This window comes from Achromobacter veterisilvae (assembly GCF_900496975.1).
Lineage (GTDB): Bacteria > Pseudomonadota > Gammaproteobacteria > Burkholderiales > Burkholderiaceae_B > Achromobacter > Achromobacter veterisilvae.
Genome location: NZ_UFQC01000006.1, coordinates 1 through 57671 on the forward strand (window position 1 = coordinate 1; position 57671 = coordinate 57671).

The 57671-nt window shown below is 67.7% G+C and carries 43 protein-coding genes, 1 pseudogene and 2 riboswitches (1 of these 46 running past the window's edge); of the genes and pseudogenes, 21 read left to right on the forward strand and 23 right to left on the reverse strand.

The genetic code is table 11. From position 1 onward, the window contains the following. From AVE30378_RS06665 to coq7, 3 genes and pseudogenes are all read right to left on the reverse strand, one after another. Positions 1-353 (reverse strand): annotated as a pseudogene (locus AVE30378_RS06665) (Vi polysaccharide biosynthesis UDP-N-acetylglucosamine C-6 dehydrogenase TviB); the annotation flags it as partial. Between the two features lie 98 nt (positions 354-451). Further along, on the reverse strand, positions 452-1558 hold the full coding sequence (locus tag AVE30378_RS06670) for an MraY family glycosyltransferase (protein ID WP_129239997.1): 1107 nt from the start codon (positions 1556-1558) through the stop codon (positions 452-454). A 766-nt stretch (positions 1559-2324) separates the two neighbouring features. Then, entirely contained in the window at positions 2325-3002 is a 678-nt protein-coding gene (gene coq7 / locus AVE30378_RS06675; protein WP_129239998.1) for a 2-polyprenyl-3-methyl-6-methoxy-1,4-benzoquinone monooxygenase, read from the reverse strand. 123 nt (positions 3003-3125) lie between these two features. Here coq7 and AVE30378_RS06680 point away from each other — a divergent pair, with 123 nt between their 5' ends. From AVE30378_RS06680 to AVE30378_RS06695, 4 genes are all read left to right on the forward strand, one after another. After that, positions 3126-3569, forward strand: coding sequence for an OsmC family protein (locus AVE30378_RS06680; RefSeq protein ID WP_129239999.1), 444 nt, complete (start codon positions 3126-3128; stop codon positions 3567-3569). Between the two features lie 6 nt (positions 3570-3575). After that, positions 3576-4547 carry a thymidylate synthase gene (locus tag AVE30378_RS06685; RefSeq protein ID WP_129240000.1) on the forward strand — a complete coding sequence of 324 codons (972 nt, stop codon included), beginning with the start codon at positions 3576-3578 and terminating at the stop codon, positions 4545-4547. A gap of 438 nt (positions 4548-4985) precedes the next feature. Further along, on the forward strand, positions 4986-7049 hold the full coding sequence (locus AVE30378_RS06690) for a putative bifunctional diguanylate cyclase/phosphodiesterase (protein WP_129240001.1): 2064 nt from the start codon (positions 4986-4988) through the stop codon (positions 7047-7049). 78 nt (positions 7050-7127) lie between these two features. Continuing rightward, on the forward strand, positions 7128-7613 hold the full coding sequence (locus AVE30378_RS06695; protein WP_129240002.1) for a dihydrofolate reductase: 486 nt from the start codon (positions 7128-7130) through the stop codon (positions 7611-7613). Positions 7614-8150: 537 nt separating this feature from the next. Here AVE30378_RS06695 and AVE30378_RS06705 read toward each other — a convergent pair. Further along, entirely contained in the window at positions 8151-9566 is a 1416-nt protein-coding gene (locus AVE30378_RS06705) for an aminotransferase-like domain-containing protein (RefSeq protein WP_129240183.1), read from the reverse strand. Between the two features lie 161 nt (positions 9567-9727). Here AVE30378_RS06705 and aptA point away from each other — a divergent pair, with 161 nt between their 5' ends. The 10 genes from aptA to AVE30378_RS06755 all read left to right on the forward strand — a co-directional run bounded on the left by aptA (position 9728) and on the right by AVE30378_RS06755 (position 24618). Continuing rightward, positions 9728-11050, forward strand: coding sequence for an omega-aminotransferase AptA (gene aptA / locus AVE30378_RS06710; RefSeq protein WP_165360110.1), 1323 nt, complete (start codon positions 9728-9730; stop codon positions 11048-11050). Then, positions 11047-12540: a CoA-acylating methylmalonate-semialdehyde dehydrogenase gene (locus AVE30378_RS06715; protein WP_129240003.1), complete on the forward strand. Its 1494-nt coding sequence runs from the start codon at positions 11047-11049 to the stop codon at positions 12538-12540. Before aptA ends, AVE30378_RS06715 begins: the two co-directional genes overlap by 4 nt. 218 nt (positions 12541-12758) lie before the next feature. Beyond that, the gene (locus AVE30378_RS06720) at positions 12759-14267 is read left to right on the forward strand and encodes a M81 family metallopeptidase (RefSeq protein WP_129240004.1); all 1509 of its coding nucleotides are present in this window, start codon (positions 12759-12761) and stop codon (positions 14265-14267) included. 80 nt (positions 14268-14347) lie between these two features. Continuing rightward, the gene (locus AVE30378_RS06725; RefSeq protein ID WP_129240005.1) at positions 14348-15913 is read left to right on the forward strand and encodes an ABC transporter substrate-binding protein; all 1566 of its coding nucleotides are present in this window, start codon (positions 14348-14350) and stop codon (positions 15911-15913) included. Positions 15914-15940: 27 nt separating this feature from the next. Further along, positions 15941-16882: an ABC transporter permease gene (locus AVE30378_RS06730; RefSeq protein ID WP_129240006.1), complete on the forward strand. Its 942-nt coding sequence runs from the start codon at positions 15941-15943 to the stop codon at positions 16880-16882. A gap of 10 nt (positions 16883-16892) precedes the next feature. Further along, a complete protein-coding gene (locus AVE30378_RS06735) occupies positions 16893-17783 on the forward strand; it encodes an ABC transporter permease (RefSeq protein WP_129240007.1) in 891 nt (296 codons plus the stop codon). A 5-nt stretch (positions 17784-17788) separates the two neighbouring features. After that, complete coding sequence (locus AVE30378_RS06740) at positions 17789-19480, forward strand: ABC transporter ATP-binding protein (protein ID WP_129240008.1); 1692 nt, start codon at positions 17789-17791, stop codon at positions 19478-19480. A gap of 27 nt (positions 19481-19507) precedes the next feature. Then, positions 19508-20917, forward strand: a complete 1410-nt coding sequence (locus tag AVE30378_RS06745; RefSeq protein ID WP_129240009.1) for an amidase — start codon at positions 19508-19510, stop codon at positions 20915-20917. 30 nt (positions 20918-20947) lie between these two features. Beyond that, on the forward strand, positions 20948-22423 hold the full coding sequence (locus tag AVE30378_RS06750; RefSeq protein WP_129240010.1) for a M81 family metallopeptidase: 1476 nt from the start codon (positions 20948-20950) through the stop codon (positions 22421-22423). Positions 22424-22653: 230 nt separating this feature from the next. After that, positions 22654-24618, forward strand: coding sequence for a DUF945 family protein (locus AVE30378_RS06755; protein WP_129240011.1), 1965 nt, complete (start codon positions 22654-22656; stop codon positions 24616-24618). A gap of 100 nt (positions 24619-24718) precedes the next feature. Here the strand turns inward: AVE30378_RS06755 and gcvP are convergent, their stop codons facing one another. The 8 genes from gcvP to AVE30378_RS06795 all read right to left on the reverse strand — a co-directional run bounded on the left by gcvP (position 24719) and on the right by AVE30378_RS06795 (position 35575). Further along, a complete protein-coding gene (gcvP, locus tag AVE30378_RS06760) occupies positions 24719-27592 on the reverse strand; it encodes an aminomethyl-transferring glycine dehydrogenase (protein WP_129240012.1) in 2874 nt (957 codons plus the stop codon). 100 nt (positions 27593-27692) lie between these two features. Further along, the gene (gene gcvH, locus AVE30378_RS06765; protein WP_129240013.1) at positions 27693-28070 is read right to left on the reverse strand and encodes a glycine cleavage system protein GcvH; all 378 of its coding nucleotides are present in this window, start codon (positions 28068-28070) and stop codon (positions 27693-27695) included. A gap of 101 nt (positions 28071-28171) precedes the next feature. Next, entirely contained in the window at positions 28172-29272 is a 1101-nt protein-coding gene (gene gcvT, locus AVE30378_RS06770; protein WP_129240014.1) for a glycine cleavage system aminomethyltransferase GcvT, read from the reverse strand. An 86-nt stretch (positions 29273-29358) separates the two neighbouring features. Continuing rightward, positions 29359-29482: riboswitch (glycine riboswitch) on the reverse strand. Between the two features lie 34 nt (positions 29483-29516). Beyond that, a riboswitch (glycine riboswitch) is annotated at positions 29517-29612 on the reverse strand. Positions 29613-29728: 116 nt separating this feature from the next. Continuing rightward, positions 29729-30622 (reverse strand): ZIP family metal transporter, encoded by an 894-nt coding sequence (locus AVE30378_RS06775; protein ID WP_129240015.1) that lies wholly within the window; start codon positions 30620-30622, stop codon positions 29729-29731. Between the two features lie 30 nt (positions 30623-30652). Further along, a complete protein-coding gene (locus AVE30378_RS06780; RefSeq protein WP_129240016.1) occupies positions 30653-31267 on the reverse strand; it encodes a superoxide dismutase in 615 nt (204 codons plus the stop codon). A 143-nt stretch (positions 31268-31410) separates the two neighbouring features. Beyond that, the gene (locus AVE30378_RS06785) at positions 31411-32613 is read right to left on the reverse strand and encodes a BaiN/RdsA family NAD(P)/FAD-dependent oxidoreductase (protein WP_129240017.1); all 1203 of its coding nucleotides are present in this window, start codon (positions 32611-32613) and stop codon (positions 31411-31413) included. Positions 32614-32630: 17 nt separating this feature from the next. Then, a complete protein-coding gene (locus AVE30378_RS06790) occupies positions 32631-34892 on the reverse strand; it encodes an arginine/lysine/ornithine decarboxylase (protein WP_129240018.1) in 2262 nt (753 codons plus the stop codon). Between the two features lie 230 nt (positions 34893-35122). Then, positions 35123-35575: a hypothetical protein gene (locus AVE30378_RS06795; RefSeq protein WP_129240019.1), complete on the reverse strand. Its 453-nt coding sequence runs from the start codon at positions 35573-35575 to the stop codon at positions 35123-35125. A gap of 116 nt (positions 35576-35691) precedes the next feature. Between AVE30378_RS06795 and AVE30378_RS06800 the strand changes: the two genes are divergently transcribed. Then, positions 35692-36210, forward strand: coding sequence for a GNAT family N-acetyltransferase (locus tag AVE30378_RS06800; RefSeq protein ID WP_129240020.1), 519 nt, complete (start codon positions 35692-35694; stop codon positions 36208-36210). 9 nt (positions 36211-36219) lie between these two features. Here the strand turns inward: AVE30378_RS06800 and AVE30378_RS06805 are convergent, their stop codons facing one another. After that, positions 36220-37464, reverse strand: coding sequence for a GGDEF domain-containing protein (locus AVE30378_RS06805; protein WP_129240021.1), 1245 nt, complete (start codon positions 37462-37464; stop codon positions 36220-36222). A 165-nt stretch (positions 37465-37629) separates the two neighbouring features. On the opposite strand from AVE30378_RS06805, the gene AVE30378_RS06810 reads away from it, so the two are divergent. Continuing rightward, complete coding sequence (locus tag AVE30378_RS06810) at positions 37630-38481, forward strand: GNAT family N-acetyltransferase (RefSeq protein WP_129240022.1); 852 nt, start codon at positions 37630-37632, stop codon at positions 38479-38481. Between the two features lie 4 nt (positions 38482-38485). On the opposite strand, the gene dcd is transcribed toward AVE30378_RS06810, so the two are convergent. The 4 genes from dcd to apbC form a co-directional block, all read right to left on the reverse strand. Next, positions 38486-39049 (reverse strand): dCTP deaminase, encoded by a 564-nt coding sequence (gene dcd / locus AVE30378_RS06815; RefSeq protein ID WP_008166733.1) that lies wholly within the window; start codon positions 39047-39049, stop codon positions 38486-38488. Positions 39050-39147: 98 nt separating this feature from the next. After that, positions 39148-42813 carry a translocation/assembly module TamB domain-containing protein gene (locus tag AVE30378_RS06820; RefSeq protein WP_129240023.1) on the reverse strand — a complete coding sequence of 1222 codons (3666 nt, stop codon included), beginning with the start codon at positions 42811-42813 and terminating at the stop codon, positions 39148-39150. Beyond that, positions 42810-44702 (reverse strand): autotransporter assembly complex protein TamA, encoded by a 1893-nt coding sequence (locus AVE30378_RS06825; protein WP_129240024.1) that lies wholly within the window; start codon positions 44700-44702, stop codon positions 42810-42812. Before AVE30378_RS06825 ends, AVE30378_RS06820 begins: the two co-directional genes overlap by 4 nt. Positions 44703-44705: 3 nt before the next feature. Then, the gene (apbC, locus tag AVE30378_RS06830) at positions 44706-45794 is read right to left on the reverse strand and encodes an iron-sulfur cluster carrier protein ApbC (protein ID WP_129240025.1); all 1089 of its coding nucleotides are present in this window, start codon (positions 45792-45794) and stop codon (positions 44706-44708) included. A 100-nt stretch (positions 45795-45894) separates the two neighbouring features. Here apbC and AVE30378_RS06835 point away from each other — a divergent pair, with 100 nt between their 5' ends. Both AVE30378_RS06835 and metG read left to right on the forward strand, forming a co-directional pair. Continuing rightward, positions 45895-46170 carry a hypothetical protein gene (locus AVE30378_RS06835; protein WP_129240026.1) on the forward strand — a complete coding sequence of 92 codons (276 nt, stop codon included), beginning with the start codon at positions 45895-45897 and terminating at the stop codon, positions 46168-46170. Positions 46171-46405: 235 nt separating this feature from the next. Further along, complete coding sequence (metG, locus tag AVE30378_RS06840; protein WP_129240027.1) at positions 46406-48472, forward strand: methionine--tRNA ligase; 2067 nt, start codon at positions 46406-46408, stop codon at positions 48470-48472. A gap of 153 nt (positions 48473-48625) precedes the next feature. On the opposite strand, the gene AVE30378_RS06845 is transcribed toward metG, so the two are convergent. From AVE30378_RS06845 to AVE30378_RS06855, 3 genes are all read right to left on the reverse strand, one after another. Continuing rightward, positions 48626-49372, reverse strand: coding sequence for a sulfurtransferase (locus tag AVE30378_RS06845; protein ID WP_129240028.1), 747 nt, complete (start codon positions 49370-49372; stop codon positions 48626-48628). 82 nt (positions 49373-49454) lie between these two features. Next, on the reverse strand, positions 49455-50252 hold the full coding sequence (locus AVE30378_RS06850) for an META and DUF4377 domain-containing protein (protein ID WP_129240029.1): 798 nt from the start codon (positions 50250-50252) through the stop codon (positions 49455-49457). 45 nt (positions 50253-50297) lie between these two features. Continuing rightward, positions 50298-50828: an META domain-containing protein gene (locus tag AVE30378_RS06855; RefSeq protein ID WP_129240030.1), complete on the reverse strand. Its 531-nt coding sequence runs from the start codon at positions 50826-50828 to the stop codon at positions 50298-50300. Positions 50829-51148: 320 nt separating this feature from the next. Between AVE30378_RS06855 and AVE30378_RS06860 the strand changes: the two genes are divergently transcribed. Continuing rightward, positions 51149-52291, forward strand: coding sequence for an acyltransferase family protein (locus AVE30378_RS06860; protein ID WP_341868028.1), 1143 nt, complete (start codon positions 51149-51151; stop codon positions 52289-52291). Here AVE30378_RS06860 and AVE30378_RS06865 read toward each other — a convergent pair. After that, a complete protein-coding gene (locus AVE30378_RS06865; protein WP_129240032.1) occupies positions 52272-52658 on the reverse strand; it encodes a helix-turn-helix domain-containing protein in 387 nt (128 codons plus the stop codon). The two genes, AVE30378_RS06860 and AVE30378_RS06865, sit on opposite strands and share 20 nt — an antisense overlap. Before the next feature lie 582 nt (positions 52659-53240). Here AVE30378_RS06865 and AVE30378_RS06870 point away from each other — a divergent pair. After that, positions 53241-54050: a winged helix-turn-helix domain-containing protein gene (locus AVE30378_RS06870; protein WP_129240033.1), complete on the forward strand. Its 810-nt coding sequence runs from the start codon at positions 53241-53243 to the stop codon at positions 54048-54050. 434 nt (positions 54051-54484) lie between these two features. Then, positions 54485-55696 carry a voltage-gated potassium channel protein gene (gene kch / locus AVE30378_RS06875; RefSeq protein ID WP_129240034.1) on the forward strand — a complete coding sequence of 404 codons (1212 nt, stop codon included), beginning with the start codon at positions 54485-54487 and terminating at the stop codon, positions 55694-55696. A gap of 4 nt (positions 55697-55700) precedes the next feature. On the opposite strand, the gene AVE30378_RS06880 is transcribed toward kch, so the two are convergent. Then, positions 55701-57305: an EAL domain-containing protein gene (locus AVE30378_RS06880; protein ID WP_244234985.1), complete on the reverse strand. Its 1605-nt coding sequence runs from the start codon at positions 57303-57305 to the stop codon at positions 55701-55703. Between the two features lie 59 nt (positions 57306-57364). Further along, positions 57365-57671, reverse strand: partial view of a TetR/AcrR family transcriptional regulator gene (locus AVE30378_RS06885; protein ID WP_129240035.1) — the end only. It continues 341 nt past the right edge of the window; only the last 307 of its 648 coding nucleotides appear in the window; its start codon lies off the right edge, out of view; its stop codon occupies positions 57365-57367.

Consider the following 57671-nt stretch of genomic DNA (forward strand, 5'->3'; position numbering starts at 1 on the left):
TAGATGACGATGTCGCCGCGCTTGAGCACCGCGCCGATGGTTTCGCTGGCCTTGACCAGCGGGGTCAGGTCCGGCTGCTTGTACTCGTCGATGGGAGTCGGCACGGTCACGATGAACACGTTGGCCTGGCCCAGCTCCGCGCGGTCGGCGGTGTACGTCAGTTGGGCGGCTTCGGCCAGTTCGGCGTCGCTGACTTCGAGCGTATGGTCGTGGCCCGCCTTCAGCGCCTCGATGCGGCGCGTATTGATATCGAAGCCGATGACCGGACGCTTCTTGCCGAACTCCACGGCCAGCGGCAAGCCCACATAGCCCAGGCCGACGACAGCGAGTTTCACATCCTGGATTCGCAACATAACTCTCCCTTCACCGTAGAACGATTACGGCATTTTAAATATGGTCGGGTAATAGACAGATAACGGAGCCTCGGCGGAGAACGCCGAGGCGTTCAACACTAATCGGTGGTCCGCAAGACCGAAGGCAGCAGCAGCCAGCCAGGGCGGCGCCACGATACCAGGCGCGCGTAGAGCCAGATGTAGACGCTGGCGAACACCACCAGGCTGGCGCTCAGCGCCCAGGGGTTGTCCCACCAGATGGTGGCCGGCACCAGTCCGATCAAGGCCAGCACCCACATGTACGGCGACGCCAGCGCATTGCACAGCGCCGGCACGGCGTGGCGGCGGCCGCGGCTGAACGTGACGCGGACCAGCCGGCGGAACACCAGTTGGTGCAGGTGCAGGGCATCCGGCTGGTCCACCGGAACGCCGCGCTTGAAGCGGCGGCGCCAGATCGAGAAGCCGGTTTCGAATACGGGGTAGAACAGCACGGCCAGCGCGTAGAACGGCGACACCGAAGGATTGCGCACCACCAGCAGAACGGCCAGTTCCGCCAGCATGAAGCCCAGGAAATACGCGCCGCCATCGCCCAGGAACACGCGTCCGAACGGGAAATTCCAGACCAGGAAGCCCAGCGTCGCCGACGCCAGGGCCGCGGCCACCAGGAAGATCGGCACGTCGCCCACCTGCAGCGCCACCAGGCTGATGGATACCGCCATCAAGGTGGCGACCATGCCGGCCAGGCCGTTCATGCCATCCACGATATTCAGCGCATGGGTACAGCCGCCCACCGCGAACATGGTGAACAGCAGCGACACCGGCCAGAACGACAGCACGTAGTCCACCGGCGCCATGCCGACGCGGCTGACGCCGCCCAGCAGCCACCAGGCGATCGCCGCCGACAGGAAGGCGGCCAGCAGGCGCTTGCTGGCGCCGATGTCCTTGGTGATGTCCTCGAGCAGGCCGGCCACGAAAACGGGCAGCGCCGCGACGAACAGCGCGGGCCACAGCCAGGTGAGCGTCATGTTGCTGGGGCCGAGCACCAGCAGGCCGGCCAGCGTGCCCGCGAGCACCGCCAAGCCGCCGACCCGGGGCGTGGCCCGGGAATGGTTGGCTTGCGGTTTGTTGAGATCGCTATCGCCAGTGAAAGCGCCATGCCAGCGCTCCGACGCCACGATGAGTCCCCCCACCATGAATGCGACCACGCAGATGTACAGCCAGGTCACAGAATCACCTCTGGTTGGTCTATCGAGACAGGCCCGCCATTATCGGAGGCAGGTGTAACGCCCATATATGGGAGGAATAAGGAAGTGCAATTCACCGGCACAGAACGTAACGCCCCGTGGCGCGCCCCGGGCCGCTGGCCGGGACGGGCCGCTGCGGCTGAACCGCGGACGCGCGGAAATACGGATTTCATAGAGCGATTGTAGAGCTTTCCGCCCAGGCGCACCCGAAATATCCAAGGGAAAACGCGGGGATCGCCCTGGGCGGAAACCGCCGCCGCCCCTTGTGAGGGGGAAATTTTTCCAATCAAACAGGGACGCACCACTTCCGGACAAAAAAAAGCCCGAGATCGTGAGATCTCGGGCTAAATCCACCAAAGGAGGAGGGTGGAGGAGACAACCGTGGCATGTTGGGAGCTGGGCTTCTGCTCGCTGCGCTGCCGGGGTTTTGCACCGCGCCGACTGCGTTTCAACATCCAATGAGTGAATAGTACCGATGTTTTTTGTGCGATGCAAGATTTTTTTTAGGCTGCCGCCCAGGCTTTTTTTTCCGTTGCGTTTTTGCCGCACAACCGCCGCCCTCTCCCTGGAAAGCCGCGCCAATCAATGGCCTTGCCCAAAAAAGGGTTTTTGCCGAATGGGTAAACCCGTTTCGGACTAACCCTAGATCCCATCGGGTAATCCCGCGAAACTTTTTGCACCATTCCGGTGCGCCATGGCACCAGGATGCAGCTTTTTTGCGCATTGCAACATTTCGCGGCCGGCGGCCTCAGATCCGGTAGGCCGTGGTCGTCATGACCTTGGACATGGCCTTCATGGCCGTTCTCACGGGCAGGGACAGGGGCACGCCCCCCGCCGCCTCCGCGCTGGCGCGGTGCTGCGCCTCGTCTTCCTTCATCTTCTGGACGATCTGGCGGGAACGTTCGTCCTGCACCGGCAAGGTGCGCAAGTGGCTTTCGAGGTGGGCTTCCACCTGTTTTTCGGTTTCGGCCATGAACCCCAGGTTGCGGGGCACGCCCGCATAGCTGGCCAGCACGCCCAGCGCGAACGAGCCGGCGTACCAGATCGGATTCAACAGGCTGGCGCGGCTGCCGAGTTCGGCCAGGCGCTGGTTGCACCAGACCAGGTGGTCCACTTCCTCGGACGCGGCATTCAGCAGCAGCGCCCGGGGTCCGGGTTCGCGGCAGACCGATGCCTGGCCGCGATACAGCGCCTGGGCGCAGACTTCCCCGACGTGGTTGACGCGCATCAGCCCCGCCGCGTGGCGCTTCTCCTGCGCCGACAGGGCCTGGGGCGCTTCGTCGGCCGTGGCCGGATAGGGCCGGCCGGCGGTGGCGCTGCCGCTCAATACCCGCAGCGCGCGGTCCGCTTCGGCCAGCAGGGCGTCCAGGGGATTGGTGCGGCGCAGGAAGGAAACAGGGCCGGTTCTAGACAGGGCGGTGGACATAAGCGACTCCTCGGCAAGGCAGACGCCCACACCCCTGATGCGGGGCGGGGTTCTCGTGCCTGGAATTGTACGCAACAGGTATCATCGACCATTGACTGCGCTCAAGCTCAAGGACACGACAACATGGAATGCACGATCGACTGGGGCGGCCCGAACGGCATGCTCTTCACCGCCAGCACCGGCAGCGGCCACGTGGCCGTCATGGACGGCGCCGTGGACGGCGGCGGCCACAATCTGGCCCCCCGCCCGATGGAAATGCTGCTGGCCGGCACCGGCGGCTGCACCGCGTACGACGTGGTGCTGATCCTCAAGCGCGGCCGCCACGCGGTCAGCGGCTGCAGCGTCAAGCTGCAGGCCGACCGCGCCGACAGCGACCCCAAGGTCTTCACGCGCATCCATTTCGCCTTCACCGTCACCGGCCGGAACCTGCCGCGCGCCGCGGTCGAGCGCGCCGTGCAGCTCTCGCACGAAAAGTACTGCTCGGCCTCGGCCATGCTGGAAAAGACGGCGGCGCTGACGTTCTCGGTCGATATCGTCGACACGCAGGAAACCCCCGCCGCCGCCTGAACCGCCATGAAACAATACCTGGACCTCGTTCAAACCATCCTGGACACCGGCGCGTGGCAGGAAAACCGCACCGGCATCCGCACCCTGAGCATGCCCGGCGCCTCGTTGCGCTTCGACCTGCAACAAGGCTTCCCGGCGGTGACCACCAAGAAACTGGCGTTCAAGTCCGCCATCGGCGAAATGGTCGGGTTCATGCGCGCGTCCCGCAGCGCGGCGGAATTCCGCGAACTCGGCTGCAAGGTCTGGGACCAGAACGCCAACGAGAACAGCCAGTGGCTGGCCAACCCGTACCGTGAAGGCGCCGACGACCTCGGTCCGGTGTACGGCGTGCAATGGCGCCAATGGCCGGCCTACAAGGTGCTGGACGCCGGCCGCGGCGCCCAGATCGCCGATGCCCTGTCGCGCGGTTACGCCAAGGTGGCCGACCTGGAAGAAGGCGGCCAGCCCAAGGTGCTGCTGTACAAGGCGGTGGACCAGTTGCGGCAATGCCTGGACACCATCCACGAGCGCCCCGGCGACCGCCGCATCCTGTTCCACGGCTGGAACTGGGCGCAGATCGAGGAAATGGCGCTGCCGCCCTGCCACCTGCTGTACCAGTTCCTGCCGAACGCGACGACCCGCGAAATTTCCCTGTGCCTGTACATCCGGTCCAACGACGTGGGCCTGGGCACGCCGTTCAACCTGACCGAAGGCGCCGCGCTGCTGCACCTGGTCGGCCGCCTGACGGGCTACACGCCGCGCTGGTTCTCCTACTTCATCGGCGACGCCCATATCTACGAAAACCATCTGCCGATGCTGCGCGAACAACTGACGCGCGAACCCTACGAAGCGCCCCGGCTGGTCTTGTCGGACCGCATCCCCGATTTCGCCGCCACCGGGCGCTACGAGCCCGAATGGCTGGAAAAAGTGGAACCGTCGGACTTCTCGCTGTCCGGCTACCGGCACCACGCCCCGCTGACGGCGGCGATGGCCGTGTAGTCTCTCGCCGGGCCGCGCCGCCGCGGCCCTTCGGAACGGATCGGGCGGCCGATGCCCCGGGCGCCAGCCCGGGGCGGGACCCCCGCCGCGCCCCCCGCCTGGCCTCTCTGGTGAAGATTGGTGAGCTTCTGGAAGCGCGATTTCGGTATAACCCATCCCTTAGCCACGGACGCGCGTCCAGCATGCGTCGCGCGCCGTTGCTTCCGACCGGCCCATGCCGCGCCATGCCCGTCGCTCGCCGCGCACCCGGGCAATCCGCCCGGCAGCGCCGACCGCCGGCGTCGCCCAGCCGCCTTCCCCTTCCCGACCAGAGAGTACGCGAATCGCCAAACTCGGCAGCAGGATTTGCCCTGCGATCGAATTGCAACTGTTGACTACCAATTGAATTGAGTTGAAGCCCGCGCGGCGGCTGTATGCGCTAAGGACAGGACCCCACAAATGCTCGTTGGAACTTATAACCCTTCGCTCGTCCTCGTATCTTTAGGGGTCGCCATCCTGGCGTCGTACACAGCGCTGGGCATGGCCAACCGCGTCAGGGCCGCGAACGGGCTGCCCGCCGCGCGCTATTGGCTGGCGGGCGGCGCCTTCGCGATGGGCGTCGGCATCTGGTCCATGCATTTCGTGGGCATGCTGGCCTTCAGCCTGCCCATCCCCATGGGCTACGACCTGCCCCTGACCATCCTGTCGCTGGGCATCGCGATCGGCTGCTCCGCATTCGCGCTGTGGATCGTGAGCAAGGACGAACTGCCCGGCCGGCGGCTGGCGGTCGGCGCCCTGCTGATGGGCGCCGGCATCGCGGCGATGCATTACGTCGGCATGGGCGCAATGCGCATGGCGCCCGGCATCCACTACGACACGGCCTGGTTCGCGCTGTCCGTCCTCATCGCCGTGGCCGCGTCCGGCGCGGCGCTGTGGATCACCTACCGGCTGCGCCAGGACGGCCCCCGCGTGGCCCTGTCGCGCCCTCTGGCGGCGGTGATCATGGGCGTCGCCATCGTGGGCATGCACTACACCGGCATGGAAGCCGCCGGCTTCCCGGAGGGCAGCATCTGCATGGCGGCCGACGGCGGCATCTCGGCCGGCTGGCTGGCCATCGCCGTCACCGCCGTGACCTTGAGCGTGCTCGCCATCGCCTTGCTGGTCGCGGTGCTGGACAACCGGCTGGAGGCGCGCACCTCGGCCCTCGCCTCTTCGCTGGCCGAGGCCAACGAAGAGCTGGTGCAACTGGCGCTGCACGACACCCTGACCAAGCTGCCCAACCGCATCCTGCTGGAAGACCGGATGGAGCAGGCCATCGAAAGCGCCAGCCGGCGCCACGGCTATTTCGCGGTCCTGTTCTTCGACCTGGACGGCTTCAAGGCGGTCAACGACGCCTATGGGCACCACACGGGCGACGCCCTGCTGATCGACCTGGCGCAGCGCATCCGCCAGACGCTGCGCACCCAGGACACGGTCGCCCGCCTGGGCGGAGACGAGTTCATCGTGCTCAGCGAAGTGATCGAACCCACCGACGCCGCCAACGTGGCCGACCGCCTGGTCGACGCCATCGCCCGCCCGGTCATGGTCTACGGGCACGAAGTGCTGGTGACCTCCAGCGTCGGCATCGCCATCTACCCGAACGATGGCGAAGACACCCACTCCCTGCTGACCAATGCCGACGCCGCGATGTACCACGCCAAGCGTCTGGGCGGCACCGGGTACAGTTTCTTCGAGCCGTCCATGAACGCGGACGCGCACGAGCAGATCGAACTGCTGCACGACCTGCGCCTGGCCCAGGAGCGCGACCAGTTCGTCCTGCACTACCAGCCCAAGTACGAAGCGCCCGCCGGCCCCATCGTCGGCGCCGAGGCGCTGCTGCGCTGGAACCACCCCACCCGCGGCCTGGTCGGCCCGGACCAGTTCATCCCCACCGCCGAGAAGACCGGCCTGATCCTGTCCATCGGGGAATGGGTCATCAACGAAGCCTGCCGCCAGATGCGGGAATGGATCGACGCCGGCCAGGGCCATTGGACCATCGCCGTCAATATTTCGGCGCTGCAATTCGCCCATGCCAGCCTGGTGGAAACGGTGCGCACCGCCCTGCTGCGGCACGACGTGCCGCCGGCCTGCCTGACCCTGGAGGTGACGGAATCCACCGCCATGCGCGACGCAGAAGCCAGCCTGGCCGTGCTCAAGCGCCTGTCCACCCTGGGCGTGACGATCTCCATCGACGACTTCGGCACCGGCTATTCCAGCCTGCTCTACCTGAAACGCCTGCCCGCGACCGAACTGAAAATCGACCGGGGCTTCGTGAACCAACTGGAAAACGACAACGAGGACGCCGCCATCGTGTCGGCCATCGTCGCGCTGGCGCAGCAGCTCAATCTGCGCATCGTGGCCGAAGGCGTCGAAACGGCCGCGCAGCAGAAATTCCTGACCGGCCTGGGCTGCGATTCCCTGCAAGGCTTCCTGCTGGGCAAGCCCATGCCCGCCACCGAATTCCTGGAACACGCCGCGGACTGAGGCGCGGGCGCGGCGCCGGGCCGCGCAAATTTGCTACGCTAGGCGTGTCCGAACGAACCTCCTACACCGCCCATCCGCATGTCCGCCAGCCTCACCCTGATCGTCGCCTACTCCACCAACCGCGCCATCGGGCGCGACAACGCCCTGCCCTGGAAACTGCCAGGCGACCTGGCGCACTTCAAGCGCAGCACGCTGGGCAGCCCCATCATCATGGGCCGCAAGACCTGGGACTCCCTGGGCCGTCCCCTGCCCGGCCGCAGCAATATCGTGATCAGCCGCAACCCGGGATTCAGCGCCGAAGGCGCCATCCTCGTCCCCTCGCTGGAAGCCGCCATCGACGCCTGCGGCGACGTGGCCGAAGCCTTCGTGATCGGCGGCGCGCAGATCTACGCGCAGGCCTTGCCGCTGGCGCAACGCGTGCTGGCCACCGAAGTCCACGCCGAGGTCGAGGGCGACGCCTTCTTCCCGCTGCTGCCGTCCTTCCAATGGAAGGAAACGGCGCGCGAACCCCAGCCCGCGGAAAACGGCTACGACTACGACTTCGTCACGTACGAACGTCCGTAGGATGGGTAAAGCGCGAGACCATCGACACAAGAACGCAATTGCCCAGCGCGCGAAACCCATGCGGCCGCAATCGATTGTTTTCCGGCCGATGCCAGGCACAATCTGCCCACGGCCGCATGGGTTTCGCGCGCTGGATAGCAGTGTTCTAGCTTAAGAACTCTCGCGCTCCACCCATCCTACGCCCCCGCGTTGCGCATGAAGCGCCAGAGCTCCGGCGCTTCCGAATAGGCCACGTTGAAGCGTATCCAGGGCGTGTCGGCTTCGTCCGCCTCGAAATAGGAGATGGAAGGAAACGGCGCGCGAACCCCAGCCCGCGGAAAACGGCTACGACTACGACTTCGTCACGTACGAACGTCCGTAGGATGGGTAAAGCGCGAGACCATCGACGCAAGAACGCAACTGCCCAGCGCGCGAAACCCATGCGGCCGCAATCGATTGTTTTCCGGCCGATGCCAGGCACAATCTGCCCACGGCCGCATGGGTTTCGCGCGCTGGATAGCAGTTTTCTAGCTTAAGAACTCTCGCGCTCCACCCATCCTACGCCCCCGCGTTGCGCATGAAGCGCCAGAGCTCCGGCGCTTCCGAATAGGCCACGTTGAAGCGTATCCAGGGCGTGTCGGCTTCGTCCGCCTCGAAATAGGAGCCGGGGGCCAGCCAGATGCCGTCCTTCAGCGCCAGCTCGGCCAGGCCGTTGGCGCCGCGTTCGCGCCATTGCCCGCCCACCTTGGCCCACAGGAACAGGCCGCCCTGCGGCCGCCCGTAGATCTCGAAGCCGTGCTGCGCCATCAGCCGGCCCACGCCGGCGTGGGCCTCGGCCAGCCTTTCGCGGGTGCGGGCGATGTGGGCCCCGTAGCGCCCTTCCCGGATGACCTGGTGCACGATGCGCTCCATGATCTCCGGCGAAGTCAGGCCCACCGCCATCTTGGTGCGCGCGATATCGCGGACGAGGTCGCGGTGCGCCACCACGTAGCCCACCCGCACCGACGGGCTGATGACCTTGGAATAGCCGCCCAGGTAGACCACGCGCCGCGCGCCGTCCAGGGCGGCGAGCATCGGCGTCACCCCGGGCGCCAGTTCGCGCGATATGTCGTCCTCGATCACCCACAGCCCATGGCGCTCGGCCGCCTGCAGGATGCGGAACGCGTTGGCCATGCCGATGCTGGCGCCCGACGGATTCTGCAAGGCGGTATTGACGAACAGCGCACGAGGCCGGTGCCGGGCCACCGCGGCGTCCAGCGCGTCGCAATCCAGCCCGTCCACCGTGCGCGGCACGGCCACCGCCCGCAAGCCCGCCAACCGCAGCATCTGCAACAGGTTGGCGTAGGCCGGCTGCTCCACCACCACGGTGTCGCCCGGCCGCAGCAGCGTGCGGATCACCATGTCCAGTCCGTGGGTCACGCCCTGGGTCAGCAGCACCTGCGAGGCCTCGACCTCCATGCCCTGCGCGCCCAGGCTGGCCGCGATGGTCTCGCGCAGCGGCGCATAGCCGTAGGGATGCCCGTAGTTCGCGATGCGCATGGCCGGCACCCGCCCCATGTGGCGCAGGGCCATGTGCAGCCCTTCTTCGTTCAGCCATTCGCCCGGCAGCCAGCCGCAGCCGGATTTGATGGGAATGGAATGGTCCGCGAAGATGTCCGACAGCAGCCACCCGGCATTCAGGCGCGGCGGCTCCCAGGACAGCGGCTGGCGCGGGCGGGCCGGCGCGTCCGGCGTGGCGACGCGGTAGCCCGCGCCCGGCCGGGCCGCCAGCCAGCCCTGCGATACGAGCCGGCTGTAGGCGCTGGCCACGGTAAAGGTGCTGACGCCGTACTGGCGCGCGAACTCGCGCACCGAGGGCAGCGGCATGCCCGGGCGCAGCGTCTGCGCCTCGATGGCCTGGAGGATGGCGGCGACCAGTTGTTCGACCAGGGTCGGCCCCTGGCCCCGGGCGCGGTCGGGCTGGAAATCGATCACGGACATATCTGTACAGTTGTGCTGTTTACAACTATACAGTTAGCGGCATTTGCGTGGATCGTATATTTGCATTCCCTCCCGGACGCACCAGAATCGTCTGCATGCCGCTGGCTGCGCGATCGTCGCGCAGGCCCGGCGCCCGTCCCGACCCTGGAGCCGCCATGAACGCCCCCGCCTTGCCCGACCTGTCCCATCTCTGGATGCCTTTCACTGCCAACAAGCAGTTCAAGGCCCATCCGCGCATGCTGGCCACGGCCAAAGGCATGTACTACACCTCGGCCGACGGCCGCCAGGTGCTGGACGGCACCGCCGGCCTGTGGTGCGTCAACGCCGGCCACGGCCGCGAGGAAATCGTCGCCGCGATCGCCAACCAGGCGGGGACCATGGATTACGCGCCGGGCTTCCAACTGGGCCATCCGCTGGCCTTCGAAGCCGCCACCGCCGTGGCCGGCCTGATGCCGCAGGGGCTGGACCGCGTCTTCTTCACGAACTCGGGCTCCGAGTCCGTCGACACCTCGCTGAAAATCGCCCTGGCCTATCACCGCGCCCGCGGCGAGGGCCAGCGCACCCGCCTGATCGGCCGCGAGCGCGGCTACCACGGCGTGGGCTTCGGCGGCATCTCGGTCGGCGGTATCTCGGCCAACCGCAAGACCTTCTCCGGCGCGCTGCTGCCCGCCGTGGACCACCTGCCACACACGCACAACCTGGAGCAGAACGCCTACTCCAAGGGCCAGCCCGCCTGGGGCGCCCAACTGGCCGACGAACTGGAGCGCATCATCGCCCTGCACGATGCCTCCACCATCGCCGCCGTGATCGTCGAGCCCATGGCCGGCTCGACCGGCGTGCTGATCCCGCCCAAGGGCTACCTGGAAAAGCTGCGCGAAATCACCTCCAAGCACGGCATCCTGCTGATCTTCGACGAAGTCATCACCGCCTACGGCCGCCTGGGCGCCGCCACGGCCTCGGAATTGTTCGGCGTGACGCCGGACATCATCGCCATGGCCAAGGGCGTCAGCAACGCGGCCGTGCCCGCCGGCGCGGTCGCCGTCAAGCGCGAAGTGCACGACGCCATCGTCAACGGCCCCGCCGGCGGCATCGAATTCTTCCACGGCTACACCTATTCGGCGCACCCGCTCGCGGCCGCCGCCATCCTGGCCACCCTGGACATCTACCGCCGCGAAGACCTCTTCGGCCGCGCCCGCAAGCTGTCCGGCGCCTTCCAGGAAGCCGCCCACTCCCTGAAGGGCGCGCCCCACGTCATCGACGTGCGCAACCTGGGCCTGGTCAGCGGCATCGAGCTGGCCACGCGCGCCGGCGCGCCCGGCGCCCGCGCCGCGGAAGTCTTCCACAAGTGCTTCGACAGCGGCCTGATGGTGCGCTACACCGGCGACATCATCGCCGTCTCGCCCCCGCTGATCATCGACGAGGCCCAGATCGGACAGATTTTCGAACAGATCGGCAAGGTCCTGAAGGAAGTAGCATGAAGACGATCCCCCATTTCATCAACGGCCGGCGTTACGACGGCAGCGGCAACCGCTACGCGGAGGGCTTCAACCCCGCCACCGGCGAAGTCGCCTCCTCGATCCCGCTGGCGTCCAACGAGGACGTGGCGCTGGCCGTGGCCGCCGCCAACGCCGCCTTTCCGGCCTGGTCCGAAACCCCCGCGCTCAAGCGCGCCCGCGTCCTGTTCAACTTCAAGGCGCTGCTGGACAAGCACCAGGACGAACTGGCCGAACTGATCACGCGCGAACACGGCAAGGTCTTCTCCGACGCCAAGGGCGAAGTCACCCGCGGCATCGAGATCGTCGAATTCGCCTGCGGCATCCCGCAGTTGCTCAAGGGCCAGTACTCCGACCAGATCGGCGGCGGCATCGACAACTGGAGCATGCGCCAGGCCCTGGGCGTCGTGGCCGGCATCACGCCGTTCAACTTCCCCATGATGGTGCCGTGCTGGATGTTCCCCGTGGCGATCGCCTGCGGCAACACCTTCGTGCTCAAGCCCTCCGAACGCGACCCGTCGGCCTCGCTGCGCCTGGCCGAACTGCTGACCGAGGCCGGCCTGCCCCCCGGCGTCTTCAACGTCGTGCACGGCGACAAGCAGGCCGTGGACGCGCTGATCGCGCACCCGGACGTGGAAGGCCTGTCCTTCGTGGGCTCGACGCCCATCGCCGAATACATCTACGCGGAAGGCACCCGCCGCGGCAAGCGCGTGCAGGCGCTGGGCGGCGCCAAGAACCACCTGGTCGTCATGCCCGACGCGGACCTCGAACAAGTCACCGACGCGCTGATGGGCGCGGCCTACGGTTCCGCGGGCGAGCGCTGCATGGCCATCTCGGTGGCCGTGGCGGTGGGCGGCGTGGCCGACAAGCTGATCGAGCGGCTGACCCCGCGCGTAAAGTCGCTGATCGTCAAGGACGGCATGCAGGCGGACGCCGAAATGGGCCCGCTGGTGACCGCGCAGCATCGCAACAAGGTCATGGGCTACATCGAGGACGGCATCGCCGCCGGGGCCGACCTGGTGGTGGACGGGCGCGGCCTGACGGTGTCCGGCAACGAGCGCGGCTTCTTCCTGGGCGGCACCTTGTTCGACAACGTCAAGCCGTCCATGAACATCTACCGCGAAGAAATCTTCGGCCCGGTGCTGTGCATCGTGCGCGTGCCGGACTTCGCCACGGCGGTGGACCTGATCAACGCCCACGAATTCGGCAACGGCGTGGCCTGCTTCACCTCCGACGGCGGCGTGGCGCGCGCCTTCGCCCGCCAGATCAAGGTGGGCATGGTCGGCATCAACGTGCCGATCCCCGTGCCCATGGCCTGGCATTCCTTCGGCGGCTGGAAGCGTTCGCTGTTCGGCGACCACCACGCCTACGGCGAAGAAGGCATCCGCTTCTATTCGCGCTACAAGAGCGTGATGCAGCGCTGGCCGGACAGCATCGCCAAGGGCGCGGAATTCACCATGCCAGTCGCTAAGTGAGGGTCCCCCCCCGAAGCGCTTCGCGCTTCCCCCCCAGGGGGGCGTCGCTGCGGACCGGCGGAGCCGGATCCGCGCGACCCCGCTTGGGGACGGCCTTGCCTGATTGTGGCGTTGTGCCTGTTTTATGCGTGGTTGGGGGTACGGCAGCGCCACTTCAGAACTGACTCGGGCGCGGCGTAGCCGCGCCTTCCTCACATCAAAACGATAAGGGGAATCCGATGCGCATCGGGATAGGCGGGTTTCAGCACGAGACCAATACGTTCGCGCCGTCGCGCGCCACGTGGGAGGACTTCGCCGAGAAAGGCGGGGGCTGGCCCAGGCTGGTCAGCGGACCGGCGATGTTCCAGGCGGTCGCGGGCGCCAACATTCCGGTGGCGGGCTTCATCGAGGCCATGGGACGGCACACGCTGCTGCCCACCACCTGGGCCGCGGCCAGCCCCTCGGGCCCGGTCACCCGGGACGCCTTCGAACGCATCAGCGCCATGATCCTGCAAGGCCTGGCCCAGGCCGCGCCGCTGGACGGCGTCTACCTGGACCTGCACGGCGCCATGGTGACCGAGCACCTGGACGACGGCGAAGGCGAATTGCTCAGGCGCGTGCGCGAACTGGTGGGCCCGAACGTGCCGGTCGTGGCCAGCCTGGACCTGCATGCCAACGTCACGCGCGCCATGGTGCGCCACGCCGACGCGCTGGTCTGCTACCGCACCTATCCCCACATCGACATGGCCGAAACCGGGCAGCGCGCCGCGGAACTGCTGCAACGTCGGCTGGCGGGCATGCCGCGGCCCTGCGTGGCGCTGCGCTCCCTGCCCGATCTGATCTCCCTGTGCTGGCAGTCCACCGACATCGAACCGTCGCGCAGTCTGTACCGGCTGGTCGGCGACATCGAAGCGCGCGGCGCCGCCAGCCTGTCCTTCGCCACGGGTTTTCCCGCGGCGGACTTCCCCGAATGCGCGCCCACGGTGTGGGCCTATGGCGCCACCCAGGCCGAGGCCGACGCCGCGGCCGACGAAATGACGCGCGTCGTGCTCGATGCGGAACGCGACTTCGGCGGCCGGCTCTACACGCCGGACGAGGCCGTGCAGGAAGCCTTGCGGCTGGCGCGGGACGCCAGCAGGCCCGTGGTCATCGCCGATGCGCAGGACAACCCCGGCGCGGGCGGCAGTTCGGACACCACCGGCTTGCTGCGCGCCCTGATCCGGCACGATGCGCGCGATGCCGCCATCGGCCTGATCGTCGATCCGGCGGCCGCGCTGGCCGCCCACCGCGCGGGCGCGGGCAAGAAAGTTCGAATTGCATTGGGTGGACATTCGGGTATTCCCGACGACGAACCGCTGGACACCGAATTCATTGTCGAGAAAACTTCGGATGGGCGTTTCGATACGCACGGCGCGTTCTACCGCGGATTCCACATGGACCTGGGCCCCAGCGCCTGCCTGCGCATCGGCGGAGTGCGCATCATCGTCGCCTCCAACAAGGTGCAGATGGCCGACCAGGAAATGTTCCGTTTCGCGGGCGTGGAACCGCGGCGCGCGGCGATCCTGGCGGTCAAGAGTTCCGCGCACTTCCGCGCGGATTTTTCCCCCATCGCGCAGACGATCCTGGTGTGCGCGGCCCCCGGTTCCATGCTGATGGATGCGGCAAAACAACCATGGACACGGTTGCGCCCGGGCATCAGAATGGCGCCTTGCGGACCGGTCTTTCCCGGCCGGTCGGCTACTGCCTGAACCTCGCGCGCCGCGACTCGCGGCGGGTTAACGACGCAGCGGCGCATCGCGCCGCTCACTACGCACCAAGGGGAAGATTCATGCTGAAGTTCGTCCGAGCCGCCGCGTTGGCCGGCGCCACCCTCATGATGGCCCACGGCGCCTATGCCGAGACCGTCATCAAGACGGTGATGCACTCGCCTCTGCGCCTGACCGATCCGCACGCCACCACCGCGTACATCACGACGTGGCACGGCTACATGATCTACGACACCCTTCTGGCCACCGACGCCGACAACAAGATCCAGCCGCAGATGCTCGAAAAATGGGAAGTCTCGCCCGACGGCAAGACCTACACCATGACGCTGCGCGACGGCCAGAAATGGCATGACGGCAAGCCCGTGACCTCGGAAGACTGCGTGGCCTCGATCAAGCGCTGGGCCGCCGGCGACGGCATGGGCCGCACGCTGCTGAAGTTCACCGACAAGATCGAAGTCATCGACGACAAGAACTTCCGCATCGTCATGAAAGAGCCCACCGACCTGGCGCTGCGCGCCCTGTCCAAGCCCACCGGCACCGCGCCGTTCATGATGCCCAAGCGCATCGCGGACCTGGCCATCGGCCAGCCCATCACCGACATGACCGGTTCGGGCCCGTTCAAGGTCACCGAGTTCAAGCCGGGCGTGAAGACGGTCTACGTCAAGAACGCCGACTACGTGCCGCGCAAGGAGCCCGCGAGCGGCCTGGCCGGCGGCAAGGTCGTCAATGTGGACAAGGTCGAATGGGACGTCATGCCCGACGCCCTGACCACCGCCAATGCGCTGCTGGGCGGCGAGATCGACTTCGTCGAACAGTTCCCGTACGACCTGCTGCCGATGATCGAAGGCAACAAGGACCTGAAGGAAGAGTCGCTCAGCCCTGTCGGCTACTTCACGATGTACCGCTTCAACTTCAAGTACCCGCCCTTCAACAACAAGAAGATCCGCCAGGCCGCGATGTACGCGATCGGCCAGGAGGACGTAATGAAGGCGCTGGTCGGCAATCCCAAGTACTGGAAGACGTGCGCGTCGCTGTGGGGCTGCGGCACGCCGCTGGAAACCGACATCGGCAAGGACGTGGTCGTCCCGTCCAACATCGACAAGGCGAAGGCCCTCCTGAAGGAAGCGGGCTACGACAACACGCCCATCCTGGTCATGCACGCGACCGACGTGGGCACGCTGTCGGCGCAGCCGGTCGTGATGGCGCAGGCGCTGCGCAAGGCGGGATTCAACGTCAACCTGGCGGCGATGGACTGGCAGAGCGTGGCCACGCGCCGCGCCTCGAAGGCCGCGCCCGCGGAAGGCGGCTGGAACATCCACAACACCAACTGGTACGCCACGGACGTGATGGATCCGGTCCGCTCCGCGCCGGCCGCCGCCAACGGCGACAACGCCTGGTTCGGCTGGCCCGACTTCCCGCAGGTCGAGGAACTGCGCACGAAGATGGCGCTGACCTCCGACCCCGCGGAACAGAAGAAGATCGCCGAGGAAGTGCAGCGCATCGGCATCGACGAGGGCCTGTACGTGCCGCTGGGCCAGATGTCGGTGCCCACGGTCTACTCGACCAAGCTCTCGGGCCTGGTGCACGCGCCGGTCTTCGCGTTCTGGAACGTCAAGAAAGCCCCTTGACGGGCACAAGCAGTTAGGGGGAATTACATGCTGGCATTTGTCTCACGCCGGCTCCTCGCGACCATCCCCGTTCTGGTGATGGTCGCGGTGGTGGTCTTCGCGATATTGCGTTTCAGCCCGGGGGATCCGGCCATCATCATGGCGGGCGACGGCGCCACGCCCGAACGTATCGAACAGATACGGCAGACGATGGGCCTGGACCAGCCGGTCATCAAACAGTTCTTCATCTGGGGCGGCAAGCTCCTGCAAGGCGACCTGGGCACCTCGCTGATGTCCGGCGTGCCCGTCACGAAACTGATCGGCCAGCGGCTGGAGCCTTCGTTGGGCCTGGCCGTCCTGACCCTGGTCTTCACCCTGCTCGTCGCCATCCCGCTGGGCATTCTCGCGGCATGGCGCCAGGGCAGGCTGCTGGACCGCGCGGTGATGGGCTTTTCGGTGCTGGGCTTCTCGGTGCCCGTGTTCGTCACGGGCTACCTGCTCATCTGGCTATTCGCCATCAAGCTGGGCTGGTTCAACGTGCAGGGCTACGCGCCGCTGGCCAACGGCTTCTGGCCGTTCCTGCACCGGCTCATCCTGCCGTCCCTGGCCCTGTCCACCGTCTATGTCGCGCTGATCGCGCGCATCACGCGCACCAGCGTGATCGAAGTCATGGGGGAAGACTTCATCCGCACCGCCCGCTCCAAGGGCCTGGGCGAAACCGGCGTGCTGCTGGGACACGCCCTGCGCAACGCCGCCGTGCCCATCGCCACCGTCGTGGGCCTGGGCATCGCGCTGCTGATCAGCGGCGTCGTCGTGACCGAATCGGTCTTCAACATCCCCGGCCTGGGCCGGCTGGTGGTGGAAGCCGTGCTGGCCCGCGACTATCCGGTCATCCAGGGCCTGACGCTGTTCTTCGCGTTCGTCTACGTGTTCATCAATCTGGTTGTCGATTGCGCCTACACGGTGTTCGACCCGCGGATCAGATACTAGGGGCCGACCCATGCAAACGCCAACCGACGCCGCCGACCTCCCCGGAGGCGGCAACCCCCAAGTCACGGCCTGGCGGCAAATCCGCCAGGGGCTCAAGAGCTGGCCGGTCATGCTTGCGCTGGCGGTGCTGGCGGCGATCGTCGTCGTCGCGCTGTTCGCGCCCCTGCTGGGCACCGTCGATCCCACCTTCATCGACCCCGGCGCCCGCCTGAAGCAGCCCTTCACCGACTACCTGTTCGGCACGGATGCCTTCGGCCGCGACGTCTGGTCGCGCGTGGCCTACGGCGCCCGCGTCTCGCTCATCGCGGGCCTGGGCGCGGCGGTCGTCAGCGTCGCCATCGGGTTGGTCGTCGGCGTGATCGCGGGCTGGTTCCGCTCGCTGGACGGCCTGATCATGCGCACCATGGACGCCATCATGGCGATCCCCGGCATCCTGCTGGCGATCGCCCTGGTGTCCGTCACCGGCGCCAGCCTCACGACCGTGCTGGTGGCCATCACCATCCCGGAAATCCCGCGCGTGGTCCGGCTGGTGCGCGGCCAGATCCTGACCGTGCGCGGCGAGCCCTACGTCGAAGCGGCGCTGGCCCTGGGCACGCCGCTGCCGCTGCTGCTGTGGCGCCACATGGTGCCCAGCACGATCGCGCCGCTGACCGTGCAGGGCACCTATGTCTTCGCGTCCGCCATGCTGACCGAAGCCATCCTCAGCTTCCTGGGCGCGGGCATTCCTCCCGAGATCGCCTCCTGGGGCAACATCATGTCCGAAGGCCGCATGTATTTCCGCATGCTGCCCGGGTTGATTCTCTTTCCCGGCCTGTTCCTGTCGCTGACCGTGCTCAGCGTGAACATCCTGGGAGACGCCCTGCGCGACGCGCTGGACCCCAAAATGGTGCGCAGGATCTGATGCCGATGACTTACTCTCCCACTCCTCCCGCGGGCGACACCTCGTCCGCCATCCTGGCCATCCGCAACCTGTCGGTGGAAGTGGCCGGCCCGGGCAACCGCGTCGTGCGCAACCTCAGCCTGGACGTGCATGCCGGCGAAACGGTATGCGTCGTCGGGGAATCCGGCTCGGGCAAGTCCGTCACGTCCCTGGCCGTCATGGGCCTGCTGCCGCCGGGCGTGCTGGCCGTCAGCGCCGGCTCGATCCGCGTGGAAGGCGAAGACGTGGTCACCGCCACACAGCGCCGCCTGCGCGAAATGCGGGCCACCCGCATGGCGATGGTGTTCCAGGAGCCCATGACCGCGCTGAATCCCGTGCATACGGTGGGCAAGCAGGTCGACGAAGTGCTGCGCCTGCACCGCAAGAAGATGTCGGCCGCGGAGCGCCGCGCCAAGGTGCTGGACATGTTCCGGTCCGTGCACCTGCCGGACGTCGAGCGCATCTTCGACTCCTATCCGCACCAGCTCTCGGGCGGCCAGCGCCAGCGCATCGTCATCGCGATGGCCCTGATCCTCGAACCCAAGCTGCTCATCGCCGACGAGCCCACCACCGCGCTGGACGTCACCACGCAGAAGCAGATCCTGGCGCTCATCAAGGAACTCCAGGTCAAGCACCGGACCGCGGTGCTGTTCATCACCCACGACTTCGGCGTCGTGGCCGAGATCTCCGACCGCATCGTCGTGATGAACCGCGGCGACCTGGTCGAAAGCGGCACCCGCAACGAGATCCTGGCCGAGCCCAAGCAGTCCTACACCCGCCGCCTGGTGTCTTCGGTGCCCAGCCTGGTGCCGTCGCGCCGCGAGGCGCCCGCCGGCATGCCGGTGCTGCACGTCAAGGGGCTGGGCCGCACCTACGCCGGCAAGGGCTCGCTGCTGTCGCGCCAGGCCGCGCACAACATCATCGCGGCCGCCGACGTGAACCTGACCCTGCGCCGCGGCGAGATCCTGGGCATCGTGGGCGAATCCGGCTCGGGCAAATCCACCGTGGCGCGCTGCATCGTGCGCCTGATCGAACCCACCGCCGGCCACATGATGATGGGCGGCGAAGACCTCAGCACCCTGTCCGGCTCGGCGCTGCGTCCCGTGCGCCGCCGGATCCAGATCGTGTTCCAGGACCCCTACCGCTCGCTGAATCCGCGCCGCACCGTGGGCGAATCCATTATCGAGGGCCTGCTCAACTTCGGCGTTCCGCGAGAAAAGGCCTTGAAACGCGCCGGCGAAACCCTGGCCGTGGTGGGCCTGAGCCCGGACGCGATGCGCCGCTACCCGCACCAGTTCTCCGGCGGCCAGCGCCAGCGCATCTGCATCGCGCGCGCGCTGGTCATGGATCCGGAGATCCTGGTGGCCGACGAGGCCGTGTCGGCGCTGGACGTATCGGTGCAGGCGCAGGTGCTGGAACTGCTTGAACAGGTGCGCCAGCGCACCGGCGTGGGCGTGCTGTTCATCACGCACGACCTGCGCGTGGCCGCGCAGATCTGCGACACCATCATGGTCATGCAGCGCGGCAAGGTGGTCGAAACGGGCTCCGCCGAAACCGTGCTGACCGAGCCGCGCCACGAGTACACCCGGGCCCTGATCGACGCAGCGCCCGGACGGGACTGGGATTTCCGCAACTTCCGGCCCCTCTCGGCCGGCCTGGCGTCCGCCCCCGCGCAATGACGCAACGATCCGCATACAGGAACCGCAATGCCGCAACCGCATGAACTGTCCGCCGTCGAGCTGCTTCAGGCATACCGCGACAAGACCCTGTCGCCCGTCGAAGCCACCCGCTCCGTGCTGGAGCACATCGCGCGCTGGGAACCGCAGTTGAAGGCCACCTATGCGCTGGACCCGGAAGGCGCGCTGGCGATGGCCCGCGCCTCCGAGGCCCGCTGGATGAAGGGCGAACCCCTGTCGGCCGGGGGCCACACGCTGGACGGCGTGCCGTCCACCATCAAGGAAAACATCGCCACTCGCGGCGTGCCCGTGCCGCTGGGCACGGCGGCGACCGACCTGACGCCCGCCGCCGCGGACGCGCCGCCCGCCGCCCGCATGCGCGAGGCGGGCGCCGTGCTGCTGGGCAAGACCACCATGCCCGACTACGGCATGCTGTCGTCCGGCCTGTCCAGCTTCCACGAATTGACGCGCAACCCCTGGGACCTGTCCAAGAACCCGGGCGGCTCCAGCGCCGGCGCGGGCGCCGCGGCCGCGGCGGGCTACGGCCCCCTGCACATCGGCACCGACATCGGCGGTTCGGTGCGGCTGCCGGCGGCGTGGTGCGGCATCGCCACCCTCAAGCCCAGCCTGGGCCGCATTCCCATCGACCCGCCGTTCATGGGCCGCTGCGCCGGTCCCATGACCCGCACGGTCGCCGACGCCGCGCTCATGATGGGCGTGCTGTCGCAGCCCGACGCGCGCGACCACATGAGCCTGCCCTTCCAGGACTTCGACTGGCTGGACCTGGAGCGCGACGTGCGCGGCCTGCGCATCGGCCTGTTGCTGGACGCGGGCTGCGGCCTGCCCGTGGATCCCGAGATCCTCGAAGCGGTGGAAGCCGCGGCGCGCGCCTTCGAGGCCTCGGGCGCCATCGTGACGCCCATGCAGCCCTGGATGACCCCGGACATGCTGGACGGCGTGGACCGCTTCTGGCGCACCCGCTCGGCGCTGGACCTGGCCGCCCTGCCCGAAGCGCGCCGCGCCAAGATCCTGCCTTTCATCCGGGCCTGGGCGGAAAGCGGCGGCGGCCAATCCGGCGAGGCCGTGTTCCGCAGCTACTACGAAACCGTGAACGTGCGCGCCAGGACGGTCGCGGCCTGCGCGCCGTACGACTACGTGCTGTCGCCGGTCGCCCCGGTGGTCGCCTACAACGCGGAATGGCCGTCGCCCACCAACGAGCTTGCGACCACGATGCACCACATCGGCTTCACCCTGCCTTTCAACATGAGCGAGCAGCCCGCCGCCTCCGTCAACTGCGGCTACACGAAGGCGGGCCTGCCCATCGGCCTGCAGATCGCCGGCCCGCGCTTCGACGACCTGGGCGTGCTGCGGATCGCGCGCGCCTGGGAACGGATGCGCCCCGCGCAACACTCCTGGCCCCAGCCTCCCAAGGCGGCCTGACCCTTCCACGGCAAACCCACAGGAACCCCCATGCGCTGGCTTCTGGCAATGATCAAGCACGAGACGAACACGTTTTCGCCCGTGCCGACCCCGCTCGAACGTTTCTTCCGCGGCAATCCCGAAATCCTGGCCGGCGATCGCGCCATCAAGGCCTACGAGAACACCGACAGCGGCCTGGGCGGCTACATCGAGGTGGCGCGCCGCGAGGGCGCCGAGATGGTCGTGCCCGTGGCCGCGGAGTCCTGGCCCAGCGGCCCGGCCAGCCCCGAAACGCATGAACGGCTGTGCGGGCTGATCCTGGACGAGGTCAAGCGCGGCGGCTTCGACGCCATCCTGCTGGACCTGCACGGCGCCATGGTCGCGCAGGGCGTGGACGACGCCGAAGGCGACCTGCTGCGCCGCCTGCGCGAGATCGACCCCGCGACACCCGTGGCGGTCACGCTGGACATGCACGCCAACATCTACGACGACATCGTCAAGAACGCCACCGTCATCAGCGGCTTCCACACCTATCCGCACGTGGACATCCGCGAATCGGGCGTGCGCGCCGCGAACGTGATCGTGCGCACCCTGAAGGGCGAGATCAAGCCCGTCATGGCCTGGGCCAACAAGCCCATGCTGCCCCACATCATGTGCCAGGGCACCCATGCCGCGCCCAACAAGCCCCTGCAGGAACGCTGCAAGGAACTGGAGGCCGGCGGCGTGCTGGCCGCCTCGGTCTTCGTGGGCTTTCCCCACGCCGACATCCGCGAAGCCGGCCTGAGCGCCGTCGTCTGTACGGACGGCAAGCAGGCCGAAGCCGAACAGTACCGCGACGAACTGCTGGACCGCGCCTGGACGGGCCGCGCCGACTGGGTGTTCCACCCGCAGCCGCTGGTGCCCACCATCGCGCGCGCCAAGGCCATCGAGCAAGGCCCCGTCGTGCTGCTGGACCACTACGACAACACGGGGTCGGGCGGCACCATGGACACCACCGCCGTCCTGGCCGAAGTGCTGCGCCAGGAACTGGACAATGTCGTCTTCTATGCGATCTGCGACCCGCAGGCCGCGCAGGAAGCGGCGGCCGCCGGCGTGGGCCGGACCGTCACGCTCAAGCTGGGCGGCAAGATGGCCATGCCCGCCATCAAAGAGCCGAGCGAGCCGCTGGAAGTCACCGGCCGCGTCAAACTGGCGTTCGACGGCGTCTACCTGAACCGCGGCCCCATGTACCGCGGCGTGCGCAACGACACCGGGCTGACCGTCGTGATCGACACGGGCCGCGTCGAAATCGTGGTGGTGTCGCGCCACCAGGAACCCTTCGACGTCAATTGCCTGCTGTCGGCCGGCATCGACCCGCTGCAAAAACGCTATGTGGTGCTGAAGAGCCGGGTCCATTGGCGCGCGGGCTTCTCCGGCATGGCGACGGAAGTCATCGAATGCACGGGCGTGGGAGTCACCACCTCCGATTACGGCCAGCTCGAATTCAAGAACGTGCGCCGCCCGGTCTATCCGCTGGATCCGCTGTAGGCACGCGCCCTTCTCCGGGAAAAAGCCGGCGCAAATGCGTCGGCTTTCATTTTGACATTTTCTGTAACTGCACGCACGGCCGGGGGGCCTGCCGCCTCGGTATACTCGCCGCGGGCCTTACAGGCCGATGAATGCGCGTATCCCGATGACGGCCGCCCCCAGGGCGTCCCGCGGCAGAAGCCGCCGCGGCCACCGGATATGACTCGATAATCAACGACACGAACAAAACGATGAAAAAGAGCGTAGCGATCACCCTCGGCGTGGTCATAGTGGGAGCAGGAAGCTGGGTAGGCGCCACGTGGTACACCGGCAAGCGCATCGAGGAAAGCGCGCAGCGCCACCTGGCCGAGGCCAACGAGAAACTGGCCAAGATCACGCCGCTGTTCGGCCTGCGCATCGACCAGCTCAAATACGAGCGGAGCCTGTTCTCGACCCAGGCGCGCTACGGCCTGTCCTTCGTCAAGAGCGACAACACCCCCGACGGCATGCCCGCGGGCATGGTCGAATTCGACGCCTCCATCGAGCACGGCCCCTTCCCCAAGAGCGCCCTGGCGCGCGGCGCGATCGCGCCCAAGCTGGCCTTCGTCCACACCGAGATCGCCAAGACGGACAACGTCAAGGAACTGTTCGAACTGACCAAGGACGTGGCCCCGCTGTCTGGCGACGCCGTCGTCAGCTACAGCGGCTTCGCCACTTCCACCACCAGGATAGCCCCGGTGAAGGTCGCGCATGAGGGCAATGCGGTCGACTTCAGCGGCATGACGGTCAACGGCACGTTCGACCGCAGCCTGCAGGCCGTCACGGCGCACGCCCTGATGGAGACGCTGTCGGTGGACGGCGCGAAGTCGAACGACCCCATCAAGATGACGATGTCCGGCCTGACGATGGACGTCAACAGCCGGATGGGCAAGTTCGGCCTGTCCATCGGCGACTCGAACATCAAGATCAAGCGCATCGACGTCACCAAGCCGGACGCCGACGTCAAGGTCTCGCTGGACAACCTGGGCTATGGCGTCAAGCTGGGCGAAGACGACAAGACCATCAACGCCGAAGCCACCTACCAGACCGGCGACATCACCCTGAACGACGTGGCGCTGGGCAACGGCCAGGCCGTCGTCAAGCTGGCGAAGCTGGACGGCGGCGCCGTCAAGCAACTGTCCGACACCTACAACCAGATCGTGCGCCAGTACATGATGGGCGCCAGCGACGAAGGCCTGAAGGACGAACAGTTCGACGCGCTGCTGGACAACGCCGGCAAGCTGCTCAACGGCAATCCGTCGTTCAGCATCGATCCGATCAGTTGGAAGACCGCCAAGGGCGAAAGCAAGCTGACCTTCGCGCTGGACCTGGCCAATCCGCCCAACGTGAAGGATCTGACGCCCCAGGAAATCGCGGTCAAGGCCATCAAGCAGATCGACGCCACCCTGGTCATCTCCAAACCCATGGTCCGCGACCTGATGGTGCAGTACGCCATGAAGAAGGAAGGCGTGGACGCCGAGAAGGCCGGCACCGAAGCCGACGAACAGATGCGCTCGCTGTCCGGCATGGCCGAAATGCTCAATGTCGGCAAGAACGACGGCGACAACATCGTCGGCAAGTTCCACTTCGCCGACGGCATGGGCGACCTGAACGGCACGAAGATCCCCGCCGATGAACTGTTCGCCGGCCTGCTGGGCGCGACCGGCCTGGACAGCATGGACGGCATGGATGGCGAGGACGAACCCGAAGGCATGGACCCGGACCAGGAAGAGCCTGCCGCGACCGCGGCTTCCGCCGACCTGATGCAGGACTTCGACCTCGACACCGTCAACGCCATGCTGACGGACATGTCGTACGCTCCCCGCAAGGAAGACGGCGAAGCGGGCCCCGTGCTGATCCTGGAGCCCGCCAACACGGGCGCCAGCGACCTGCGCGTCGAGCTCCTGTGCAACGACTTCACCGAAAAGTGCCATGACCTCGTGCTGACGGCCACCTACAGCGGCAAGAAGCCGATGTCGCTCAAGGCCATCAACGCCTGGAACCAGGAATACCGCTGGACGCGCGCCTACCTGGACGACAAGAACCAGGCCGTGCTGCAGATGGACATGAACTCGGAAGGCGGCATCGGCAAGGAAAACCTGCAGATCCTGCTGAACACGTTCTTCAGCATCGCGGAAGACTTCTCCGCCGCCAGCAAGGCCGCGCCGGCAAAGTAACTCCCGGCAAGGCGCAAGACCAAAAAAAATCCCCCGATCTTCGCGACGGGGGATTTTTTTTGGCTGGGCCCCGGCTTGCGCCGGGCCCGATGTCCAGCGCTCAGGCGTACGCTTCGACCGGCAGGCAGGCGCACACGAGATTGCGGTCGCCGTAGGCGTTGTCCACGCGCGCGACGGGCGGCCAATACTTCGCGTCGCGCAGGGACTCGACCGGATAGGCGGCCTGCTGGCGCGGATAGTCGTGCAACCATTCTTCGGCCAGCAGCATCTGCGCGGTGTGCGGTGCGTTCTTGAGGACGTTGTCCTCGCGATCGCGCTCGCCGCGCTCGATCTGGGCGATTTCCTCGCGGATCGAGATCATCGCGTCGATGAAACGGTCCAGTTCGGCGACGCCTTCCGATTCGGTCGGCTCGACCATCAGCGTGCCGGCCACCGGGAAGCTCATGGTGGGCGCGTGGAAGCCGTAGTCCATCAGGCGCTTGGCGATGTCCTCGGCGCTGATGCCGCTGGTTTCCTTCAGCGGACGCACGTCCAGGATGCACTCGTGCGCCACGCGGCCGTGACGGCCGGCATACAGCACCGGATAGTGGTCGCGCAGGCGCGTCGCGACGTAGTTGGCGTTCAGGATGGCCACTTCGGTCGCGCGGCGCAGGCCGTCGGCGCCCATCAGGGCGATGTATACGTACGGGATCGGCAGGATGCCGGCGGAGCCGAAGGGCGCGGCCGAGACCGGGCCGATCTTGGCGTCGCCGGGCAGCTTGCCCTGCTCGTTCACCACGCCCGGCAGGTAGGGCGCCAGGTGCGCGCGCACCGCCACGGGGCCCACGCCGGGGCCGCCGCCGCCGTGCGGGATGCAGAAGGTCTTGTGCAGGTTCAGGTGGGAGACGTCCGAACCGAACTTGCCCGGCTGCGCCACGCCGACCATGGCGTTCATGTTGGCGCCGTCCAGGTAGACCTGGCCGCCGGCCTTGTGAACCAGATCGCAGATCTCGGTCACGGCTTCCTCGAACACGCCGTGCGTGGAGGGATACGTGATCATCAGGGCGGCCAGCTTGTCGCCGACCTGTTCGATCTTGGCGCGCAGGTCCGGCAGGTCCACGTTGCCGTTGGCGTCGGAAGCCACCACCACCACGTCCATGCCGGCCAGTTGCGCCGAGGCGGGGTTGGTGCCGTGCGCCGACGACGGGATAAGGCAGATGTTGCGCTGGTGCTGGCCGTTGGCCTGGTGGTAGCCGCGGATCGCCAGCAGGCCGGCGTACTCGCCCTGCGCGCCCGAGTTGGGCTGCAGGCTGATGTTGTCGTAGCCGGTGATTTCGCACAGCGCGGCCGACAGGCGGCCGATCAGCTCGTCGTAGCCCTGGCTTTGCGAGGCGGGCGCGAACGGGTGGATCAACGCGAATTCGGGCCAGGTGATGGGGATCATCTCGGCGGTCGCGTTCAGCTTCATGGTGCACGAACCCAGCGGGATCATCGTGCGGTCCAGCGCCAGGTCCTTGTCGGCCAGCTTGCGCAGGTAGCGCAGCATGTCGGTCTCGGACTGCACGCTGGAGAACACCGGATGCGTCAGGATCGCGCTTTCGCGCGCCACGCCGGCGGGGATACCGCCAGCGGCGGCCGCGTCCAGCGCGTCGAGGTCGAGTTCGACGTCATCGCGTTCCAGGCCGGCGGCGAAGACGTTGACCAGGGCCTGCAGGTCTGCGGCGGTCACGGTCTCGTCCAGCGAGACCGCCAGGCGGGCGCCGTCGACGCGGCGCAGATTGATGCGGGCGCAGTCGGCCGCCGTCAGGATGGCCGGCGTGGCCGCGCCGGTTTCCAGCAGCAGCGTGTCGAAGAAGGTGTCGTTGGCGACCTTCACGCCCAGCTTGATCAGCTCGGCGCGCAGGATGGCGGTGCCGCGCTGCACGCGCTGGGCGATGCGGCGGATGCCCGCCGGGCCGTGCCAGACGGCGTACATGCCGGCCATCACGGCCAGCAGCACCTGCGCGGTGCAGATGTTGGAAGTGGCTTTCTCGCGGCGGATGTGCTGTTCGCGCGTCTGCAGCGCCAGGCGCATCGCCGGGTTGCCCTGCGCGTCCTTGGACACGCCCACCAGGCGGCCCGCCATGTTGCGCTTGAAGGCGTCCTTGCAGGCCATGAAGCCGGCGTGCGGGCCGCCGAAGCCGAACGGCACGCCGAAGCGCTGGGCCGAACCGATGGCGATGTCCGCGCCCCACTCGCCCGGGGCGGCCAGGAGGGCCAGCGCCAGCAGGTCGGTGGCGACGGCCACGACCGCGCCCTGCGCGTGCGCGGCCTCGGCCAGCTTGCGGTAATCGGACACGGAGCCGGTGCTGTGCGGGTACTGGAGCAGCACGCCGAAGCACTCGGGCAGGCCTTCGGCCTCGTCGCCCACCGCGATCTCGATGTCCAGGCCCTCGGCGCGCGTGCGCACGACTTCGAGGGTCTGGGGGTGCACGTGGCGCGAGACGAAGAACACCGGGCTCTTCGACTTGGCGCTGCGGCGCGCCAGCGTCATGGCTTCGGCCGCGGCGGTGCCTTCGTCCAGCAGCGAGGCGTTGGAGATGTCCAGCCCGGTCAGGTCGGCGACCATGGTCTGGTAGTTCAGCAGGGCCTCCAGGCGGCCCTGCGAGATCTCGGGCTGGTACGGCGTGTAGGCCGTGTACCAGGCGGGATTCTCGAGGATGTTGCGCAACACCACGTTGGGCGTGTGCGTGCCGTAGTACCCCTGGCCGATGTAGCTGCGGTAGACCTGGTTGCGGCCCGCGATCTGCTTCAGTTCGTCCAGCACGTCGGTTTCGCTGCGCGATTGCGGCAGCGCCAGCGGAGCCTGGCTGCGGATCTTGGGCGGCACGACTTCCTCGATCAGGGCGTCCAGGCTGGCGCTGCCGATGACGGCGAGCATGGCGGCCTGGTCGGCGTCGGAGGGGCCGATGTGGCGGGGGATGAAGTCGGTATGGGTGTCTAGGGCGCGCGACATGGGGATATCTCGGGGTGGCGGTGCCGTCGGGAGACGGACGGTATTGCATCTGGCGGGGCGGGCGCCGGGCCGCTATGGCCGCGCGCCCTCCCCGACCGGCTTAGCCGTTGGCGACGGCTTCGTAGCCGGCGGCGTCCAGCAGCTTGTCGGCGTCGGCCGCGTTGACCGGCTTGATCTTGAAGATCCAGGCGGTGAAGGCCGATTCGTTGATCAGGTTGGGGTTGTTTTCCAGTTCTTCGTTGAACGCGACGACCTCGCCGGCGACCGGCGCGTAGATGTCGGAGGCGGCCTTGACCGACTCGACCACGCCGGCGGTCTCGCCGGCGTTCAGCTTGGCGCCGACCTTCACGTCGCCGACGAAAACCAGGTCGCCCAACTGGTCCTGGGCGGTATCGGTGATGCCGACGACGAACACGTCGCCTTCGGCTTTGACCCATTCATGGGACTCGGTGTACTTGCGATCGGTGGGCAGACTCATGGGAACTCCTGAGGGAATGCGGGTAGATGAATGGTGTTGCGCGCCTCGCGCGGGCGGCCCTGCCGCCCCATAGGGGCCGGCGCCCGCGCGAAGCTTCGAGTTTACGAGTGTTCGACTTCTTTGCCGTTGCGGACGAACGGCAATTTGCATACCAGGGCGGGCACCCATTTGCCGCGGATATCGACCTCGGCCGTGTCGCCCGGACGCACGCCTTGCGGCAGGCGGGCAAAGCCGATGGACACGCCGAGCGTGGGCGACATGGTGCCGCTGGTGAGTTCGCCCATGCCTTCCTTGGTGCGCACGGCCATGTGCGCGCGCATGACGCCGCGCTCCTGCAGCTTCAGGCCGAGGAAGGCGGCCGGCGTGGCGAACTGCTCCAGCGCTTCGCGGCCGATGAAGCGGCGCTCGGCGTCCTTCAGGGACACGGTCCAGGTCAGGCCGGCCTGGCCGGGCTGGACCAGTTCGTCCATGTCCTGGCCGTAGAGGTTCATGCCGGCTTCCAGGCGCAGCGTGTCGCGCGCGCCCAGGCCGCAGGGACGCACGCCCTGGGCGGCCAGGTCGCGCCACAGTTGCACGGCCTCGGTGGCGGGCAGCACGATTTCGAAGCCGTCCTCGCCGGTGTAGCCGGTGCGGGCCACCAGGGTATCGTCGCCGACGACGGCGGCCACGAAGGGGGTCAACGATTCAGTGGCGGCCTGCCATGCCGGGCGCGCGGCCCAGACCTTGGCGCGGGCATTGGGGCCCTGCACGGCCACCATGGACAGGTCGCGGCGGGGCGCGATGACGACGTCGAAACCGCCGGCCTGCTTCACGCGCAGCATCCAGGCGATGTCCTTGTCGGCGGTGCCGGCATTGACGACCACGCGCCATTCGTCGGCGGCGAAGAAGTAGATGATCAGGTCGTCGATCACGCCGCCCTGCGGATTCAGCATGCAGCTATAGAGCGCCTTGCCGGGCACGGTCAGCTTGGCCACGTCGTTGGCGACCAGGCGCTGCAGGAACGCGAACGCGTCCGGGCCCGTCACGTCGACGTTCAGCATGTGCGACACGTCGAACATGCCCGCGTCCTGGCGCACGGCGTGGTGCTCTTCCAGTTGCGAGCCGTAGGCCAGGGGCATGTCCCAGCCGCCGAAGTCGACCATACGGGCGCCAGAGGCGATGTGTTCTTCGGCCAGCGGGGTGCGTTTGAGGGGTGCGGACATGCGCGGGAACTCCGGGACGGCATTGTTGCCAGGGTTACGGAATGCCGGTGGTACCAGGCGGGCTGCGCCTGCACAACGGCTGAATCTTCCGCCCCTCTGTCCTTTTGCCTGAGAGTTGCCCCGCTAAGCGGGTTTGCACCTTCGGCGCCTGGGCTGCTCGCTATGTCCCTTGTTCCAGGGGCGGCGCCAGGTCTCTCCAGAGTACTGTTTTGCCGCGTCCGCGCGGTAAAAAATCGGGACAGGGCAAGCATGGGCGGTATGGGTTACCTGAGCGATTCCGGGCGAATTGCGCCTTCGGCGGCGGCCGGGCATACAGGCCGCTCTCTCCCGCAACATGCGTGACAGCGCTGAAAGCATACATCGAAAAGAGGCCCCGGAAAAGGACCGGTGTCCGGCACATAAAAGGACCGGTGTCTGACACCCCTTACGCGCCCCCTTACGCGCCGGTGGCCCGCCCTACCCCAGCGCGGTGTCCAGCAGCATCATCAGCACGAAGCCCAGCATCAGCCCGCAAGTGGCGTAGACCTCGTGCCCCTTGCGGTGCGACTCCGGGATGATCTCGTGGCTGATCACGAACAGCATCGCGCCCGCGGCGAAACCCAGCCCCCACGGCAGCAGCGGTTCCGACCAGCCGACCACGGCCGCGCCCAGCACGGCGCCCAGCGGCTCGACCAGCCCGGACAGCATCCCCAGCGCCACCGCGAACGCGCGCTGGTAGCCCGCGGCCAGCAGCGCCACCGCCACGACCAGCCCCTCGGGGATGTCCTGGATCGCGATGCCAGTGGCCAGCGCGGTGCCGCGCACGGGATCGTTGCCCGCGTAGCCCACGCCGATGGCCAGGCCTTCCGGCAGGTTGTGCAGGGTGATGGCGAACACGAACAGCCAGGTGCGGCGCAGGCGGTGCGCCTCGATCCCTTCCCGGCCCTTGATGAAATGCTCATGCGGCAGCGTGCGGTCCATGATCAGCAGGACGGCCGCCCCCAGCAGCACGGCGGCGCCCACCGTCAGGCCCGCCCCCCACGGCCCGTAGCCCAGCTCGCGGCCCGCGGCGATGCCCGGGGCCACCAGCGAAAAGGCGCTGGCCGCCAGCATGACGCCGGCGCCGAAGCCGAACATGCTGTCCTGCATTTTCTGGGGAATGGTGCGCGCGAAAAGGATGGGCACCGTCCCCAGCGCGGTCGCGCCCGCGGCGACCAGCCCGCCCAGCAGGGCGTCCGCGACGTGCGGCGCGCGCACGTCCAGGTACGCCCATAGCTGGTGCAGCCCCAGGCAGGACACCAGCACGGCCAGCGTCCAGACGCTGATGCTGGTGGCCGCCGGCCGCACGCGATGACGGCTGAAGGTATTCATATACCGCTGCCCTCCTTGCCAGGGACGCGCTCAGCGCTTCGCCGCGGCGTAGCGGCGCGCCACTTCCGGCCAATTCACGACATTGTAGAAGGCGGCGATGTATTCCGGCCGGCGATTCTGGTACTTCAGGTAATAGGCATGTTCCCAGACGTCCAGCCCCAGGATCGGCGTATTGCCCAGCATCAGCGGGCTGTCCTGGTTGGCGCTGCTTTCCACCGCCAGCTTGCCGGCCGGCGTCACCGAGAGCCAGGCCCAGCCGCTGCCGAAACGGGTCAGCGCGGCCTTGGTGAAGGCGTCCTTGAAGGCGGCCAGGCCGCCCAGGTCGGACTCGATGGCCGCCGCCAGGGCGCCGTCGGGTTCGCCGCCGCCCTCGGGGGACATGACCGACCAGAACAGGCTGTGGTTGGCGTGGCCGCCGCCGTGGTTGCGCACGGCGCCGCGCACGGCCTCGGGCAACTGGTCCAGGCGGGACACCAGGGCCTCGACGGGCTCGTCGGTGGCGATGCCCGCCCCCTCCAGCGCCGCGTTCAGGCTGTTGACGTAGGTCTGGTGGTGCTTGCTGTAGTGGATCTCCATCGTCATCGCGTCGATGTGAGGCTCCAGGGCGTCGTAGGCGTACGGCAGGGTCGGAAGGGTATAGGCCATGCATGTCTCCGTCGGATCCGCCCTCGAATGAGGGCCGGCATCAATATCGAAAACATAAATGATATTTATTTTTATTTAATACCACAATGGCAATGCTGCAATTCCTTTCACACGGGGCGCCCGCCGCTATCGGCCCCGCCGGCCTACAGCGACTTGCCGCAAGCCACGCCCGAGGCCCAGGCCCACTGGAAGTTGTAGCCGCCCAGCCATCCGGTGACGTCCACGGCCTCGCCGATGAAGTAAAGGCCCGGAGCGGTCTTCGCCTGCATGGATTTCTGGTCCAGGCCGCGCGTGTCCACGCCGCCGCGCATCACTTCGGCCTTTTTGTAGCCGGCCGTGCCGCTGGGCACCAGCGTCCACTGGTGGATGTCCTGCGCCAGTCCGCGCAGGGTCTTGTCCGGCGCGTCGGCCAGGCGCAATGCCGCCAGCCCGGGCTTGCCCTTCTGCTCCGCCAGGTGCAGCCAGCGGTCGGCCAGCCGCTTGGGCCAGAGGCCGCTCAGCACCGTGTGCAGTTGCTGCCGGTTGCCGGACTTCGACGCCAGCAGTTCCTCGGCCAGGTCGCGGCCCGGCGCCAGGTCCACCACGATGGGTTCGCCCGGTTTCCAGAAGCTGGATATTTGCAGGATGGCCGGCCCCGACAGGCCGCGGTGCGTGAACAGCAGGTCTTCGAGGAATTCGCCGCGGGCCTTGCCCTGCCCCGTGTGCAGGCCGACCTCCAGCGCCACGCCGGACAGTTCCGACAAGGCCTGCCACTGCGCGGGGTCGAAGGTCAGGGGCACCAGCGCGGGCCGGGGCTCCACGATCTTCAGGCCGAACTGCCGCGCGATTTTCAGGCCGAAATCGGTGGCGCCCAGTTGCGGGATCGCCATGCCGCCGGTGGCCACCACCAGCTTGGCCGCGCGGATCGGGCCCTGGCCGGTGCGCAGTTCGAAGCCGGCCTCGCCGTGGGCCACCTCGGCCACCTGGCAGCCCATGCGCCACTGCACGCCGCCCGCTTCGCATTCCGTGCGCAGCATGTCGATGATGGCTTCGCTGGAATCGTCGCAGAACAACTGGCCGCGGTGCTTCTCGTGCCAGCCGATGCGGTGGCGCCTCACCAGCGCCAGGAAATCCTGCGGCGTGTAGCCCGACAGCGCCGACCGGCAGAAATGCGGATTGTCGGACAGGAAGTTGGCGGGCCCGGCCCCGATGTTGGTGAAGTTGCAGCGGCCTCCGCCGGAAATGCGGATCTTCTCCGCCAGGCGGGTGGCGTGGTCGACCAGCACCACGCGCAGGCCGCGCTGGCCGGCAACCGCGGCGCACATCATGCCAGCGGCGCCGGCGCCGAGGACGGCAACATCGAACATCGGGACTCCGGAGCGCGTCAGTCTTCGATCAGGCAGTCGACGTAGTAGCGCTTTTCGCCGTCCGGCCCCACTTCGTCGGCCAGGCCGTGGATGTAGGTCTCGAAGCCCGGGAAGCGCTCGTTGAACTCGCGCGCGAACTGCAGGTACTGGACGATGGTGCGGTTGAAGCGCTCGCCCGGGATCAGCAGCGGGATGCCCGGCGGGTACGGGGTCAGCAGCACGCCGGTGACGCGGCCTTCCAGCTTGTCGATGTCGACGCGCTCGACCTCGCGGTGCGCCATGCGGGCGAACGCGTCCGACGGCTTCAGGGCCGGGACCATGTCGCTCAGGTACATCTCGGTGGTCAGGCGGGCCACGTCGCGCTCGCGGTAGGCTTCGTGGATCTGCTGGCACAGGTCGCGCAGGCCCATGCGCTCGTAGCGGCGATGGTCGCGGCAGAATTCCGGCAGGATGCGCCACAGCGGCTGGTTGCGGTCGTAGTCGTCCTTGAATTGCTGCAAGGCGGTCAGGAGCGTGTTCCAGCGGCCCTTGGTGATGCCGATGGTGAACAGGATGAAGAAGGAATACAGGCCCGTCTTCTCGACCACCACGCCGTGCTCGGTCAGGTACTTGGAGACCAGCGCGGCGGGAATGCCGGTTTCGCCGAAGCTGCCCGACATGTCCAGCCCCGGGGTGATGACCGTGGCCTTGATCGGGTCCAGCATGTTGAAGCCTTCGGCCATTTCGCCGAAGCCGTGCCAGTGGTCGTTGGATTCCAGGATCCATTCATCGCGGTTGCCGATGCCTTCGGACACCAGGCGGTTCGGGCCCCAGACCTTGAACCACCAATCGTTCTTGCCGAATTCCGATTCCACCTTGCGCATGGCGCGGCGGAAGTCCAGGGCTTCGCGGATGCTTTCCTCGACCAGCGCGGTGCCGCCCGGCGGCTCCATCATGGCGGCGGCCACGTCGCAGGACGCGATGATCGCGTACTGGGGCGAGGTGGACGTGTGCATCAGGTAGGCTTCGTTGAAGACGTTGCGGTCCAGCTTGCGGGTCTCGGATTCCTGCACGATGATCTGCGAGGCCTGCGAAATGCCGGCCAGCAGCTTGTGCGTGGAGTGCGTGGCGAACACCATGGCGTCCTGGCTGCGCGGGCGGTCCTGGCCGATGGCGTGCATGTCCTGGTAGAACTCGTGGAACGACGCGTGCGGCAGCCAGGCTTCGTCGAAGTGCAGCGTATCGACGTAGCTGCCGAGCTGCTTCTTGATCATTTCGACGTTGTAGATGACGCCGTCGTACGTGCTCTGCGTCAGCGTCAGGATGCGCGGGTTCTTGTTCACCGCTTCGCGCGCGAAGGGGTTGGCCTCGATCTTCTTGCGGATGTTGTCCGGGTGGAATTCTTCCAGCGGGATCGGGCCGATGATGCCCAGGTGGTTGCGCGTGGGGCGCAGGAACACCGGGATCGCGCCCGTCATCGTGATGGCGTGCAGGATGGACTTGTGGCAGTTGCGGTCCACCACGACCACGTCGCCGGCCGCGACGTTGGCGTGCCACACCACCTTGTTCGAGGTGGAGGTGCCGTTCGTCACGAAGAAGCAGTGGTCGGCGTGGAAGATGCGCGCCGCGTTCAGTTCGGATTCGGCCACGGGGCCGGTATGGTCCAGCAACTGGCCCAGTTCGTCGACGGCGTTGCAGACGTCGGCGCGCAGCATGTTCTCGCCGAAGAACTGGTGGAACATCCGGCCCACGGGGCTCTTCAGGAACGCCACGCCGCCCGAGTGCCCGGGGCAGTGCCACGAGTACGAACCGTCCTGCGCGTACTTGACCAGTTCGCGGAAGAAGGGCGGCGGCAGGCTGTCGACGTAGCTGCGGGCTTCGCGGATGATGTGGCGCGCCACGAATTCGGGCGTGTCCTCGAACATGTGGATGAAGCCGTGCAGTTCGCGCAGGATGTCGTTCGGGATGTGTTCCGAAGTGCGCGTCTCGCCATACAGGTAGATGGGAATGTCGGCGTTGCGGAAGCGCAGTTCGCCGATGAAGGCGCGCAGGTTCTTGATCGCGCCGGCCACGTCCTCGGGCGAGTCCACGTCGAACTCTTCATCGTCGATCGACAGGATGAAGGCGCTCGCGCGGCTTTGCTGCTGGGCAAACGAACTCAGGTCGCCGTAACTGGTCACCCCGATCACCTCGACGCCCTCGGCCTCGATCGCGGCAGAAAGGGCTCGGATGCCCAAACCGGACGCGTTCTCGGAACGGTAGTCCTCGTCGATGATGAAAATGGGGAAGCGGAATTTCATGCGGGCGCTCCTGGGGGCAAGGCGAAATCGGACGCGTATCGCGGCGCGAGTGTACAGCTAGTAAAAATCCGCCTGATGACAGACGGCGCGAGCACCCGCCGGGGAGGCGGGAATGGCCGAATTGTAGGGCTGTTTTTCTTACAGTCCTACGGGAAATCCCCAGAAGGGATGCGCGAGCGTTGTCAGCGCGCCAAAAGCGCGGAATTCCGGGCCGGAAACGGGCGCCGGCCCTAGCGGATGGTCCGTGCCTCGCCCGCCTGCAGGGCCGCCATGAACTGCTCGAAATAAGGCGGAATGGCCTCGGCGGCCCCATAGCGGATCCGGCGTTCGACCTTGGCGATCGCGCCGAAGCAGACCTCGGTTCCCGGTTGGCCGCAGACCAGCACCACCGGATCCTCGTCGTCGCACACTTCGTACAGGCCGCCATGCGCGCGGCGTCCGACCTCGTAGAGGTAGGCGGCGGCGCCGACGGTCTGCATGGGGGTCAGGGGCAGGGTCCCGAGGTGGGCGGCCTCCAGCGCTTCATCCAGCGCATGGACGCTGGACGGCGAGTAGTCCAGCACGGCGCCGGTCTGGCCGGCCACGTGGACAAAGTCCTGCGCGGCATCCGCCACGCGCGCCACGAACTCTTCCTGGACTTCGTCGCGCTTGGCGTCCTGGTTTATCTTGAGGAAACCGAACATCAGTGGCTCCTTTGTGAAAACCGCAAGCGGCATTGGAACCTCCATTATAGGCAAGCCGCCCCTATATACTGCCCAAACCGCCCTCGAACGTTCCCTATTCCCAACACTTGCCTCCCATGCCCTCCCCCCTGGTCCAACGCCTCGTCCCCGCTGACGCCGCGGCCCTGCGCCAGCTACGCCTGGACGCGCTGGTCGAAACCCCCGAGTCGTTCGGATCGAGTTACGAAGAGGAACATACCCTGACATTGGAGGACATCCGCGGCTGGATCGCGCCGGCCGACGATGGCGCGATGTTCGGCGTCTTCCAGGACGAGGCGCTGGCAGGCATGGTCGGCGTGGCCCGGCAGCGCAAGCTGAAGATGCGGCACAAGGCGCACGTCTGGAGCATGTACGTCGCGCCCGCCCAGCGCGGCCGGGGCCTGGCCAAGCTGCTGATGCGGGCGGCCATCGACCATGCCGGGGCCATGCGCGGCATCCGCCACGTGCAGTTGAGCGTGACCTCGAACAATGCCGCGGCCGCCGCCCTGTACCTCAGCCTGGGCTTCGCCGAATACGGACGCGAGCGCGAAGCGCTGTGCGTGAACGGCTGCTTCCACGACGAAACGCTGATGGCGCTGGCGCTGTCGGGCAAATAGCCGGGCCGCTCACGCCGCGCCGGCCCGCCGCCGCGCGCCGTACACGCACACCTGGTTGCGGCCGCCGTCCTTGGCCCGGTAGAGCGCCTGGTCGGCCGCCTTGATCACCGCTTCCGGCCCGCGCAATGCGTCGCTGCGTTCGGCGACGCCCATGCTGACGGTCACCCGCAGCGGGCGCGCGTTGCGCCCGTCGCGCCCGCCGCGCCGGCGCATGCCGAGCTGATCGGCCTTGGGACGCGCCGGCTTGTCGCGCAGGCGCATCTGGTAGGCCTCGATGGAACGCCTGACGCTTTCGAGGTGCGGCTTGCATTCCGCCGCGGTCTTGCCCGGAAACACCAGCGTGAACTCTTCGCCGCCGAAGCGGTAGGCATGCCCGCCGCCCGGCACCCGCCGCAACTGGGCCGCCACCATGCGCAGGACCTGGTCGCCGACGTCGTGGCCGTGGGTGTCGTTGAACGCCTTGAAGTGGTCCACGTCCGCCATCGCCAATGCATAGACGCGCCCGCCCATGCGCTGCAGCCGCTCGTTCAGGGCGCGCCTGCCGGGCAGGCCGGTCAGCTCGTCGAGGAACGCCATGTGGAAGCCTTCGTGCGCCAGCGAGACGCACAGCGCCGTCAGCGCGGCGGCGGACATCAGCGCCAGTTCGACGGGATGCTGCGCCCCGCGCGGCAGGGCCCAGGCCAGGCACACGAAGCCCAGCCATTGCCCGGCCTGCTGCGGACGGCCATAGCGCAGAAACAGCAGCGTCAGCGCCAGGCCGGTGGCCAGCAGCGCGATCAGCCCTTCGATCGGCACGTTCAGGTGGGCGAGCTTGCCTTGCACGGACAGCACGCCGAGCGCATCGGCCACGCCGTCCTTGCCCGCCAGCGCGATCGCCGCCGCGCCCAGCGCCATCATGCCCACGCGCGCCGCCGTGTCCCGCAGCATGCTGGAACGCTCGGACCACAGGGCATTGATCGCGTAGGCCAGCGACCACCATGCCATGGCGGGGCCCAGCGCCCAGGGCGCATCCCGCGCCAGCGCCGGCCAGGACGCCGTGGCGGCCAGCACGCAGAGCGTCAGCGCCAGCGTCTGCGAACGCTGGTACATGAAGCAGGTCGCCGCGCAGATCAAGGCCATGGCCCAGGGCATGAACGGCACGATCAGCGTCAGCGCCGGCGGCCACTCCCGCCACAGCAGCAGCCCTCCCGCCGCGGCCACCGGCAGCGCGGGATAGAACAACAGGGGCAGCCAGGGGATATGGGGGTAACGCACGGATGGGGCTTTGCTCACGCTTGCGGAAATGACGGCGCCAAATCGGCAAACACATCTAGAGTCCTTTACGGACGCGGCGGAGGGTTCTTTAGCAATCGGGGGTCCACACCGGGGCCCGCTCCCGTGCTATGTTTTCCGGCCGCCCCCCGACGGAAGAAAACTCCCATGCGTATCCTGGTCAATATCGATGTGCCCGATCTGGAACATGCCATCGACTTCTATCGCCGCGCCTTCGGGTTGAGGCTGCGGCGCCGTCTGGGCCCCAAGGCCGCCGAAATGCGCGGCGCGCAGGCGCCCATCTATCTGCTGGAAAAGGCGGCCGGCACGCCCGCCGCCGGCGCGACGCGGCAACCGCGCGACTACGCCAGGCACTGGACGCCGGTCCATCTGGACGTGGTGGTCGAAGACGCGGACCGCGCGGTCGAGCAGGCGGTGGCGGCGGGCGCGCGGCTGGAAGACCCGGCCGTCTCGCATGAATGGGGCCGCATCGCGCACCTGAGCGATCCCTACGGGCACGGCATCTGCATCCTGCAGTTCCTGGGGCGGGGCTACGACGCGCTGGCGGCGCCGGACGTCCGGTACGAACCCGTCGGCGAGGCGGACTTCGAAGCGTTGCTGGCGCTGCGCATCGAAGCCATGCGAGAAAGCCTGGAACGGCTGGGCCGTTTCGATCCGGAGCGGGCGCGCTCGCGCCTGCGCGGCACGTTCCGGCCGGAATGCACCTGGTCCATCGAACTGGACGGGCAGCGCCTGGGCTTCTACGCGCTGCGCCCGGACGGCGACGGCCTGCGCCTGGACCACCTGTACCTGCGGCCGGGCGCGCAAGGGGAAGGCCTGGGCGGCCAGGTGTTGCGGCGGATCCTGGACGAGGCCGACCGCCTCGGGCTGCCGGTGCGCGTGGGCGCGCTGCGCGGCAGCGACTCGAACCGCTTCTATCGGCGGCATGGATTCGTCCAGACCGCCGAAAGCGAATGGGATATCGATTACCTGCGGCCGGCGCGCGCGCCGGCCCGCTGAGGCCTCAGGTGCGCGGCAAGGTCACGCCGCGCTGGCCCTGGTACTTGCCGCCGCGGTCGCGGTAGGACGTTTCGCAGACCTCGTCGCTTTCCAGGAACAGCATCTGCGCGCAGCCTTCGCCGGCGTAGATCTTGGCCGGCAGCGGCGTGGTGTTCGAGAATTCCAGCGTCACGTGGCCTTCCCATTCGGGTTCCAGCGGCGTGACGTTGACGATGATGCCGCAGCGCGCGTATGTGCTCTTGCCCAGGCAGACCGTCAGCACGCTGCGCGGAATGCGGAAGTATTCAACCGTGCGGGCCAGCGCGAACGAGTTCGGCGGGATGATGCAGACATCGCCCTTGAAATCCACGAAGGAGCCTTCGTCGAAATTCTTGGGATCGACGATGGTGGAATTGATGTTCGTGAAGATCTTGAATTCATCGGCGCAGCGCACGTCGTAGCCGTAGCTGCTGGTGCCATAGCTGACGATGCGCCCGCCATTGGCCGTGCGGACCTGCCCCGGTTCGAAGGGTTCGATCATGCCGGCTTCGGCCTGGCGGCGGATCCAGCGGTCGCTCTTGATGCTCATGGTGGGAATGGTGCAAGGGAATGGAGTGGACCCCATTTTATCCCGAGAGCGGGAGCCCCGCCGGCGGGCCGGGCGGGACAGGGCCGCCCGGCCGCGCCTCAATTCCCCCAGAAAGTGCGGTAGACCAGCGCGACGCCATTGACCGCCCCGCCCTTCAGGTCCACCGACAGGCCGCGCGCCAGGCGGTAGCTGGCCCGGCCGACGGTGTCGGTGCCGGAGAGCGCCTGCTCGACGCTGAGCGTGATGCCGTTGGCGAAGGTCTTGCTGGCCACCAGGAATTGCGTGGCAAGCTGGCTGTCGCTGTCCCGGTTTACGTCCCCCGCCACCGTGCGGTCGGGCAGGATGCTGCCCGAGCTGCCGATGTTGCCCGTCTTGATGCTGACGTCGTCCAGTCCGAACTGCTTGTAGAACGGCTGCCCGCCCCCCAGCAGCGCCGTGCCCACGGACATCAGCAGCGCGGCGTCGCCGCCGCTTTCGTCCGGGCCGCGGCCCAGCAGCAGCCAGGACAGTTTTTCCACGTCGCTGACGTCCGGGTAGGACACCAGGTCGATGCGGGGCCGCTGCGCGGTGCCGACCACCTTGACGCCCGCCTCGACCTGTTCGCCCGTGCGCAGCGCCTCGATGTCCAGCAGCGGGTTGTCCAGGCGGCCCTGGAAGGTCAGCGTGCCGCGGCTCAGCCGCAGCTTCTGGCCGTAGGCCTCGATGCCTCCGCCGCGGGTGCGCAACGCGCCCACGCCGGTCAGGCGCCCGTCTTGCAGCAGGATCTGGATGGAGCCCAGCAGGCCGGCGTCCAGCCCCATGCCGGTGATGTAGAAGCGCGGCCCCATGTCGAACTTCAGGTTCATGCCGACCTGCAGCGGCGTGGAGACCGCTCCGGGGTCGTCCCCCGGCCGGCGCACCTTGACGTCGTCGTCCAGCGAAGGCACGCCCTGCAGGATCTCCAGGCTGAACCAGCCCGCGTCCGCCTTCAGGTCGCCCACGATGTCGATGCGCGGCATGGCCGCCTTCACGTCGATGACGCCGGACACCATGGCGTAGCGGTCCGAACGCTGCAGGGCCGGGAAGCGGTACAGGGTCAGCCGGATGTCGCCGCCGCCGTCGATGAAATTCCACTGCCCCTTGGCCTCGGTGTAGCCGCCCTTGGCCTCGGGGTTGGTGGTGATCCACTCCTTGGTGCGCCATTCGGCCGGCATCACCCGCAGCGAAGCCGGGAAACGCAGGCTCTCCAGCACCACCCGGTCGCCGTCCAGCCGGGCGGACAACGTGCCGTCGATCAGCCGCACGCCGTCGTCGATGCGCACCACGCGCAGCTTGTCGCCGCGGATGTTGCCGCTGGCCGACCATTTGCCCGCCAGGGTGCCCTGGGCTTCCAGGTTGGCCTTGACCGTGCCGCCGACCTCCATCGAGTCGCCCACGAACAGGCCGACCCAGGCCAGGTCGGCGATATCGGCGTCCAGCTTGGCGCGCAGCGGCTGCCGCGGGTCCAGCGCCATGCCACCCTTGGCGTCCACCGCCAGCACGGCGGTGCCGGTGCCGTTGATCACGCCCATCTTGTCGGTCGCCAGATTGACCTTGGCATCCAGGCGGCTGGCATTGGCGGAAGTCGGCGTGGCGGTCACGTCCAGCACCAGCGCCTTCAGGCCGAGCGGAATGGGAGGATCGCCCGGTATCAGCAGGTCGCCTTCGCGGCGCGCGATGCGCGCCTTGCCGCCCAGCCGGCCATCGAACTTCAGATCCCACAGCACGTCCAGCGCGATGCGGCGCTGGCCCTCCGGAACCGTCGCGTTCACGCGGCTGGGCCGCTTGCCCAGCTTGGCCGCGGCCTCGGGATCGACCGCGCCGATCAGTTGGCGCGCCATGGCGGCGGTGATCACCAGATTGTCAGCCTGCCCGGCGGTTTCCCAGCGCTTGCCGCCGCCCCGCGACCCCTGGTGCGCCAGGATCACGCGTTCCTTGCCGGGCAGGGTCAGGCTCAGCGCCGTCTGCCCCACCTGCCACTGCCATTGCGGCTCCATGGCGGACGGCAGGTAGGCCAGCGCGACCGGCCGATCCGCCGCGACGGTGAAGCCGGCGGTCTCGGCCGTCAGCCGCGAGAACGTGCCGCGCCACCCCGGCAGGGCGGCGTCGGGCGTGCCGGCCGGCCCCTTGCCCCAGGCGCCGGCAAACGCGATGTTGGCCTTGGCGGGCGCCTCCCCCAGCACACCCGGGCGCGGCTTGGCTGGCGTGTAGCCGGCCGCCAGCTCGCCGCGGTGCGCGGCCAGGGTGCCCGTCAGTTTGCCCTTGAGTTCCGCGCCGCCCGGGATGCCGGGCCAGAATGCATCCAACTGGGGCGCCTTGGCGTCCAGCGACAGCGCGCCGTCCCGGGCGTCCAGCTCGCCCGTGGCCTGGATCTGGTTGCGGCCCAGCTTCAGGTCCACGTCCAGGCCGTGGATGCGCAGCCCGGCCAGCGGATCGGCATCGGGAGAGGCCGGCTCGTCACCGGCCGCCGCGATGTCCACCTGGGCCTTGAGCGCGCCGCTCAAGGGCTGCCTGTTCCAGCGCGTGCCCTCTTCGAAACGCAGGTCCACCGCGGCGTGGCGCAATTGGCTCAGGTTTTCGATGTCGGCCCGCACATCGCCGCGCACGGTCAGCACCGCGGGCGGAATGTCCTTGCCCAGCCAGGGCGACAGATCCAGGCGCTGGGCGCTTATCGTGCCCGCGATGCGCTCGCGGCCCGCCGCCTGGGCGGTATCCGATTGCAGGTCGAGCTGCGCGGCCAGGGTCGATTGGTCGGGCAATTGCGCCCGCGCCCGGGCGCTGCGCAGCACCAGCGCCGTGCGCGGCGCCAGGTCGGCGGTCACGTCCAGCAGCAGGCCGGAGCCTTCGCCGTCCAGCTTGGCCTGGATACCATCCAGGGAGCCGGCGGCATCCGCGCGCAGCACCACCTGGCAAGCGGGCCGAGGCGCCTCGGACGGCAAGGCGGACGCGGCGTCCGCAGCTTTGGCCTCCGCGGCCTTGGGGTCGCGCTTGCCGGCGCCAGCCTTGGGATCCGGTTTCCTGCCGGCGCCCTGCGCTTGCTCGAACACGCTGCTCAGCTTGTCGGCCTCGCACAGCGGGGAATCGGAGCCGGCGCCGCGCGCGATCACGTCCAGGCGCGCAGCGAACGGCCAGGGGTCGGCCATGCCTTGCAGTTCGGCCTGGCCGGAAATGTCCGCCTGCCCCGCCTCGTGGCCCACCCGCAGGCTGGCGATGCGCAACTGCGCTCCCTGCCTGCCCGCGGCGAACGTGGCCTCCAGATTGCCCAGGGTCACAGGCAGGGGCTGGCCGTCCTGCTCCAGCAGGAAATCGCCCAGCGCCACCCGGTCCACGGCGATGTCCACCGGCAGCGCGGGCAGCGAGAACGGCTCGCCGTCGTCTTCCTCGGGCGTCGTGTCGGGCGATGAGGCCAGAGCGACGCGCACCGTGCCCGCCGACACTTCGCGCACGTGCAGCAGGCGGTCGCCCAGCGCGCGCCAGTGCACGTTCAGGCGCAGATCGGAGATGTCGATGCGGGTGCCGCCCACGTCCAGATCCAGCTTGCCGACCGAGACGCCGCGCAACAGCGAACCCTTCACGTCCAGCGCCTGGCCGTTCAATTGCTGGGCGGCGGTGGTCAGCAGCAGCCGCGTGCCGTTCTGCGAGCCGGCCAGCCAGAACAGGAACCCGCCCGCCAGCACCGCCAGCATGGCCAGGCCCGGCAACCACCACACCAGCACCTGGCGCAGGAATTTGCGCAAGCCCTTCAAAACGCGATCCCCAAGGAGAAATGCAGGCGCAGGTCGCGGTCGCGCTGGCCGTAGGCGACGTCCAGGAACAGGGGGCCGGCCGGCGTGCGCACGCGCGCGCCGACACCGTAGCCCACCGCCATCGACATGTCGCCGAACGATTCCGCGGCGTCGCCCGCGTCCACGAACACGCCCATGCCCCAGCGCTCATCGAAATAATGGTCGTATTCGATGCTGCCGACCAGCAGCGTGGGCGCGCCCACCACGGCGTCATCGCGCTGCACGCCGATGCTCTGGTACTTGTAGCCCCGGATCGAACGCGCGCCGCCCGTGCGGAAACCGAAATCGTCCGGCACCCGCACCTTGCTGTTGGACCACACCCGGCCGACCTCGCCGCGCACGGTCAGGACGTCCAGCTTGCCGATGGGCCACCATTTCTGGGCCCGCAGCCGGGCGCGGGTGTAGGGTTCGCCCGTGTCCAGCGTCACGCCCACGCCGCCGCCCACCGCGATCAGGTTGCCTTCGCGCGGATCGTATTTGTTGTCCACGTCGCGGCGCAGCCATTCGGCCGTGGCGGTCAGGGTCGGCAAGATGTATTGGTCGCCGCCATCGATCTTCACGTGATCCTGCGCCAGCAGCATGCCCCAGCGCGTTTCGTATTCGACCCGGCTGTCGCCCGCGCCCTTGCGCTCTTGCAGGCGGGTCGCGCCCAGGGCGTAACGCGTCACGTCCAGCCCCTGGATGTCGGAATGGTCGTACAGGAGGCCGAAGGAGTCCTTGTAGCCGCGCTCATTCGGCGGCAACAGGAAGTCCGCGTAGACGCGCTGCTGCAGCCGGTCCACGCTGAAGCCCGTCTCCATGGTGAGCGGCTGGCCGAACACCACGTTCTGCCGGTACAGCGATTCCACGCGCAGGCCGGCCTCGTCGTCCACGCCTATCGACCCCGTGAACCGCTTGGGCGGCGCTTCCACCACCCGCACCTGCACCGGCAAGGTCACCTCGCCGTTCGAATCGTAGGCGGGCGGCGGCGCGGGCATGGCGCCGGACACGGAGGGATCTCCCGCCGGCGTGGCGGCGGCCAGGTCGGTCGAGCCCGGCGCGCGCGCCCGGTCGGCGTTGGGCGCGGGGGCCGGCTGCGCCTTGCCCGGCTGTTCCAGCGACACGAACGCACCACGGAAGAAAGCCGTGGATTGCAGATCCTGCTGCCAGGTGTCCAGCTTGTTCTGGTCATACGCGGCGCCCGGCGAATAGCGCACGTAGCGCTCGACCAGCTTCTCCGGCACCCGCTTCAGGCCGTCGGTGGTGAGTTCGCCCATGCGGACCTGGGGGCCGCTGTCTATCGTGACGCGCAAGGCGGCCGACGCCGTATCGGCCTCGATCTCGGCCTGCGACGCGGTCATGCGCGCCAGCATGAAGTCGCGCGAGGACACCTCGTCCAGCAGGGTCGATTTGGCCTTGTTCCAGTCGCTGTTGATGAAGGGCTGGCCCGCCTTCAGCAGCCAGTCTTCCCGCAGCTTGCGCACGCGATCGGCGAACTCGGGCCGGGTGATCCGGCCCGTGAAGGCCAGGTCCACCGAGCCGACGGTCGTGCGCTTGCCGGAGACGATGCCGATGTCCCACGTTTCGCCGCCGATGTCGGTGCCGGCCTCGAGCGTCACCGTCGGCGAGAAATAGCCCTGGGTGGCCAGCGCCGCCAGCGTCGCGTCGCGCGCGCGCCGGCGCAGGCGGTTGATTTCGCCGCCGTCCTGGTCTTCGGCCAGCCGCGCGATCGCGTCAACCGCCTCGGTGATCGCCTGCAGCGCGGCCGGCGGCACGCCGCCCGGGTCCACGATGATTTCCGGGCGCTTGGCCAGCGCCTCGCCCGCCATCACACAACATCCTGCCAAGAAGGCACGGGCTGTCCACCGCATGCTTCAGGTCGGCTGCTGCACGACGATGGACGGAAACTTGCCCGCCATGTCGCGCGGAAGCGCGGCGACGCCGGCGGCCAGCTTCCGGGCGATGCCGCGATACAGCGCCGCGGCCTCGCTGCCCGCGTCCGACACCACGGTCGGCGTGCCGGCGTCGGTCTGTTCGCGGATCGCCAGGGTCAGCGGCAGGCTGCCCAGCCACGGCGTGTGGTATTGCTCGGCCATGCGCTGGCCGCCGCCCTCGCCGAAAATGTGTTCCGCGTGCCCGCACTGCGAGCAGATGTGGATGGCCATGTTCTCGACCACGCCCAGGATCGGCACGTCGACCTTCTGGAACATGCGCAAGCCCTTGCGCGCGTCCAGCAGGGCCACGTCCTGCGGCGTGGTGACGATGACGGCGCCCACGACGGGCACCTTCTGCGCCAGGGTCAGGGCCACGTCGCCCGTGCCCGGGGGCATGTCGACGATCAGGTAATCGAGATCGCGCCAGTTGGTCTGGCGCAGCAGTTGTTCCAGGGCCTGCGTCACCATCGGGCCGCGCCAGATGGCGGGCGAATCGGCGTCGATCAGGAAGCCGATGGAATTGGCCTGCAGGCCGTGGCCCGTCAGCGGCTCCATGCTCTTGTTGTCCAGGCTCTCGGGGCGGCCCGAGATGCCCAGCATGGTCGGCACGCTGGGGCCGTAGATGTCGGCGTCCAGCAGGCCGACCTTGGCGCCTTCGGCCGCCAGGGCCAGGGCCAGGTTCACCGCCGTGGTGCTCTTGCCCACGCCGCCCTTGCCGGAGGCGACCGCAATAATGTTGCGCACGTTGGGCAGGGGCTTCAGCCCCTTCTGCACCGCGTGGGCGGCCACCTTCCAGGTCACGGAGACCTGCGCGCCAGGCGCCCCGGCGTCCGCGAGCGCCGCTTCGGCGATCTGGCGCACCTGGTCCTTGACGGCGTCGGCGGGATAGCCCAGTTCCAGCGCCACCGCGACGCGGCCGCCGCCCAACTGAATGTCACGATCTTTTACAGAAACACCCAAATCCAGGCCGGTATTCGGGTCTTGCGCGGCGCGCAGCGCGGCGCGGATGTTTTCTATCGTTATACTCATATCACTGTGGTTCCGTAGGCAGCGCGGCTTCTGCGGGCCGCCATCCCCTAAAGGATAGCGGATACCGGGAACCTTTCGCTGCGTTTTGCATCCGATCTTCATGACCAACACACTTATCCGCTTCTTTCGTGCCGTCCTATTCGCCGCCCTGGCCTTGATCGGCATGGCGATGGCGCTGGTGTTCATGCTTTCCACGGCGATCGCCGTGGCGATCCTGTACGTGGTCGCCAAGGTGCGCGGCAGACCTTTCGGCGTCCGCGCCTATTGGAGCCAGCGCCAGGGCGCCCGCACCGGACCGTTCCAGTCCGCCGCCGCCCCCTTCGCCACGCAACCGCGCGGCGACGTGATCGACGTCGAAGCCCGCGAAATCCGCTGACGGCGGCTTTCCCGATGCCCGCGGCGCAAGCGGGCCGCGGCTTCATGCGTCCGCAAGGCGGCCTCGCCGCCCGATCCCGCCGCTTCCCCTCGCCCTGAATCCAGCCTGATCCGCCCGCCGCGGCGGGCGGGCCGAGCCGTGGACGGGCCATTCCCGGCGCCCCCGCCAGGCAAGTCTTCGCCGTTGCCCTAAAATGGCCGGCCAATTCCTTTTCCCTCAACCTCTATCGACAACCATGTCTCGCACCCTCTTTGTCACCACTGCGCTGCCCTACGCCAACGGATCTTTCCACATCGGCCACATCATGGAGTACATCCAGGCCGATATCTGGGTTCGTTCGATGCGAATGGCGGGCCACACGGTGCACTTCGTGGGTGCGGATGACGCGCACGGCGCGCCCATCATGCTGAAGGCGGAAAAGGAAGGCATCACGCCGCAGGCGCTGGTGGCCCGCTACGCCGCGGAACGCCCGCAGTACCTGAACGGTTTCCACATCCGCTTCGACCACTGGCACTCCACCGATTCCGCCGAGAACGTCGCGCTGTCGCACGATATCTACCGCGCGCTGAAGGCCCAGGGCCTGATCGAGACCCGCTCCATCGAGCAGTTCTACGACCCGGTCAAGGGCATGTTCCTGGCCGACCGCTACATCAAGGGCGAATGCCCCAAGTGCCACGCCAAGGACCAGTACGGCGATTCCTGCGAGGTCTGCGGCGCGGTCTACGCGCCCACCGACCTGATCAACCCGTACTCGGCGCTGACCGGCGCCACGCCCGTGCTGAAGTCGTCGGACCACTTCTTCTTCAAGCTGTCCGATCCGCGCTGCGTGGAATTCCTGCAGCAATGGACCACCGGCTCGAACGCCGCCGGCACCAAGCACCTGCAGCCCGAAATGCTGGCCAAGACGCGCGAATGGCTGGGCGCGGACGATGGCGAAGCCAAGCTGGGCGACTGGGACATTTCCCGCGACGCCCCCTATTTCGGCATCGAGATCCCGGATGCGCCGGGCAAGTACTTCTACGTGTGGCTGGACGCGCCGGTGGGCTACCTGGCCTCGCTGAAGTCGTACTGCGCGCTCAAGGGCCTGGATTTCGACGCCCTGCTCGACCCCGCCGGCAGCACCGAACAGGTCCACTTCATCGGCAAGGACATCGTGTACTTCCACGCGCTGTTCTGGCCCGCGATGCTGAAGTTCGCCGGCCGCAAGACGCCGGACGCGGTGAACGTGCACGGTTTCATCACGGTCAGCGGCGAAAAGATGTCCAAGAGCCGCGGCACCGGCATTTCGCCGCTGCGCTACCTGGAACTCGGCATGAACGCCGAGTGGATGCGCTACTACATCGCCGCCAAGCTGAACGCGCGGGTCGAAGACATCGATTTCAATCCCGACGACTTCATCGCCCGGGTCAACAGCGACCTGGTCGGCAAGTACGTCAACATCGCCAGCCGCGCCGCCAGCTTCATCACCAAGCACTTCGACGGCGTGCTGGCCTACGCCGGCGACACCGCCGCGCTGGCCGCGGAATACGCCGAACAGGCGGAATCCATCCGCGCCGCGTTCGAGGCCCGCGAATACAACCGCGCCATCCGCGAGATCATGGCCTACGCCGACCGCATCAACCAGGCGTTCGACACCGCGCAGCCCTGGGTCCTGGCCAAGGGCATCGCCACGGCGGACGACGAACAAAAGGCCAGGCTGCAGGACATCTGCTCGCGCTCGCTGGCGGGCTTCAAGGCCCTGTCGGTCATGCTGGCGCCGGTGCTGCCGGCCCTGGCCGAACGCGTGGCGCTGGAACTCTTCGGCGCGCAGGCTCCGTTCACCTGGGCCGACGCCTCGGCGCTGCCGCAGGGCGTGGCGCCGTTCAAGCACCTGATGCAGCGCGTCGAACCGCAGATGCTGGACGACCTGTTCGAACCGCCCGCCGCCCCGGCGGTGGTGCCCGGCGGCGAACCGCTGGCCGACACCATCTCCATCGACGACTTCGCCCGCGTCGACCTGCGCATCGCGCAGATCGTCAACTGCGAACACGTGGAAGGCTCGACCAAGCTGCTGCGCCTGACGCTGGACGTGGGCGAAGGCCGCCACCGCAACGTGTTCTCCGGCATCAAGTCGGCCTACCAGCCCGAAGACCTGATCGGCAAGCTGACCGTCATGGTGGCCAACCTGGCCCCGCGCAAGATGAAGTTCGGCGTGTCCGAAGGCATGGTGCTGGCCGCCAGCCATGCGGACGAGTCGGTCGACGCGGGTATCTATGTGCTGGAACCGTTCCCCGGCGCCAAGCCGGGCATGCGGGTGCGGTAATCACTTCCGGGTGTCTGACACCCGGGGAGACGGTCTCAAGCCTGCGGGACTATCTCGTACGGGTGTCAGACACAGGGAGGTGTGGGGCTCGGCCGCCAGTGTCTGACACCCGTACGAGATGTCCTTCCGGGCTGGAGCAGGCCTTCCCGGGTGTCAGACACCCAAAGCGACAGACGGCTCCAACGCTGGATCCAGCGAAACCCGTTCATCGAACACGAAGCACTTGCCCTCGTAGCCCGGGCCGCCGGTTTCCTCGAAGTACTTGAGGATGCCGCCGTCGAGCTGGTAGACGTTCGGGATGCCGGCCTCGTTCATGTAGATGGCCGCCTTTTCGCAGCGGATGCCGCCGGTGCAGAAGCTGACCACGGTCTTGCCTTCGAGTTCGGCGCGGTGCGCCTGCACCGCGGCGGGAAACTGCGTGAAGCGCTCGATGCGCCAATCGATCGCGTTCGTGAAGGTGCCTTCATCCACTTCGAAGGCGTTGCGGGTGTCCAGCATGACCACCGGGCGCCCCGCGTCGTCCACGCCCTGTTCCAGCCAGCGCGCCAGCGTATGCGCGTCCACGCCGGGCGCCCGCCCCGCCTCGGGGCGGATGGCCGGGTGGTCCATGCGGATGATCTCGCGCTTGACCTTCACCAGCAGCTTGCGGAACGGCACGGCGCCGCTGCGGCTGAACTTCACCTCGAGGTCCGCGAAGCGCGCGTCGGCGCGCAGGGACCCCAGAAAACCGTCGATGCCCTCCGCCGACCCCGCCAGGAACAGGTTGATGCCCTCCTCGGCCAGCAGGATCGTGCCCTTGAGCGCGGCCTGGGCCGCCTCGTCCAGCAGCCGCAGGCGCAGCTCCGGCAGGCAATCCAGGGAAACGAATTTGTAGGCGGCGATATTGACGACGGAAGTCATGGAAAAGCGGCGGAAGACGGACGGCGAAACCCGTAATAGTAATCGCTGGCCGGCCGCCGCCCCCGTCCCGGCTTGACCGCGCTCAACGGGGGACGATTTCCTGTTCGACCACGGCGTCCAGCACCCAGCGCACGGACGAGGCGTCGGCGGGCGGATTCGGGTCCTGCACCTCGACGACGCGCAGCCGATAGCGGATGCCCGGCTGGAAATGGAAACCGGTTATTTCCCCGTGCCAGAACTGCCAGGGCTGCGCGGCGCTGTCCCGCACCTGGTAACACATGGCGCGGCCCACGCCCGCGCTGCACGGCACCCGCTCCGAGTTCACGTACACCAGCTTGGTCGGCCCCGGCTGGCCGCCGGCGATGGGATCGGTGCGGCGGCCGAAGTCCAGCGTGTCGCCCGAGGCCAGAATCCAGGTCATGCGCTGCGGGTTGTTGGTGCTGTCCACCGAACTGGCCGTGATGCGCGTCATGCCCGCCAGGAAATCCTGTTCCAGCGCCATGCTGTCGGGCGCGCAGGCCATCATCGTCGACACGGGATGGTCGCGCACGATCAGCAGGCCGTTGGCGACCGTGTAGGACGCGCTGTACTGGTTGCACCCCGCGAAACCCGCGATGCGCGGCGCGCCCTGGTCATGGATGAAGCTGACCGTGAGGGGACGCGAATGCGTGGACGGATGCGGCACCGGGCGCAGCGCGCCGCCCGGTTTCGTCCAGCGCGCCAGGTCCCAACTAGTCTGGGCCAGGATGTCCGACGCCGAGGCGGGCTGGAAACGGGGATCCTGTCCGTCGGCGGCGCGCCTGGGCGGCGACGAGCAGGCGGCAAGGCCGACGGCCAGCAGGCAGGGCGCCAGCCAGCGCAGGGAAGCGGAAATGGGCATGGGAATCTCCCGAAAGCAGGCGAAAACGCGTATCGGCCGCCGCGCCTACGGCGTCGGGGGATCCTGGCGCCGCGCGAATTCCAGCACGTCGCCGCCGCGCAGGTTGAAGGTCAGGTGCCGCGGCGCGCCGCCGCTGTCCAGCGTGAACGTGTCGATCGCGGCCAGGCCGCGCAGGTAGTCGGCCTCCAGGCGCGCGCGTTCGGGCGGCACGCAGGCCATGCGCGTGGCGGCGGGCGCGTCGATGTAGAGCTTGCCGCCCTCGAGCTTGTACGTCCCCATGTAGCGGTTGCAGCCCGAAAATCCGTTGACGCGGTACTGCTTGCCCTGCGCCAGGAAGGTCAGGCGCACGGGCTCGCCGTTGTCGCCATGGGGAATGTCGCGCAGCGACCCGCCAGGCTGTGTCCAGCGCACCAGTTCCCAACTGGTCTGCGCCAGCGAATCCGCGCTGCTGGCGGCATTGGCCGCGGCCGCGCCTTGCGGCCGCGCGCCGCCGGTCGAGCCTGCGCAGCCCGCCAATGCCGCGGCCAGAAGGCCCAGGCAAAGCAGCCGGCAAGGCGTGGACGTCAGGATAGGCATGAACGGGGCTCCAGAGAATTACATACCCCAACTGTAACCGCCCTTGGGGCATGGCGACTGTGTTCTCCGCCCAACAGCCGTATCCAAAAGCAGCACAGCGGCCATGCCGCCCGCTCCGAAGGCATGGCCTGCTGCATCGTAAGCCGCATGGCGGCGGCGGAGGGCGGCGCGCAGAATCGATACGGGTCCACCTCCGGCCGGACCTGGCAGCTCCAGGAAATGGGGAGTCGGCCGCAAGTACCGCAGGCGCAGGTGTCAGGCTCCCCGCAGGACCAAAAAAAACTATTCCTGGAGACACGGCGATGGGCTTCTTGAGAACCTTGTTGGCACTATCGGTGGTGCTGGATCACCTGGGCGGCGGCAATGCGGACCACCTGGTCGGCGGCAGGCTGGCGGTGCAACTGTTCTATGTCATTTCGGGCTTCCTGATTTCCTATGTGCTGACGGCCACCGACCACTACCAGGGCGCGGTGGGCAAGTTCTACGCGAACCGCTTCCTGCGCCTGTTCCCGATCTACCTGGCGGTGGCCGCCATGACGCTCCTCGCCCATGCGCTGAGCGGCGGCGCATTCTTCCGCTTCTACGAAGCGCTGCCCTTCAGCGCCGAACTCTTCCTGATCCTTTCCAATATTTTCATCATGGGCCAGGACTGGCTGATGTTCTTCGGCATCGAACACGCTACGCTGGCATTCACCGGCAGCTTCGCCCACAGCGAGGTGCCGCTGTACCACGGCCTGCTGGTGCCCCAGGCCTGGACCCTGGGCGTCGAGATGAGTTTCTACCTGGTGGCGCCTTTCGTGCTGGGATCGCCGCGCCGGCTGCTGGCCCTGCTGGCGGCGTCGCTCGCCCTGCGCGGAGTGCTGATCGCGACCGGCATCGGCCTGAGCGATCCCTGGACCTATCGCTTCTTTCCGACGGAACTGGCGCTGTTCCTGATCGGCTCGCTGTCGCACCAGGTCCTGCTGCCGCGCTACAGGGCATGGACCCAGAAGGCGAAGCGCCTGCCCGAACTGGGCACGGCGCTGCTGGTCGCGTACTGTATCGCGCACTTCTCGGTCGGCATCAACCCCACGGTGCGCGACGGCCTGGCGGTGCTGCTCTTCGCCGCGCTGCTGCCGCTGGCCTTCCTGTTCCAGTCCCGCCATCGGCTGGACAAGGCGATCGGGGAATTGAGCTACCCGATCTACATCTGCCACTCGCTGGTGATCATGTTCTTCAGTTGGCTGCTCGACGAGGTCAACGTGCACCAGCCCATGCTGTTCTCGGCCTTGGTCATCACGGGCTGTATCGGTTTCTCGGCGCTGCTCAACGGGCTGATCGCGGACCCGGTGGAGCGCCTGCGCAGCCGCCTGCGCACGGACGCCCGCGGCGCGGACGACGGCGCGCAGGCGCCGGCGGCCGGCGGCCGGCAGCGGCCTGCGGCGGCGGCCCAGCCGCTCGGGTCTATTCGCCGCGTGCCTTGATGTAGGCGGCCAGCACCTGCTCGATCTGCCGCTTTTCCTGCGAACTCAAACGGGCATAGGTGGCGTAGGAGACGGTTTCGAAGGGCCAGGCGGCCGGCACGGGAATCCCGCCCGCGCCGCAGGCGGAATCCGCGTTCAGCATCGGCCCCTCGCCGGTGCTGAGCCACATGGGATTGACGCACAGCGCGCGGGTCAGCTTGATGAGCGCGCCGCTGGACGGTTGCCGGCGCTGCCCGCTCTCGTAATTGCCGATAGCGCTTTGGGACAGGTTGCTCGCGACCGCCAAGTCCTTTTGAGTCCATCCCTGAAGCATTCTTGCGTTGCGCAGACGATGGCTAAACGTGTCCAATCGATCAACCTGAGACATTATTAATATGGATTTATGTTTTTTATTAAAGCATCCCGATACTGACGCCAAATAAACGGATTGCGCACCAATTCCCGGGCTAATCCGCAAATCGCGCTATCGGGCCGCCGCGCGCCGTTGCCGGCCGCGCGGATGCCAGGGCGCGCCCCTGATGCGCCCCATAAAATCCATATCTATCATCGACTTGGAAGATTTCAGCTACGTCAAAGCGCAGCCGTGGCCGCATGCGCCGGCCGGCGCGGGAAATGAAAACCGGCGCAAGTTTAGGGCTTTCTTGTATCTGAAATAGAAAATAATGTATCGGCGATACTTAATACGTTGTCGTCCCCAATTTCAAAACAAACACTATTTCAAGCATTTCCCCTCCATTTGATCTTGCACGTAAGTTACCATCGGAAACTAGAGAAACGTATCTTCACAAAAAAACACGCCCGTGTTTAAATGAAACACGGACGTGACTTCCCTGCGGCATCGACGCGCGGATCCGCCGAAAGCCGGCCGCAATGACCTGGACCTGGGCACCAGGCCGGCCGCGCGCCCCTTCGACCAACCCCGCCGGACGGCTGCGTCCTGGAAGCACCCATGAACAACACGCTGGATGTCATTTTTCTTGGCTACGACGACGCCAGACATGCCAGACTCGCCGAGGCCCTGTCTCATCTGGGCTTCAACGTCCGCCGTTGCAATGACCTGGCCAAGGTCTACGAGCGGTATTTCCGCCGCCCCTGCCCCCTGATCGTGCTGGAAGCGCCGCTGCCGGACATCCACAATGCCGCGGTGCGGCTGCGCGCGGCGGACCGCGGCCTGGGCATCGTCGCCATCTCCCCGTTTCCCGATGCTGAAAGCCGCATCCGCACCCTGCTCTGCGGGGCCGACGCCTGTCTGCCCCCGGACGTCACGGGGCTGGAACTGGCCGCGGCGCTGCAGGCCCTGGTGCGCCGGGCCGCCATCCAGGAAAGCGCGGACGTCTTTCCCGAGGCGCATGCGCCCATGGAGGCCGCCCAGGAAACCTGGCGCCTGGCAAACAAGGGATGGACGCTGGTCAGCCCGGACGGCCGCACGCTCGGCCTGACCACGGGCGAACGCGACTTCCTGTCGCGGCTGGTGGATTCTCCCGACCGCAAGGTCAGCCGCGATGCGTTCCACGCCGACGGGGCCGACGAAACGGACAGCGGCATCACGCGGCGCCGCTTCGTGGACGTGATGATCAGCCGCCTGCGCCGCAAGGCGGCCGCCCACCACATGGCCTTGCCCATCCGCGCCGTGCACGGCTGGGGCTATATGTTCGCCGCGGACATCGCGTTCGACCTGGAGTTTCGGGCGGTGGGGGAAGAGAGCCGGATGGAAGCGCTGGACGACTGGCGCCGGGAGATGGCGGACGCGTCTTCGTGACGGGGCCGGTCCGGCGGCGCGCCGCAGCCGGACGAAAAAAACGCGGCGCTGCCCCGAAAGGTAAGACGCCGCGCTAAAACAACACGTGAACCTGGAGTCATCAGCCGGCACTGATGCCTTCTACCTGGCCCACGCGATTCCAACATTCGTGCCTCATACTGCTCACGCACGGCCAAGCCGTGAATCCGTGCGGGGTCTCTAGTCCCTGCACAGACTGCAGCGTGATCAACGCCAGACGATGGACCCGCCCCGACAGACCGGCGGGCGCACCGCCCTTATCAGCGGCGATCCTTGCGGATAGCCGCGTGATGCAGGAAGTTTAGGACCTCGGGCAGGTTTCCAGTAATTCTTTGTTGATAGTCTTCTATACATATCCGGTATAGGACACCCTGGGTATGCGCACATCCTAAAATGCCGCCAAAGGACCCGCTCCCATGCCAATCATGCCCGTTCCCTTCATGCGCCGCGTCCGGAAACTGCTGGCGCTGTTTCCGCCCAACTGGTGCCTGGCCATCCTGGTGGCGCTGGACGGCTATGCCTTCATGCACCCGGTGCTGCGCGAAGTGCGCGCGCGGGAGTATTCATTCTGGCTCGCCATCGACAACTGGCACGAGGTCATGCGGGTGGTCGGCCTGCTGGAGATCCCGCGCCTGGTGCTGGGCATGGGATTGCAGGTCATCGCGCTGGGCCTGATCCTCAAGGCCCGCATCGCCTGGGCGTTTTCGCTGGTGCTGCTGATCGGCATCGGCACGTTCGCCATACTGGACGACCACGGCCGGGCCGGCCTGGGCATCTACACCCTGGTCCTCGTCATCGCGCTGATCGCCTACTGGCGGCGCTTCGACCGGGCCAGCGTCACCGCGGGCTCGCTGTTCGCCGTGGTGAGCATGCTGTCTCTGGTGATCTACGCGGTCTTCGGCACGCTCTACCTGGGCAGCGAATTCAACCCGCCGATCCGGGATGCCGGGACGGCCTTCTATTTCTCGATCGTATCCATGTCCACGGTGGGATACGGCGACATCACGCCCCACACGGGCACCGCGCGGCTGTTCACCGCGTCGATTATCATCCTGGGCATCACCATATTCGCCACCTCCATCAGCGCGATCGCCGGACCGGTGATCGGCGGCAATCTGAAACGGCTGGTCAAAGGCAAGTTTTCCACCGCCATGCGCAAGAACCACATCATCATCGCGGGCGCGACGCCCCTGGCGCTGAGCGTCTACGATGGCCTGCGCCGCCGCGGCGACGAGGTCACCGTCATCGTGCCCGCCGGCACGGCGCAGGAGTACCCGGCGGCCGCCGACCTGATCGAGGGCGACGCGTCCAGCGTGGAAGTGCTGCGCAACGCGGGTGTGGCCCGCGCGCGCTACGTGCTGGCGCTGCGCGACGACGACGCCGAGAACGCGTTCATCGTGCTGGCCGCGAAGGAAGCGACGGGCGACACCGGCGCCAAGACGGTGGCGCTGGTCAACACCAGCAAGCACCTCGAGAAAATCCGCCGCGTGCAGCCGGACCTGGTGTTCTCGGTGCAATTGCTGGGCGCGGAATTGCTGGCGCGCGCCATCAGCGGCGAACCCATGGACAGCCAGACCATCACCGACCTGTTCTTCACCAAGGCCGCTCCGGGCGGCAAGGCGGCTTGAACCCCTACCCCTCCTGGCCGGCGGCGCCCGCCTGCGCGTCCTCGGCGTACCAGCGCGCGAACTCGGCCGACGGCATGGGCCGCGCAAAGAAGTATCCCTGGATGAAGGCGACCCCGCGCGCCTTCAGGTAGTCGAACTGGCGCTGGGTCTCCACGCCCTCGGCCACCACCGCCAGCCCCAGGCGGCTGGACAGAGTGATGATCACGTCCAGCACCGGCGCCTCTTCGCCCGCCGATTCGATGGCCTGCACGAAACCCTTGTCGATTTTCAGGTAATCCACCGGAAACTCCTGCAAGTACGAAAGCGAGCAGTGCCCCGTGCCGAAGTCGTCGATGGCCACCCGCAAGCCCTTGGCGCGCAGGGCGTCGATATTGCGCCGCGCCTGCCCGTTGTCGGAGATCAGGCTGCGTTCCGTGATTTCGAGCACGATCAGCGGGCGGCGCGCCGCGACGCTCGCGACGAACGCCTGGATGTCGGGCACCAGCCCGGCGCTGGACAGGTGCTCGGGCGCGATGTTCACGCCGATGCGGAAGTCCGGCGGCGTGGCCCAGGTCCGCACGTCGCGCTCGATCAGCGTCAACAGGTGCCGGGTCAGCGCAACGATCATGCCTTCCGCCTCGGCCGCCGCGATGAAGATGTCCGGACGCACCGGGCCCACGCCGGGCCGCTCCCAGCGCATCAGCGCCTCGACGCCTTCGCACCGGCCCGTGGCCTGCCCGTACAACGGCTGGTAATGCACCTGGAACTCGTCGGCCCGCATGGCGCGGCGCAATTGCTCCTTGAACGACTGCCGGCTGGATTGCAGGCGATACGCGCCCAGCGCCAGGCCCGCCCCGATCAACAGCGCCGCCGGAAGATACGTCAACATGGACCGCGACCACGCCTGCACGAACGCCTCGGGCGGCACCATCACGTCGATGGCGAGCGCCGCTCCGCCCGGCCCGCTGGCGGTTTCCCGGTACAGCGGCATGGCGGGCGCCGCCGAACGCCCCCAGGAGTCGCTGCGGATCGGGGCGCCCTTGCCCACGATGAGTTCGAGCTGCAGGTCGCCCATGGTGGCGACGGCATTCAGAAGATCCTGGACATAGCGGCCGTCCACCTCGACGATGCCGCTATACCCGTCCGGACGGGATTTGCCCACCAGGACGGCCGGGCGGTCGGGAGCCAGGGGCGTGCCGGTCACCGTGAGCGGCCAGACGTCCGGCGATATGCGGACGGGCCATCGGCTGAAATCGTCGACCGAGGCATCCACCCCGCCCAGCGCCGACGAGCAATAGACGCGGCCGTCGCGGGCCAGGACCAGGGACCGGAAATACGGATTGAGCGCGCCCCAGCGCTGCAGGTCGGGCAGCAGTTCGGCGCACGGCCCGGACGCCAGCGCCGCTACCCGCTCCACCATGTCCCAGGACTGGGAGAGAATGCTCTCGGCCTGGACGCGCACGATGCGCGCCGCCATTCCGGCTTCCTGCCGCTGGACGCTGTTCGCATGCAGCCAGGTCCATACCACGCAGACGAGGACGGGAAGCGCCAGGGCCAGCGCCACGGGAAGATAGCGCCAGGACGGCCCGCCGACCGTCATTCCCGAAGTAGGCGCATCGCCTCGTCGCATAGCTCGTCCATGGCTGCCGCAGGGCCCAGCCTGGATAGGACACTATGGCGTCCGCAACGTCAAGAAGCCTGGCCCGCGCCTGGAGGAACCGGCGCGGCGGGCGGGCGCAACAATTCGCAGATCAGCGCCACGTGCGCCTGGCGGCGCTCCGGAAGATCGATGCGTTCGCCCGGACCGAACAGCGCCGACATGACGAGCGTATGGACGATGGGCGACAGCAGCAGCCAGGGGTGGTCCCGCGCCACGCAATCGCCGCAAAGGCCGCGGGCCCGCGCGCGTTCCAGCAGCCGGGCCATGTCGGCCTGGTGCGCGTCCGCGGTGTCGCTGCGCCAGCGCGCCGCCAGGTGCGGCACCCGGCCGCTTTCG

Bases quoted from the DNA above. Each gene is read 5' to 3' on its own strand.
- coq7 (WP_129239998.1), bottom strand. From the start codon at position 3,002: ATGTCCACCGCCCTGTCTAGAACCGGCCCTGTTTCCTTCCTGCGCCGC.
- AVE30378_RS06680 (WP_129239999.1), top strand. From the start codon at position 3,126: ATGGAATGCACGATCGACTGGGGCGGCCCGAACGGCATGCTCTTCACC.
- AVE30378_RS06685 (WP_129240000.1), top strand. From the start codon at position 3,576: ATGAAACAATACCTGGACCTCGTTCAAACCATCCTGGACACCGGCGCG.
- AVE30378_RS06690 (WP_129240001.1), top strand. From the start codon at position 4,986: ATGCTCGTTGGAACTTATAACCCTTCGCTCGTCCTCGTATCTTTAGGG.
- AVE30378_RS06695 (WP_129240002.1), top strand. From the start codon at position 7,128: ATGTCCGCCAGCCTCACCCTGATCGTCGCCTACTCCACCAACCGCGCC.
- aptA (WP_165360110.1), top strand. From the start codon at position 9,728: ATGAACGCCCCCGCCTTGCCCGACCTGTCCCATCTCTGGATGCCTTTC.
- AVE30378_RS06715 (WP_129240003.1), top strand. From the start codon at position 11,047: ATGAAGACGATCCCCCATTTCATCAACGGCCGGCGTTACGACGGCAGC.
- AVE30378_RS06720 (WP_129240004.1), top strand. From the start codon at position 12,759: ATGCGCATCGGGATAGGCGGGTTTCAGCACGAGACCAATACGTTCGCG.
- AVE30378_RS06725 (WP_129240005.1), top strand. From the start codon at position 14,348: ATGCTGAAGTTCGTCCGAGCCGCCGCGTTGGCCGGCGCCACCCTCATG.
- AVE30378_RS06730 (WP_129240006.1), top strand. From the start codon at position 15,941: ATGCTGGCATTTGTCTCACGCCGGCTCCTCGCGACCATCCCCGTTCTG.
- AVE30378_RS06735 (WP_129240007.1), top strand. From the start codon at position 16,893: ATGCAAACGCCAACCGACGCCGCCGACCTCCCCGGAGGCGGCAACCCC.
- AVE30378_RS06740 (WP_129240008.1), top strand. From the start codon at position 17,789: ATGACTTACTCTCCCACTCCTCCCGCGGGCGACACCTCGTCCGCCATC.
- AVE30378_RS06745 (WP_129240009.1), top strand. From the start codon at position 19,508: ATGCCGCAACCGCATGAACTGTCCGCCGTCGAGCTGCTTCAGGCATAC.
- AVE30378_RS06750 (WP_129240010.1), top strand. From the start codon at position 20,948: ATGCGCTGGCTTCTGGCAATGATCAAGCACGAGACGAACACGTTTTCG.
- AVE30378_RS06755 (WP_129240011.1), top strand. From the start codon at position 22,654: ATGAAAAAGAGCGTAGCGATCACCCTCGGCGTGGTCATAGTGGGAGCA.
- gcvP (WP_129240012.1), bottom strand. From the start codon at position 27,592: ATGTCGCGCGCCCTAGACACCCATACCGACTTCATCCCCCGCCACATC.
- gcvH (WP_129240013.1), bottom strand. From the start codon at position 28,070: ATGAGTCTGCCCACCGATCGCAAGTACACCGAGTCCCATGAATGGGTC.
- gcvT (WP_129240014.1), bottom strand. From the start codon at position 29,272: ATGTCCGCACCCCTCAAACGCACCCCGCTGGCCGAAGAACACATCGCC.
- AVE30378_RS06775 (WP_129240015.1), bottom strand. From the start codon at position 30,622: ATGAATACCTTCAGCCGTCATCGCGTGCGGCCGGCGGCCACCAGCATC.
- AVE30378_RS06780 (WP_129240016.1), bottom strand. From the start codon at position 31,267: ATGGCCTATACCCTTCCGACCCTGCCGTACGCCTACGACGCCCTGGAG.
- AVE30378_RS06785 (WP_129240017.1), bottom strand. From the start codon at position 32,613: ATGTTCGATGTTGCCGTCCTCGGCGCCGGCGCCGCTGGCATGATGTGC.
- AVE30378_RS06790 (WP_129240018.1), bottom strand. From the start codon at position 34,892: ATGAAATTCCGCTTCCCCATTTTCATCATCGACGAGGACTACCGTTCC.
- AVE30378_RS06795 (WP_129240019.1), bottom strand. From the start codon at position 35,575: ATGTTCGGTTTCCTCAAGATAAACCAGGACGCCAAGCGCGACGAAGTC.
- AVE30378_RS06800 (WP_129240020.1), top strand. From the start codon at position 35,692: ATGCCCTCCCCCCTGGTCCAACGCCTCGTCCCCGCTGACGCCGCGGCC.
- AVE30378_RS06810 (WP_129240022.1), top strand. From the start codon at position 37,630: ATGCGTATCCTGGTCAATATCGATGTGCCCGATCTGGAACATGCCATC.
- dcd (WP_008166733.1), bottom strand. From the start codon at position 39,049: ATGAGCATCAAGAGCGACCGCTGGATCCGCCGCCAGGCCGAAGCCGGC.
- AVE30378_RS06825 (WP_129240024.1), bottom strand. From the start codon at position 44,702: ATGCGGTGGACAGCCCGTGCCTTCTTGGCAGGATGTTGTGTGATGGCG.
- apbC (WP_129240025.1), bottom strand. From the start codon at position 45,794: ATGAGTATAACGATAGAAAACATCCGCGCCGCGCTGCGCGCCGCGCAA.
- AVE30378_RS06835 (WP_129240026.1), top strand. From the start codon at position 45,895: ATGACCAACACACTTATCCGCTTCTTTCGTGCCGTCCTATTCGCCGCC.
- metG (WP_129240027.1), top strand. From the start codon at position 46,406: ATGTCTCGCACCCTCTTTGTCACCACTGCGCTGCCCTACGCCAACGGA.
- AVE30378_RS06845 (WP_129240028.1), bottom strand. From the start codon at position 49,372: ATGACTTCCGTCGTCAATATCGCCGCCTACAAATTCGTTTCCCTGGAT.
- AVE30378_RS06850 (WP_129240029.1), bottom strand. From the start codon at position 50,252: ATGCCCATTTCCGCTTCCCTGCGCTGGCTGGCGCCCTGCCTGCTGGCC.
- AVE30378_RS06855 (WP_129240030.1), bottom strand. From the start codon at position 50,828: ATGCCTATCCTGACGTCCACGCCTTGCCGGCTGCTTTGCCTGGGCCTT.
- AVE30378_RS06865 (WP_129240032.1), bottom strand. From the start codon at position 52,658: ATGTCTCAGGTTGATCGATTGGACACGTTTAGCCATCGTCTGCGCAAC.
- AVE30378_RS06870 (WP_129240033.1), top strand. From the start codon at position 53,241: ATGAACAACACGCTGGATGTCATTTTTCTTGGCTACGACGACGCCAGA.
- kch (WP_129240034.1), top strand. From the start codon at position 54,485: ATGCCAATCATGCCCGTTCCCTTCATGCGCCGCGTCCGGAAACTGCTG.
- AVE30378_RS06880 (WP_244234985.1), bottom strand. From the start codon at position 57,305: ATGCGACGAGGCGATGCGCCTACTTCGGGAATGACGGTCGGCGGGCCG.